General features: G+C 69.2%; 46 protein-coding genes (2 of these 46 running past the window's edge). 17 read left to right on the top strand and 29 right to left on the bottom strand.

From position 1 onward, the window contains the following. Both yihA and L0984_RS15370 read left to right on the top strand, forming a co-directional pair. Positions 1-224, top strand: partial view of a ribosome biogenesis GTP-binding protein YihA/YsxC gene (gene yihA, locus L0984_RS15375; protein WP_081682160.1) — the end only. It extends 544 nt beyond the left edge of the window; the window shows 224 of its 768 coding nt (coding positions 545-768); its start codon lies off the left edge, out of view; its stop codon occupies positions 222-224. Positions 225-279: 55 nt separating this feature from the next. After that, positions 280-1194 carry an alpha/beta fold hydrolase gene (locus L0984_RS15370; protein WP_234194506.1) on the top strand — a complete coding sequence of 305 codons (915 nt, stop codon included), beginning with the start codon at positions 280-282 and terminating at the stop codon, positions 1192-1194. A gap of 84 nt (positions 1195-1278) precedes the next feature. Here the strand turns inward: L0984_RS15370 and L0984_RS15365 are convergent, their stop codons facing one another. Further along, positions 1279-2154, bottom strand: a complete 876-nt coding sequence (locus L0984_RS15365) for an LpxL/LpxP family acyltransferase (protein WP_234194505.1) — start codon at positions 2152-2154, stop codon at positions 1279-1281. Between the two features lie 127 nt (positions 2155-2281). Next, positions 2282-3154: a lysophospholipid acyltransferase family protein gene (locus tag L0984_RS15360; protein ID WP_234194504.1), complete on the bottom strand. Its 873-nt coding sequence runs from the start codon at positions 3152-3154 to the stop codon at positions 2282-2284. A gap of 207 nt (positions 3155-3361) precedes the next feature. Here L0984_RS15360 and metK point away from each other — a divergent pair, with 207 nt between their 5' ends. Continuing rightward, the gene (gene metK / locus L0984_RS15355) at positions 3362-4543 is read left to right on the top strand and encodes a methionine adenosyltransferase (RefSeq protein WP_234194503.1); all 1182 of its coding nucleotides are present in this window, start codon (positions 3362-3364) and stop codon (positions 4541-4543) included. A 1160-nt stretch (positions 4544-5703) separates the two neighbouring features. On the opposite strand, the gene L0984_RS15350 is transcribed toward metK, so the two are convergent. The 4 genes from L0984_RS15350 to L0984_RS15335 form a co-directional block, all read right to left on the bottom strand. Next, complete coding sequence (locus L0984_RS15350) at positions 5704-6708, bottom strand: Bug family tripartite tricarboxylate transporter substrate binding protein (protein ID WP_234194502.1); 1005 nt, start codon at positions 6706-6708, stop codon at positions 5704-5706. Continuing rightward, positions 6705-8393 (bottom strand): hydantoinase B/oxoprolinase family protein, encoded by a 1689-nt coding sequence (locus L0984_RS15345; protein WP_234194501.1) that lies wholly within the window; start codon positions 8391-8393, stop codon positions 6705-6707. The genes L0984_RS15350 and L0984_RS15345 overlap by 4 nt, the downstream gene beginning before the upstream one ends. 151 nt (positions 8394-8544) lie before the next feature. Next, the gene (locus L0984_RS15340) at positions 8545-10185 is read right to left on the bottom strand and encodes a hydantoinase/oxoprolinase family protein (protein WP_234194500.1); all 1641 of its coding nucleotides are present in this window, start codon (positions 10183-10185) and stop codon (positions 8545-8547) included. Then, a complete protein-coding gene (locus L0984_RS15335) occupies positions 10182-11420 on the bottom strand; it encodes an NAD(P)/FAD-dependent oxidoreductase (protein ID WP_234194499.1) in 1239 nt (412 codons plus the stop codon). Before L0984_RS15335 ends, L0984_RS15340 begins: the two co-directional genes overlap by 4 nt. 112 nt (positions 11421-11532) lie before the next feature. Between L0984_RS15335 and L0984_RS15330 the strand changes: the two genes are divergently transcribed. Continuing rightward, positions 11533-12453 carry a LysR family transcriptional regulator gene (locus L0984_RS15330; RefSeq protein ID WP_234194498.1) on the top strand — a complete coding sequence of 307 codons (921 nt, stop codon included), beginning with the start codon at positions 11533-11535 and terminating at the stop codon, positions 12451-12453. A 10-nt stretch (positions 12454-12463) separates the two neighbouring features. Here the strand turns inward: L0984_RS15330 and L0984_RS15325 are convergent, their stop codons facing one another. After that, the gene (locus L0984_RS15325) at positions 12464-13201 is read right to left on the bottom strand and encodes a GntR family transcriptional regulator (protein ID WP_234194497.1); all 738 of its coding nucleotides are present in this window, start codon (positions 13199-13201) and stop codon (positions 12464-12466) included. A gap of 282 nt (positions 13202-13483) precedes the next feature. On the opposite strand from L0984_RS15325, the gene L0984_RS15320 reads away from it, so the two are divergent. The 7 genes from L0984_RS15320 (at position 13484) to L0984_RS15290 (ending at position 21299) form a co-directional block, all read left to right on the top strand. Further along, positions 13484-14824: an aromatic ring-hydroxylating dioxygenase subunit alpha gene (locus L0984_RS15320; RefSeq protein ID WP_234194496.1), complete on the top strand. Its 1341-nt coding sequence runs from the start codon at positions 13484-13486 to the stop codon at positions 14822-14824. A gap of 5 nt (positions 14825-14829) precedes the next feature. Next, positions 14830-16269: a glutamine synthetase family protein gene (locus L0984_RS15315; protein ID WP_234194495.1), complete on the top strand. Its 1440-nt coding sequence runs from the start codon at positions 14830-14832 to the stop codon at positions 16267-16269. Between the two features lie 261 nt (positions 16270-16530). Next, on the top strand, positions 16531-17721 hold the full coding sequence (locus tag L0984_RS15310; RefSeq protein WP_234194494.1) for an ABC transporter substrate-binding protein: 1191 nt from the start codon (positions 16531-16533) through the stop codon (positions 17719-17721). Positions 17722-17755: 34 nt separating this feature from the next. Beyond that, positions 17756-18619: a branched-chain amino acid ABC transporter permease gene (locus L0984_RS15305; protein ID WP_234194493.1), complete on the top strand. Its 864-nt coding sequence runs from the start codon at positions 17756-17758 to the stop codon at positions 18617-18619. Next, positions 18616-19644: a branched-chain amino acid ABC transporter permease gene (locus L0984_RS15300; protein ID WP_234194492.1), complete on the top strand. Its 1029-nt coding sequence runs from the start codon at positions 18616-18618 to the stop codon at positions 19642-19644. The genes L0984_RS15305 and L0984_RS15300 overlap by 4 nt, the downstream gene beginning before the upstream one ends. A 136-nt stretch (positions 19645-19780) precedes the next feature. Beyond that, positions 19781-20578, top strand: a complete 798-nt coding sequence (locus L0984_RS15295) for an ABC transporter ATP-binding protein (protein ID WP_234194491.1) — start codon at positions 19781-19783, stop codon at positions 20576-20578. Continuing rightward, positions 20571-21299 (top strand): ABC transporter ATP-binding protein, encoded by a 729-nt coding sequence (locus tag L0984_RS15290; RefSeq protein WP_234194490.1) that lies wholly within the window; start codon positions 20571-20573, stop codon positions 21297-21299. The genes L0984_RS15295 and L0984_RS15290 overlap by 8 nt, the downstream gene beginning before the upstream one ends. Before the next feature lie 7 nt (positions 21300-21306). On the opposite strand, the gene L0984_RS15285 is transcribed toward L0984_RS15290, so the two are convergent. After that, positions 21307-22191: a LysR family transcriptional regulator gene (locus L0984_RS15285; protein ID WP_255697445.1), complete on the bottom strand. Its 885-nt coding sequence runs from the start codon at positions 22189-22191 to the stop codon at positions 21307-21309. 149 nt (positions 22192-22340) lie between these two features. Here L0984_RS15285 and L0984_RS15280 point away from each other — a divergent pair, with 149 nt between their 5' ends. Next, positions 22341-23828: a nucleobase:cation symporter-2 family protein gene (locus L0984_RS15280; protein WP_234194489.1), complete on the top strand. Its 1488-nt coding sequence runs from the start codon at positions 22341-22343 to the stop codon at positions 23826-23828. Positions 23829-23948: 120 nt separating this feature from the next. Here L0984_RS15280 and L0984_RS15275 read toward each other — a convergent pair whose 3' ends face one another. The 5 genes from L0984_RS15275 to L0984_RS15255 all read right to left on the bottom strand — a co-directional run bounded on the left by L0984_RS15275 (position 23949) and on the right by L0984_RS15255 (position 30412). Beyond that, the gene (locus L0984_RS15275) at positions 23949-26057 is read right to left on the bottom strand and encodes a TonB-dependent receptor domain-containing protein (protein ID WP_370646046.1); all 2109 of its coding nucleotides are present in this window, start codon (positions 26055-26057) and stop codon (positions 23949-23951) included. Between the two features lie 157 nt (positions 26058-26214). Continuing rightward, positions 26215-26466, bottom strand: coding sequence for a hypothetical protein (locus tag L0984_RS15270; protein WP_234195063.1), 252 nt, complete (start codon positions 26464-26466; stop codon positions 26215-26217). Then, positions 26463-27674, bottom strand: coding sequence for a PepSY-associated TM helix domain-containing protein (locus L0984_RS15265; RefSeq protein ID WP_234194487.1), 1212 nt, complete (start codon positions 27672-27674; stop codon positions 26463-26465). Before L0984_RS15265 ends, L0984_RS15270 begins: the two co-directional genes overlap by 4 nt. A 30-nt stretch (positions 27675-27704) precedes the next feature. Beyond that, positions 27705-29825, bottom strand: coding sequence for a TonB-dependent siderophore receptor (locus tag L0984_RS15260; RefSeq protein WP_234194486.1), 2121 nt, complete (start codon positions 29823-29825; stop codon positions 27705-27707). Between the two features lie 191 nt (positions 29826-30016). Further along, positions 30017-30412 carry a hypothetical protein gene (locus tag L0984_RS15255; RefSeq protein ID WP_234194485.1) on the bottom strand — a complete coding sequence of 132 codons (396 nt, stop codon included), beginning with the start codon at positions 30410-30412 and terminating at the stop codon, positions 30017-30019. Between the two features lie 407 nt (positions 30413-30819). On the opposite strand from L0984_RS15255, the gene groES reads away from it, so the two are divergent. Then, on the top strand, positions 30820-31110 hold the full coding sequence (groES, locus tag L0984_RS15250) for a co-chaperone GroES (protein WP_017757321.1): 291 nt from the start codon (positions 30820-30822) through the stop codon (positions 31108-31110). A 29-nt stretch (positions 31111-31139) separates the two neighbouring features. Beyond that, positions 31140-32780 carry a chaperonin GroEL gene (gene groL, locus L0984_RS15245; protein WP_043113290.1) on the top strand — a complete coding sequence of 547 codons (1641 nt, stop codon included), beginning with the start codon at positions 31140-31142 and terminating at the stop codon, positions 32778-32780. A gap of 274 nt (positions 32781-33054) precedes the next feature. On the opposite strand, the gene L0984_RS15240 is transcribed toward groL, so the two are convergent. From L0984_RS15240 to tal, 3 genes are all read right to left on the bottom strand, one after another. Beyond that, positions 33055-35292 (bottom strand): NADP-dependent isocitrate dehydrogenase, encoded by a 2238-nt coding sequence (locus L0984_RS15240; RefSeq protein WP_234194484.1) that lies wholly within the window; start codon positions 35290-35292, stop codon positions 33055-33057. A 133-nt stretch (positions 35293-35425) separates the two neighbouring features. Then, entirely contained in the window at positions 35426-36976 is a 1551-nt protein-coding gene (gene pgi, locus L0984_RS15235) for a glucose-6-phosphate isomerase (protein WP_234194483.1), read from the bottom strand. Then, positions 36976-37929 carry a transaldolase gene (gene tal / locus L0984_RS15230; protein ID WP_234194482.1) on the bottom strand — a complete coding sequence of 318 codons (954 nt, stop codon included), beginning with the start codon at positions 37927-37929 and terminating at the stop codon, positions 36976-36978. The genes pgi and tal overlap by 1 nt, the downstream gene beginning before the upstream one ends. 131 nt (positions 37930-38060) lie before the next feature. Between tal and L0984_RS15225 the strand changes: the two genes are divergently transcribed. After that, a complete protein-coding gene (locus tag L0984_RS15225) occupies positions 38061-38741 on the top strand; it encodes a lipocalin family protein (RefSeq protein WP_234194481.1) in 681 nt (226 codons plus the stop codon). Positions 38742-38777: 36 nt separating this feature from the next. Here L0984_RS15225 and L0984_RS15220 read toward each other — a convergent pair whose 3' ends face one another. Beyond that, positions 38778-39416: an HAD family hydrolase gene (locus L0984_RS15220; RefSeq protein ID WP_234194480.1), complete on the bottom strand. Its 639-nt coding sequence runs from the start codon at positions 39414-39416 to the stop codon at positions 38778-38780. A gap of 110 nt (positions 39417-39526) precedes the next feature. Here L0984_RS15220 and zwf point away from each other — a divergent pair, with 110 nt between their 5' ends. Next, entirely contained in the window at positions 39527-40993 is a 1467-nt protein-coding gene (zwf, locus tag L0984_RS15215; protein WP_234194479.1) for a glucose-6-phosphate dehydrogenase, read from the top strand. Between the two features lie 280 nt (positions 40994-41273). Here zwf and L0984_RS15210 read toward each other — a convergent pair whose 3' ends face one another. The 11 genes from L0984_RS15210 to L0984_RS15160 all read right to left on the bottom strand — a co-directional run bounded on the left by L0984_RS15210 (position 41274) and on the right by L0984_RS15160 (position 56543). Then, complete coding sequence (locus L0984_RS15210; protein WP_234194478.1) at positions 41274-43241, bottom strand: bifunctional metallophosphatase/5'-nucleotidase; 1968 nt, start codon at positions 43239-43241, stop codon at positions 41274-41276. Between the two features lie 91 nt (positions 43242-43332). Then, positions 43333-44382, bottom strand: coding sequence for an ABC transporter ATP-binding protein (locus L0984_RS15205; protein WP_234194477.1), 1050 nt, complete (start codon positions 44380-44382; stop codon positions 43333-43335). Between the two features lie 31 nt (positions 44383-44413). Beyond that, positions 44414-46612 carry an ABC transporter permease gene (locus tag L0984_RS15200; RefSeq protein ID WP_234194476.1) on the bottom strand — a complete coding sequence of 733 codons (2199 nt, stop codon included), beginning with the start codon at positions 46610-46612 and terminating at the stop codon, positions 44414-44416. Next, positions 46613-47644, bottom strand: a complete 1032-nt coding sequence (locus L0984_RS15195; RefSeq protein WP_234194475.1) for an ABC transporter substrate-binding protein — start codon at positions 47642-47644, stop codon at positions 46613-46615. It lies immediately after the preceding gene. Between the two features lie 119 nt (positions 47645-47763). Further along, positions 47764-48804, bottom strand: coding sequence for an ABC transporter ATP-binding protein (locus L0984_RS15190; RefSeq protein ID WP_234194474.1), 1041 nt, complete (start codon positions 48802-48804; stop codon positions 47764-47766). Continuing rightward, positions 48801-49871 (bottom strand): ABC transporter ATP-binding protein, encoded by a 1071-nt coding sequence (locus L0984_RS15185; RefSeq protein ID WP_234194473.1) that lies wholly within the window; start codon positions 49869-49871, stop codon positions 48801-48803. The genes L0984_RS15190 and L0984_RS15185 overlap by 4 nt, the downstream gene beginning before the upstream one ends. Before the next feature lie 133 nt (positions 49872-50004). Next, positions 50005-50916 carry an ABC transporter permease gene (locus L0984_RS15180; RefSeq protein ID WP_017758599.1) on the bottom strand — a complete coding sequence of 304 codons (912 nt, stop codon included), beginning with the start codon at positions 50914-50916 and terminating at the stop codon, positions 50005-50007. A 141-nt stretch (positions 50917-51057) separates the two neighbouring features. Continuing rightward, positions 51058-52632, bottom strand: coding sequence for an ABC transporter substrate-binding protein (locus tag L0984_RS15175; RefSeq protein WP_234194472.1), 1575 nt, complete (start codon positions 52630-52632; stop codon positions 51058-51060). 40 nt (positions 52633-52672) lie between these two features. Beyond that, a complete protein-coding gene (locus tag L0984_RS15170) occupies positions 52673-53956 on the bottom strand; it encodes a M20 aminoacylase family protein (RefSeq protein ID WP_234194471.1) in 1284 nt (427 codons plus the stop codon). A gap of 43 nt (positions 53957-53999) precedes the next feature. Continuing rightward, positions 54000-54980: an ABC transporter permease gene (locus tag L0984_RS15165; protein ID WP_234194470.1), complete on the bottom strand. Its 981-nt coding sequence runs from the start codon at positions 54978-54980 to the stop codon at positions 54000-54002. A 297-nt stretch (positions 54981-55277) separates the two neighbouring features. Then, entirely contained in the window at positions 55278-56543 is a 1266-nt protein-coding gene (locus L0984_RS15160; RefSeq protein ID WP_234194469.1) for a porin, read from the bottom strand. A 308-nt stretch (positions 56544-56851) separates the two neighbouring features. On the opposite strand from L0984_RS15160, the gene coq7 reads away from it, so the two are divergent. Beyond that, entirely contained in the window at positions 56852-57487 is a 636-nt protein-coding gene (coq7, locus tag L0984_RS15155; protein WP_234194468.1) for a 2-polyprenyl-3-methyl-6-methoxy-1,4-benzoquinone monooxygenase, read from the top strand. A 57-nt stretch (positions 57488-57544) separates the two neighbouring features. Here coq7 and L0984_RS15150 read toward each other — a convergent pair whose 3' ends face one another. After that, positions 57545-57671: the final stretch of an OsmC family protein gene (locus L0984_RS15150; protein WP_234195022.1), read on the bottom strand. It continues 341 nt past the right edge of the window; 127 of the gene's 468 nt are visible here — the last part of the coding sequence; its start codon lies beyond the right edge, outside the window; its stop codon occupies positions 57545-57547.

The following is a 57671-nucleotide window of genomic DNA, read 5'->3' as shown; positions in this document are numbered from 1 at the left end:
TGCTGCTGGAAGTGATCCGCCCGCGCGTCGAACAGGGGCTGAACTTCCTGGTGCTGCTGACCAAGGCCGACAAGCTCACGCGGGCCGAGGCCAACAAGGCGCTGTCGATTGCGCGACTGCAGGCCGGCGGCGGCGAGGTCAGACTCTTCTCCGCCCTCAAGAAGCAGGGTGTGGACGAAGCGGCCGAGATCATCTGGCGCTGGACGCACCCCGACGCCGGCTGACGCGAGTTGCCCCGCACGCACGCGTCTTCCGACCCACACCCAGGAGACATGTGCGATGACCGACATCCAGACCTTCGAGCGCGCGCTGCCGCATGGCATCACGCTCAGCTGCCGCGCGGCCGGCGAGCCCGGCCGGCCGCTGATGCTCTTCCTCCACGGCTTTCCGGAGGCGGCCTTCATCTGGGATCCGCTGCTGGCGCATTTCGCCCGGCCCGAGAACGGCGGCTATCGCTGTGTGGCGCCCAACCTGCGGGGCTTCGAGCGCTCCAGCGCGCCGGCGGAAGTCGAGGCCTACCAGGCCCACCGCCTGATGCAGGACCTGCGCGCCCTGGCCGACAGCGAAGCGGACGGTGGAAAGATCGACACGCTGGTCGCGCACGACTGGGGCGGCGCCTTCGGCTGGGGCATGGCCAACGCGATGCCCGAGCGCGTGGGCCGGCTGGTGATCATCAATTCGCCCCATGCCGGCACCTTCGCACGCGAGCTGAAGAACAGCCCCGAGCAGCAGGAAGCCAGCGCCTACATGAACTGGCTGGCGCGCCCGGGCAGCGAGGAGGTGCTGGCGCGCGACGACTTCGCGCGGCTCTTCGGCATGCTGTCGTCCATGCATGCCGGTGCCGGCAATGCCGACTGGCTCACCGAGGACGTGAAGGCGCAGTACCGCGACGTGTGGTCAAAGGGTCTCGTGGGCGCCTGCAACCTCTACCGCGTTACGCCGCTCAAGCCCGGCACCGACATTCCCGACATCCCGCGCGAGCGCGTGACGGTGGACATCCCGACCCTGGTGCTCTGGGGCATGGCCGACATCGCCTTGCGCCCCGGCCTGCTCGATGGCCTGGAGGACTATGTGCCCCAGTTGGAGATCGAGCGCCTGGAAGGCGCCACGCACTGGGTGGTGCACGAGCAGCCGGAACTGGTGATGGCGCGCATCGACGCCTTCATCCGGCGCCATCCGCGCCTGAGAGGCTGAGCACCAGCGGGTGCGCGAATGGGGTCCAGTTGACCCGACACCGTTCGGGCTGAGCCTGTCGAAGCCTGGAAGCGGCCTTCCCCTCTAGTACACCGAAGGCTCGCCGGGCGGCCGCGTCTTGAAGCGCCGGTGCACCCAGTAGTACTGCGCGGGCATCGTGCGGATCCACTCGGCCAGCTGCGCATTCATGCGCGCCGTGTCCGCGATGGCGTCATGGGTCGGAAAGTCCTGCCAGGACGGCAGCACCTCGATCTCGTAGCCATCCTTGGTCAGCCGCGACAGCACCGGCACCACCTTGGCCCGCGCCAGCCGCGAGAAGCGCGAGAGCGAGGGCGTGGTCGCGGCCAGCGTGTGGAAGAAGGGCACGAACTCGGTGTGCGCCGGGCCGAAGTCCATGTCGGGCAGCAGGTACAAGAGGCCTCCGCGGCGCAGGTTGGCCACGATCTGCTTCACGCCGTCCATGCGGTGCAGCACCGTCACGTTGCCGAAGCGGGTGCGGCCCTGGCGGGTCCATTCGTCCATCACCGGGTCGCGCTGCGTGGTGTAGATGGTGGTGGACTGCTTGGGCGTGTGCATGGTCAGCCGCGTCGCTGCGGCGTCCAGCCCGTAGAAATGCGGCGCGAACAGGATGGTGGGCTGATCGCCCACGTCGATCTCGTCCAGCGCGCCCTTGAGCGTCACGCGCTGGCGGATCACCTCGGCGGGCGCATGCCAGAGCCAGGCGCGGTCGAACCAGGCCTGGGCGACGTACACGAAGGTCTGGCGCGCGATGCGGCGCCGTTCCTCGGGCGTCTTCTCGGGGAAGCACAGGGCCAGGTTGACGTCCACCACATGGCGACGCGGCTTGGCGAGCGCATGCAGCACCGGCCCGAGCGCGGCGCCCAGGCCGCGCACCACCGGCAGCGGCAGGTGGGCCAGGGCGCGCATGAAGCCGATGCCCAGGCGGGCCGAGAAACTCACAGCGAAACCCTCCGTGCTGCGCACTGCGCGTGCGAGCGCCTTCGGAGCGGCCGGGCGGCGAGCACTGTCAAAACCCTCCGTGCTACGCACTGCGGGTGCGAGCGCCTTCGGAGCGGCCGGGCGGCGCTCATCGCGCCGTCTCCATCTCGGCGCGCGGCGCCTTGTAGCGGGCATAGTCCCAGACGTATTGGCCAGGCAGGCTCAGGATCAGTTGCTCGATGCCTTGGTTCATGGCGGTGGCGGCCTCTTCGGGGGAGGCTTTGGGATCGGCAAGGGCGGGCGCATCCAGCGGCTGCAGGCGCACGGCATAGCCACGGCCGCGCGGCAGCCGCTCGCACACGCCCAGGAAGACCTGGGCGCCGGTCAGCTGCGCGAGGCGCGGCACGAGGGTCATGGTGTAGGCCGGCCGGCCGAAGAAGGGCGCCCACACGCCCTGCCCCGTCGGCGGCACCTGATCGGGCAGGATGCCGGTGTAACCGCCCTTCTTGAGCGCACGCATCAGCCCGCGCACGCCCGACACGTCGGTGGGCAGCATGTGCAGGCCGGGCCGGTCGCGCGAACCTTCCATCAGCGCCGCCATCCACGGCTTGCGCGGCGGACGGAACAGCGCGGTGATGGGCCCATGGCTGGCCAGGAAGCGCTCGCCCAGGGCCTGGCCCAGCAACTCCCAGCAACCCAGGTGCGGAGAGATGACGATGGCGCCGCGGCCGGAGGCCAACGCGGCGCCCAGGGCCTCGTCGCCCGTCCACTGGCGCACCCGGGGCAGCACGCTCTCGCCCGCCGGGCGGGCCCAGAGCCAGGGCAGTTCGGCGGCCATGCGGCCCGCGGCAGCGATGGCCGGGCGCCATTGCTCGGGCGCTAGTCCGGCCTGCGCCGCGTTCTCGCGGAAGCGCCGCCGATAGTCCGGTGCCAACGCCCAGACCAGCCAGCCCAGCAGCCCGCCGAGCGCATGCATCAGCGGCAACGGCGCACGGGCAAGCAGACGAAACAACGCGATCATCAGGTGTTGTCGGACAAACGGGTGGGTGGAAAACCGACGCGCGGCTCAGCGGGCTGAGACCGGCATGAATAGAATCGAAATTGTCGCCGAGTTACAGGACTACTTGCAGGGCGACGTTAAACCCAACTGCTAAAGCGTTCGCCAGAGACTCCCGAGGGTGCCGGCAAACGCCCGGTCCGCATCCTTCATGCAGGAGTTTTCTCGAACATGGCGAACGACTTTCTCTTCACTTCCGAATCGGTGTCCGAGGGCCATCCGGACAAGGTGGCCGACCAGATCTCGGACGCGATCCTCGATGCCATCTTCGAACAGGACCCGCGCTCGCGCGTGGCCGCCGAGACGCTGACGAACACCGGCCTCGTGGTGCTGGCCGGCGAGATCACCACCAACGCGCACGTCGACTACATCCAGGTCGCGCGCGACACGATCAAGCGCATCGGCTACGACAACACCGACTACGGCATCGACTACAAGGGCTGCGCGGTCATGGTCTGCTACGACAAGCAGTCCAACGACATCGCCCAGGGCGTGGACCATGCCAGCGACGACCACCTGAACACCGGCGCCGGCGACCAGGGCCTGATGTTCGGCTATGCCTGCGACGAGACGCCCGAGCTGATGCCCGCGCCGATCTACTACGCCCACCGCCTGGTGGAGCGCCAGGCCCAGCTGCGCAAGGACGGCCGCCTGCCCTTCCTGCGTCCCGACGCCAAGAGCCAGGTCACGATGCGCTACGTGGACGGCAAGCCGCACAGCATCGACACCGTGGTGCTGTCGACGCAGCACCACCCCGACCAGAGCGAGACCGCCACCAAGATGAAGGCCAGCTTCATCGAGGCGGTGATCGAGGAGATCATCAAGCCGGTGCTGCCCAAGGAGTGGCTCAAGGAGACTCGCTACCTGATCAACCCCACCGGCCGTTTCGTCATCGGCGGTCCGCAGGGCGACTGTGGCCTGACCGGCCGCAAGATCATCGTGGACACCTACGGCGGCGCCTGCCCGCACGGTGGCGGCGCCTTCTCGGGCAAGGACCCGTCGAAGGTGGACCGCTCGGCCGCCTACGCGGCCCGCTACGTGGCCAAGAACGTGGTGGCCGCGGGCCTGGCGCGCCAGTGCCAGGTGCAGGTGGCCTATGCCATCGGCGTGGCCAAGCCGATGAACATCACGGTCTACACCGAAGGCACGGGCGTGATCCCCGACGACAAGATCGCGGCGCTGGTGAACGAGCACTTCGACCTGCGTCCGAAGGGCATCATCCAGATGCTGGATCTGCTTCGTCCGATCTACACCAAGACCGCCGCCTACGGCCACTTCGGCCGTGAGGAGCCGGAGTTCACGTGGGAGCGCACGGACAAGGCGGCGGCGCTGAAGGCGGCTGCGGGGCTGTGATCCGGTTCCTCCGCTGAGTGAGTGACGGGGCTCTTCGGGGCCCCGTTTTGTTTTGGGGCGTTCTGCCTCAGGCCGTTCGGCTGCTGGGCAGGCGGCCTTTGGCTCATGGGGGCAACGCGGCACTCGCCGCTCGCCACTCGCACGCACGATGCGAGGGCATTCGCAGGGGACGCGCGCCGGGTCGGAGGACCGTTGTCTCCGCGGGGACGCCCGGCGGGAGCGGCCCCCAGGGCGCAGCCGATGTGCGTGCCCCTCGCTGAACGCTCGGGGTCCCCTGCGGTGCTCGCCTGGCGAGTGCGTGGCGCAACTCGCTGCGCGCTGACGCGCTCCGCTCGGACAAGCGCCACGAGTCAGTCACGGCCGGTGCGCGATGCTCGCGCACCTCACTCGCCAGGCTGCGCGCCTCGGCACGCCCAACGGCCGCGCCCTGGGGGCCGCTCCCGCCGGGCTTGGGAATGATCGACGGGTGTTGGCCTTGGTCAGGTTCCAAGGGGCCCATCCGCGTGCTTACGCAATCAGTACGCTTGCCCAGCCGCTGAGTCAATCAACCCGTCCGCCCTGAGTCCATCAACCCGTTCGCCCTGAGCTTGTCGAAGGGCGTTGATCCCCACGTGCCCTGGCTTCGACAAGCTCAGCCCGAACGGTTGTTGGGTGAGCCGACCTGCGCTTTTCAGCCCGAACGGCTGTTGGGTGAATGGGTCTGCGTGGTCTTCGAGGACGCCAAAGGGAAGTACCACGCCCGATCACCCTGGAGCCAGCCCCGGCCCGCCCGGCCGACTCGCCCTCAGGATGCGCCGAGGCGCGCAGCCGGATGAGCGAGGCCCGCGGTCCCCGCGGGCCGGTCGTGACTGACTCGCGGCGTTTGTTTGAGCGGAGCTGCCGGCAGGCAGCGCAGCGAGTTACGCCGCGCGCTCATCCGGCGAGCACCGCAGGTTCCGCGAGCGTTCAGCGAGCGGCGCAGCCTGTGGGCGAGTCGGCCGGGCGGGCCGGGGCTGGCGGAGCGTCCAGCGCACGGAAACAACACTCAACAGAAGCATCTACCGACGCAGGGGGATGGACCACATCCAGCGCAAAGGCATCGCCATGCCACGCGCATCCCACCCCGTCGTCAGCGTAGATCGACCGTCACGCGCCCACCAACACCGCGCCCGCACCAAAGCTCAATCCGCCCGCGCCCCCGAGTACTTCACGATCGGCGTCCACTTCTTCACCTCGGCCTCGATCAGCGCCTTGAAGGCCGCCGGCGTCGTGCCCTCGACGATGAAACCGCGTGAGGCGAAGTACTCGCGCACCTCGGGCGAGCGCACGGCCTTGTTCACCTCGGCACTCAGCTTCTCAACGATATCGGACGGCGTGCCGGCCGGCGCGAACAGGCCCTGCCACGACAAGGCCTCGAAGCCCTTGAGGCCGGCCTCGTCCAGCGTCGGTACATCCGGCAGCATCGGGTGCCGCGTCTTCGACGTGACGGCCAGGGCCCGCAGCTTGCCGGCCTGGATCTGCGGCAGCAGCACCAGCACGTCACCGAAGGTGGCCTGGATCTGCCCGCTCATCAGGTCGGTCAGCATGCCCGCGCTGCCACGGTAAGGGATGTGGACCATCGACACGCCCGCGGCCTGCTTGTACATCTCGCCCGTCAGGTGCATCGAGGTGCCGTTGCCGGCCGAGCCGTAGCTCAGCCCGCCCGGCTTCGACTTGGCCAGCGCCAGGAACTCCTGCGCCGTGCGCACCTTTACGTCGGGATTCACGGCCAGAACGAGCGGCGCGCTCACCACCATCGAGACGGGCGCGAAGTCCTTCACCACGTCGTAGGGCAGCTTGGCGTACAGCGCCTGCGCGATGGCATTGCTGCCGGTCACGCCCATCAGCAGCGTGTAGCCGTCGGGCGCGGACTTGGCCACGTAGTCGGCGCCCACGGTGCCACCGGCACCGGCGCGGTTGTCCACCACCACCGGCTGGCCCCAGGCACTGGCCAGCTTGTCGCCGATGCGCCGCGCCAGCACGTCGGTGCTGCCGCCGGGCGGAAAGGGCACGACGATGTGGATGGGCTTGTTCGGATATGCCGCCTGCGCCTGTCCGAGGGCCGGTGCCAGCAGCGCACCGGCCGCAAGGGCCGTTACCAGGGCCAGGCCGGCGCGGCGGCGAAGAAGGAAGGACGGTCGGTTCATGGGCACTCCTGGCGTGGGTCGGGATGGAAGGAAGACGACGGGGAAGGCGATGAAGAAGCAGACGGCGGCGACGGGACGCCGGCAGCCGCTGCATCCGCGGCCACCGCCCCCCAGCCGCCACCGCCCGCGGTCTCGATGAGCAGCCGGTCGCCGGCCTGCCAGCGAACGCGGCTGCGCGCGGCCAGCGGCTGCACACGCCCGTCAACATGCAGAAGGCGTGCCGAGGCACTCGCGCCCGCGCCGCCGCCCTGGGCGCCGCGGGCCTGGCTGCGGTGGCGCTCGCCGCGGTAGGCGATCCAGCCCTCGCCATCGAGCAGCAGGTACTCGCGCCGCACGCCGTCGCCACCGGCCTGCGCGCCCGCACCGCCGGAGCCGCGGCGGATGGCGTACTGCAGCACGCGCACCGGCGCCTCGGCCTCGATCACCTCGATGGGCGTGTTGCGGGCATTGCCCACGTCGGTGGAGACACCCGCGCGCCCCGGTGCCGTGGCGCTGGCGCCCGCGCCGCTGGCGATGATCTCGGTGAACATCCAGCGCCGGCCGTCGCCGCGCGTGCCACTGAGCGCGAGCACCGTGGCCACGCCGGCATGCGGGGCCACGCCCTCGCCCTGCGCGCCCGTGGCCTGCGCCCAGGCGCCGAGGATGGCGTTGCAGGCCAGCTTGACCGTCGCCGTGCGGGCATTGACGGCCGCCGGCCAGTCCGGATTGACCACGCTGCCGGGCGGCAGCCTCAGCGTGAGCGGCGCCAGGCAGCCCGCGTTGTTGGGCGCCTGCGGCGCCAGCGTGCGCATGAAGAACAGCGCCGCCGACAGCATCGCCGCGGCGGAGGCGTTGAGCGGTCCGCGCACCTGCGGCGCGCTGCCCTCGAAGTCGAGCGTGATCGCTTCGCCCTGCTTGTGCAGCCGCACGGCGATGGCGATGGGCTCGGCACCCTCGCCGTCGCCATCGAGCGCGTCGTGCCAGTGCCACTCGCCATCGGGCACGGCGGCCAGTGCAGCGCGGGTCATGTCGGCGGACTGGGCGAGCAATGCCTCGCACACCGCTGCGAAGCGCTCGCCCGTGTGGCGGGCGATCTGCCGCAGTTCGCGCGCGCCCTGGGCCAGCGCCGTCCACTGCGCCTCCAGGTCGCCGCGAAGGTTGGCCGGTGTACGGGTGTTGGCGGCCAGGATGGCGTCGATGTCCGGCAGCACGCCCGCCGCATCGCGCCAGCGCACGGGCGGCAGGCGCAGGCCTTCCTGATGGATCTCGGTCGCGTCGGGCGGGATGGAGCCCGGCGCCATGCCGCCCACGTCCTGATGGTGCAGGCTGGTGGCCGCCAGGGCGATCAGTTCGCGACCATCGAAGACGGGATGCACCAGCGCGATGTCCGGCAGGTGCGTGCCGCCCGACCACGGGTCGTTGAGCAGGTAGACATCGCCGTTGCGCATGGCGCCGGCCGGAAAGCGCGCCAGCACCCCGGCCACGGCCGGGATCAGCGAGCCCAGCAGCAACGGCAGCGAACGGGCCTGAGCCAGCAGCCGCCCGTCGGGCAGGAACAGCGCCGCCGCACAGTCGCCGCCCTCGCGGGCGATGGAGGACACGGCGGCGCGCATCATGGCCGACTGCATGCGGTCGGCCGCACCCTGCAGGGCCAGGCGCAGGGGCTCCATGCGCAGCGCGATGGCGGGGTCGGCGTGCGGCGTCATCGGGTGGCACCTTCTGCACAGGCAGCGAGACGAGGTCTTGCCCCCTCTCCCGCGAGGGGAGAGGGGCGGCTGCGGCACTCCCGGGCGAACGAAAGGGTGCGCTCGCGGCACTGGCCGGTGAACGCTGAAAAGCGGGTGCAGCGCGGCGATCTCATGACGACACCGCCAGCAGCAGGCTGCCATCGCCCTCGATCCGCCAGCGCCAGCCGGCCGGCACCCACACCGTGGTCATGGGCGCGAACAGCGCGGCCGGACCATGGCCCTCCGGCGCGATGCCGGCCCAGGCGTCAGTCGTCGTGCGCAGAGGCGTCGCGGCCACTTCCTCTGGCCCGCGCACCATGCCCAGCGCCGCCATCACGCCCGCCTGCGGCAGCACGCGCACGGCGGCCATGCCGGCGAGCGCGGCGACCTCCGCCGCATGCTGCGCGCCGCCGCCGCCCACGGCCACGAGCAGCGCGTCCGCCGGATCCAGGCCCCGCTGGAAAGCATGGGTCTTGAGCGCCTCGGCCATGTGCGCGGCAGCCGCCTGCACCACGGCCTCGGCCGCTTCGGCGAGCGGCAGGCCCAGCGGCACGGCCACGTCGCGCGCGAGCGCGGCCTCGGCGGCACGGCAGTCCAGCGTCAGTCCGCCCGCCAACCGATCAGGCAGGCGGCCGAGCACGCACAGTGCATCGCTCAGCGTCGCTAAGGTGCCGCCCTGCCCATAAGCCGCCGGCCCCGGCCAGGCGCCCTGCGAGCGCGGGCCGATGCGAAGCGCCGCACCCGCCAGCACCTGCAGCACGCTGCCACCGCCGACGGCGATGGAGGCGATGTCCACGCAGCGCTGGCGGATGCCCAGCCCGCCGCATTCCAGCGATTCGGCGAAGGCGGGCTCGCCGCCGTGCAGCAGCCCGATGTCGGCGCTGGTGCCACCCACGTCCAGCGTGAGCACGGCGCCGCGCCGGGAGCCTTCGTCCAGGCAGGCCGCCACGCCGCGCAGGGCGGCGCAGGGGCCGGACATCGCCAGCCCGATCGGCCGCGCGGCCAGCTCCTGCCAGGGCCGGACCGTGCCTTCGGAATGCATGAGCATCGCTGCAGGCAACCGGCGGGCGGAGAGCGCCTCGGCCAGCGCCCGCAGGTAGCCGGCCGCCAGCGGCTTGGCGTAGGCATCCAGCGCGGTGGTGAGCCCGCGCTCGAATTCGCGCGGCGCCGGGTCGACCTCGTGCGAGAGCGAGACGTGCAGATGCGGCAGGCGCGCCCGCAGCAGCTCGCCGACCTGCTGTTCATGCGAAGGGTTGCAGTGCGCGAACAGCAGGCAGACCGCCACCGCCTGCACGCTCGCGGCCGCGATGGCGTCTGCGGCGGCGTCGAGCGCCGTCAGGTCCAGCGGCTCGACCTCGATGCCCTCGGCGTCGATGCGCCCGCCGATCTCGAAGCGCAGCGGCTGCGGAAAGAGCGCCGCCTCGGGCACCGCTGGCGCGACCACGGGCTCGTAGAGCGCACGCCGGTCCTGCCGGGCCAGCACCGGCACGTCGCCGAAGCCACGCGTCAACAGCAGGGCGACCGGCGGCTCGTCCCGCTCCAGCAGCAGGTTGGTGATGACGGTGGAACCATGCACCACCCGGCCTACTTCCTCGGGCGCGATGCCGGCCTCGGCACACAGCCGGTCCAGCGCCTCCACCACCGGCTCGGCCAGCCGCCGGCCCGCACGCGGATGCTTGATCGCCACGCTGCGGCCGTCCTCGTGCAGCGCCACGGCATCGACGAAGGTGCCGCCCATGTCCACGCCCAGCGACCAGGGCGCGACGCTCACCGGAAGCGCTCCGCGGAGAAGGGCGCCAGGTCCACCTGCGTGGGCCGTCCGGTCACCAGGTGGGCGATCTCGCGGCCGGTGGTGGCGCCCATGCACATGCCCATGTGGCCGTGGCCGAAGGCCAGCCAGGCGTTGTCGGCACCACGGGCCGGGCCGACCACGGGCAGGCTGTCGGGCATGCAGGGCCGGTGCCCCATCCAGCGGCTGAAGGCCGAGGTGTCGAGGTGAGGAAAGAGCTGCCGGCCTTGCGCCAGCAGCGCGTCGGCGCGCGCCATGTTGGGCTCGGCGGCCAGGCCCGCGAATTCCACCGTGCCCGCCAGCCGCAGGCCCATGGCCATGGGGTTGACCATCAGGTTGTGCTCCACCGCCATCACGGTGTGGCGCAACTGCAGGTTGGAACTCTGCACGGTGACGTGGTAACCCCGCTGGGTCTCCAGCATCACCGGGCTGCCCAGCGCGGCGGCGAGCCGGCCGGACCAGGCACCCGCGGCCACCACCACGCCATCGACGGGCAGCGGCTCGCCCTCGTCCAGCTGCAGGGCCGTGACGTGCCCGCCCTGCCGCTCGAAGCCGGTGACGCGACGGCGCAGGTGCGTGGCGCCATCGGCCAGGCATTGGGCATGCAGCGCCTTCACAAGGGCAGAAGGATCGGAAGTGGAGCCGTTTTCCGGCGCCAGGATGCCGAAGCGGAAGCGCCCCTTGAGGTCCGGCTCCAGCGCCTCCAGCTCGTCCTGCTCCACGTCGCGCATCTGCACGCCGAGCGAACGGCGCAGCTTCATGCCCCAGGCCCACTGCGCCGCCGTCTCGCGCGAGGAAAAGACATACAGGCAGCCGCTGCGCCGCACCAGATGCTGCGCCTGGGCATGGTCGAGCAGCGGCGCATAGCTGTCGAAGATGGGTGCCAGCAGCGTGCGTAGCGCGGTGGCGATGCGCGTGACCTCCTCGCGCGAGGAATGCCGCAGCATCCGCAGCAGCCAGGGCAGCACCACCGGCGCATAGGCCCAGCGCACCGTCAGCGGCCCCAGCGGGTCGAGCAGCCAGCGCGGCACCTTCTTCCACATGCCGGGCATGCCCACGGGCAGGCAGGCGCTGGGCGAGAGCGAGCCGGCATTGCCAAACGAGCAGGCCTCGCCGGCGTCGAGGGGGTCGACGAAGGTGATGCGATGGCCGTCGCGCTGCAGCCAGGCGGCGGTGCAGCTGCCCACGATTCCGGTTCCGATGACGGCGATGTGCATGGGCCGGCATTCTGGAAAGCTTGTCGGCCATCAAGCCAGCCAATTCTTTTCATGGGGCCATCAAGACTTCTGATAATCGGCCACTTCCCATCGCCTTGCCCGTTCCACGCTGGTGCAGCCCTCCCCCACCCTCAACGCCCTCAGCCTGCGGCAGATGCGCGCCTTTGCCGCCGTCGCCCGCGCGGGCAGCTTCACGGCGGCGGCGCGGCAGCTGCACCTCACGCAGTCGGCCGTCAGCATGCTGGTGCAGCAGCTGGAAGAGGCGCTGGGCCTGCCGCTCTTCGACCGGGGCCAGAGCGTGACGCTGACCGAGGCCGGCCGCCAGCTGCTGCCGCTGGCCCGACGCATCCTGGACGACCTGCAGCAGATGGCGGAGGGTGCCTCGGACCTGCGCTCGCTGCGCACCGGCCTTCTGCGCGTGGTGGCGCCGCAGATGCTGGCCTGCACCTGGGTGGCGGCCGTGCTGGGCGAGTTCGAGGCGGCGCACCCCGAGATCGGCCTGCGCATGGCCGACGCCACGGCCGATGCGGTGGTGGGCACCGTGCGCCGTGGCGATGCCGAACTGGGCGTGGGCCCCGAGCGGCCCACCGGCGAGGACGTGGCCCGCACCTTCCTGATGGACGTGCCGATCCGCCTGGTCTGCGCCGCCGGCCATCCGCTGGCCGGACGCAAGGCCGTGGCGTGGGACGAGCTGCGCCACGAGCGCTGGGTGCTCTATTCGAGCGAGTTCAACCGCCACCTGGAGCGGCACCTGCATGCGCACGATGCCTCGCTCTCGCTGCAGACCGCCGCCGAGGTGGAGTACCTGACCACCGCCCTGGCGCTGGTCGGCGTGGGCACCGGGCTGGCGGCGGTGCCGGACTATGCGCGGTCCTTCGCCGACAACTTCGGCCTGCGCTTCATCGAGCTGCGGGGGCCGGAGATGCGGCGGCCCTACTACATCTACCAGCGCCGCGGGCTGGCGCTGTCGCCACCGGCGCAGGCCTTCGTGGCGCTGCTGCAGCAGCGGGCGGCGCGGGCCGCCGCAGGCTGAACGACGGTCTTCAGCTCCGGCCGCGGCTGCCGGCCACGAGGCGCATGCCCGGCATCAGCTGCGCCGCGAGGTCGGGCCGCTCCAGTGCGTAGTCCAGGTTCATGCGGGCGATCTCCACATGCTCCTCGCCCAGCGCCTGGGCACGCGAGCCCTGGCCGCGCTCGATGGCCTGCACGAGGGCATGGTGGGTGCGGTGGGCCTGGCGCATCCACTGCTGGCCCTCTTCCATCGAGGACTGCATGGGCAGCATGGCGCTGGGCGCGGCAAAGGGCTGACTGGCCAGCATCTCCAGCGTGCGCAGCACGGCCGCATTGCCGCAGCCTTCGAGGATCAGGCGGTGGAAGCGGTCGTTCATCTCCACATAGGCGGCGTAGTCGTCCAGCTCCATGGTGGGCTTGTTGACGGCGCGGTCGCCTTCGTCGAGGCAGTCGTGCAGTTGGCGCAGCAGCTGGCGCGAGGCGCCGTCCTCCGCCAGCAGGCGGGCCGCGAAGCCCTCGATCACGCCGCGCACGCGGATGGCGTCGGCAATCTCGCGCGAGGTGAAGGCCCGCATCTGGTAGCCGCCCGAGGGCGAGGGCTCGATCAGCCCTTCATGCTCCAGGCTCGCCAGCGCCAGCCGAACCGGCGTGCGCGAGGCGCCCAGGCGCTCCGAGAGCGGGATCTCCGCCAGGCGCTCGCCCGGGCCGAATTCGCCCTTGAGGATCATGTCCCGGAGTTGGACGAGCACGCGTGATTGTTGGGAGTCCATGGCGCAGTTCCGAAGCTGCGGCGGATTCTAGGCGCCGGCGTGCAGCGGCATGCCCATGACGCACCTTGGCGCGCAAGTTGCATGCAGAAGGAGGATCGCCTCGGCGACGGCACCGATGCCCGGCGCTGGTGCATTCCCTCGCTCCATCCTCACCAACAAAGGGAAAAATGGTCCGGCATCTTGCAGCCAGGCCGGACACCCGCCATTGACGGAACACAAGGTTCGACCCGACACTGCATGCAATTGCATACAACGAAGTGCAGACCTTCGATGGAGTAGCCCATGATCACCCAGGAACAGAACGACTTCATGACCCGCGTCGCCCCCGGCAAGCCGGCCGGCGAACTGCTGCGGCGCTACTGGCAGCCCGTCGCGCTGCTGGAAGAGCTGGACGGCCCGCGCCCGCTCAAGGCCGTCAAGCTGATGGGCCAGGACTTCGTGCTCTTCCGCGACGAGACCGGCCGCCTGGGCCTGCTGGACCGCGACTGTCCGCACCGCGGCGCCGACCTCGCCTTCGGCCGGCTGGAGGACGGCGGCCTGCGCTGCCCCTTCCACGGCTGGCTGTTCGACGCCACCGGCCAGTGCCTGGAAACGCCCGCCGAACCCGTGGGCAGCAAGATGTGCACGCGCATCAAACAGGGCGCCTACCCGGTGGTGGAGCGCTCGGGCATCGTCTTCGCGTACATCGGCCCCGGCGAGCCGCCGGCCTTTCCGGAGTTCGACTGCTTCGTCGCGCCCGGCACGCACACCTTCGCCTTCAAGGGCCTGTGGGAATGCAACTGGCTGCAGGCACTGGAGGTGGGCATGGACCCGGCCCATGCCTCCTTCCTGCATCGCTTCTTCGAGGACGAGGACACGTCCGAGAGCTACGGCAAGCAGTTCCGCGGCGCCTCGGCCGACTCCGACCTGCCCATCACCAAGGTGCTGCGCGAATACGACCGGCCCGAGATCGCCGTCGAGCCCACCGAATACGGCATGCGCCTGACCACGCTGCGCAAGCTCGATGAAAAGGCCACCCATGTGCGCGTGACCAACGTGATGTTCCCGCAGGCCTTCGTGATCCCGATGAGCGCCGAGATGACCATCACCCAGTGGCACGTGCCGGTGGACGACACCCACACCTACTGGTACGCCATCTTCACCAGCTTCACCGGCCCGGTGGACAAGCAGCAGATGCGCGACCAGCGCCTGGCCACCATCGAGCTGCCCGACTACGTCTCGCGGCGCAACAAGTCCAACCAGTACGGCTACGACGTGCAGGAGCAGGCCAGCCAGACCTTCACCGGCATGGGCATGGACATCAACGTGCACGACCAGTGGGCCTGCGAGTCGCAGGGCCCCATCCAGGACCGCACCCGCGAGCACCTGGGCGCCACCGACAAGGGCATCATCACCTTCCGCCGCATGCTGGTGCGCGCCATCGAGAGCGTGCAGCGCGGCGAGCGCGAGGCGCCGCTGCTCATCGGCGCCGACCAGGCCGCCGCCTTCAGCGGCCCGCCTTCCATCGACGGCGTGAACGACCGCGGCAGCGACAACGACGCCTACTGGCGCGAGGCCGACCGCGAGCGCCGCCTCAAGAGCAGCTGGGCCGCCGCCCGGCTGACCACCGGCAAGGCAGGCTGAACGACATGGCGAGCTTCGTGGACCGCCACGGCCTGTGGACCGACGAGCAGGCCCGCCAGGCCGCCGAGCTGGACCGGCGCCTGGCCAGCGGCGAGGTGGACGTGGTGCGCTTCGCCTGGCCCGACCAGCACGGCCTGCTGCGCGGCAAGACCCTGGTGGCCAGCGAGGCTCGCAGCGCGCTGCGCGGCGGCGTCAACCTGACGACCACCCTGCTGGCCAAGGACACCTCGCACAAGACCGTGTTTCCGGTCTTCAGCGCCGGCGGCGGCTTCGCCCTGCCCGGGCTGCAGGGCGGCGCCGACTTCACGCTGGTGGCCGACCCGGGCACCTTCCGCATCCTGCCCTGGGCGAAGAAGACCGGCTGGGTGCTGTGCGATGCCTACATGGCCGACGGCAGCCCCTGTCCCTTCGCCACGCGGCGCATCCTGCAGAAGGCGGTGGATGAACTCGGCCGCGAGGGGCTGGACTTCGTCGCCGGGCTGGAGGTGGAGTTCCACGTCTTCCAGCTCGACGATGCGCGCATGGGCCTGGCCGATTCGGGCCAGCCGGGCGAGCCGCCGCGCGTGTCGCTGCTGTCGCACGGCCACCAGTACCTCACCGAGCTGCGCTACGACCGCGTCGATGCGGTGATGCAGGTGCTGCACGACCAGCTCATCGCGCTGGGCCTGCCGCTGCGCTCGCTGGAGATCGAGTTCGGCCCCAGCCAGTTCGAGCTGACCTTCGGCCCGACCGTGGGCCTGATGCCGGCCGACACCATGGTGCTGCTGCGCAGCGCCATCAAGCAGATCTGCCAGCGGCAGGGCTGGCACGCCACCTTCATGTGCCGGCCGAAGATCCCGAACGTGATGTCCAGCGGCTGGCACCTGCACCAGTCGCTGCGGCGGCGCGGCGATGGCGCCAACGCCTTCATCCCGGAGGAAGGCGCGGCCGACCTGAGCCCGCTGGGCCTGCACTGGCTGGCTGGCCTCAAGGCCCATGCGGTGGGCGCCTCGGTGCTGGCCTGCCCCACCATCAACGGCTACCGGCGCTACCGGCCTTTCTCGCTGGCGCCCGACCGGGCCATCTGGGCGCGCGACAACCGCGGCGCCATGCTGCGCGTGCTGGGTGGCCCGGGCGATGCCGGCACCCGCATCGAGAACCGCGTGGGCGAGCCCGCGGCCAATCCCTACCTGTACCTGGCCTCGCAGATCCATGCCGGCCTCGATGGCATGATCCGCCGCCTCGACCCCGGCCCCAGCGCCGACGCCCCCTACGAGACGCCGGCCGAGCCGCTGCCCCGCTCGCTGGGCGACGCGCTGGCCGCGCTGCAGGCCGACGAGGTGCTGGTCGAGCGCTTCGGCCGCACCTTCGTGGACTACTACTGCCACATCAAGCAGGCGGAGATCGCGCGGTTCAACCTGGAGGTGAGCGAGTGGGAGCACCGCGAATATTTCGACATGTACTGACAGCCGCCACCGCTTGAAGCGTTGACCCCGACTCGCTCGCTCACTTCGCCGCGCCACCACCACTCAGAACAACGCCGATCAGTGAGCCCGTTCGCCCTGAGCTTGTCGAAGGGCTTGGACACGCACATGCCCAGGCTTCGACAGGCTCAGCCCGAACGGGCTTTGATTCACTGGCCGGCATTGCTCCGGGGACGGCACCGGCAGCATGAGCTTCGGCCTGCACCTTGCTTTCTGCCTTTCTGTAATCACGAGGAACCTGCGATGACCGTCACCAAGAGAAGCGCCCTGGGCGCGATTGCCGTTGCCTGCCTGGGCCTGATGGGCGCTGCCGCGCAGGCGGCGGAGCCGCTGCGCATCGGGCTGATCGCCACCTACTCGGGGCCCTATGCCGACTACGGCCGTCAGTTCGACGCGGGCGTGGCGCTCTACCTCAAGGAGCACGGCGGCAAGATCGCCGGACGGCCGGTGGAGATCGTCAAGAAGGACACGGCTGGCCCCGCGCCCGATGCCGCCAAGCGCATCGCGCAGGAGCTGATCGTGCGCGACAAGGTCAGCGTGCTCACCGGCCTGGACTTCAGCCCCAACGCCTACGCCGTGGGCGCCGTGGCGGCGCAGGCCAAGGTGCCGGTGGTGGTGATGAATGCCGCCTCGTCGGGCATCACCACCAGCTCGCCCTATGTGGCGCGCGTCTCCTTCACCGTGCAGCAAATGGCCGACCCCATGGCCCGCTGGATGCTCAAGAACGGCGTCAAGGAGGCCTACACCGTGGTGGCCGACTATGCCTCGGGCACCGACGCCGAGACGGCCTTCAAGAAGGCCTTCACCGAAGGCGGCGGCAAGGTGGTGGGCGAAGTGCGCACGCCCATGAACAACCCCGACTTCTCGGCCTACGTGCAGCGCATCAAGGACGCCAAGCCGCAGGCCGTGTTCTTCTTCTTTCCCTCGGGCGTGATGCCGCCGGCCTTCCTCAAGGTCTGGAAGGAGCGCGGCATGGAAGAAGCCGGCATCAAGCTCTACGCCACCGGCGAGGCCACCGACGACAGCTATCTGCAGGCCACCGGCGACGTGGCCCTGGGCCTGGTGACGGCGCACCACTACTCCTACGCCCACAAGTCGGCCAAGAACGAGAAGTTCGTGAAGGACTTCGTGGCCGAGTTCGGCACCCAGCTGCGTCCGAGCTACTTCGCCACCACCGCCTACGACGCCATGACCGCCATCGAGCTGGCCTACAAGAAGGCCGGTGCCGAAGCCTCGGGCGACAAGGTGATGGAAGCCCTCAAGGGCGTCGCCTTCGAAAGCCCGCGCGGCCCGATCGAGATCGACCCGGCCACGCGCGACATCGTGCAGACGGTCTACATCCGCAAGGTCGAGAAGACCAAGGACGGCCAGCTGGTCAACGTGGAGTTCGACAAGTTCGACCGCGTGAAGGACCCGGCCAAGGAAGCCAAGTAAGGCGGGCCGGCGGCGCGCGGAGGAACAGCGGCAGATGGCGGTCGTGCTTTTCGACGGGGTGGCCTACGGCATGCTCCTCTTCCTGATGGCGGTGGGGCTGTCCGTGACCATGGGGCTGATGAACTTCGTCAACCTGGCGCACGGCAGTTTCGCCATGGCCGGCGGCTATGCGGCGGCGGTGCTGATGAATGCCCACGGCGTGGGCTTCGGCCTGGCGCTGCTGGCGGCCTTCGTGGCCTCGGCGCTGCTGGGCGCGGTGCTGGAATGGCTGCTGTACCGGCGGCTCTACCGCGCGCATCCGTTGGACCAGGTGCTGCTGTCCATCGGCCTGGTGTTCGTCTCCATCGCGGCCTTCACCTGGCTCTTCGGGCCCACGCTGCAGCCCTTCACCCTGCCCGGCTGGTTGCAGGGCCAGGTCGAGGTGGCGGGCGTGGGGCTGGGCCGCTACCGCCTGTTCCTGATCGGCTGCGGCCTGGCCGTGCTGGCCGCGCTGCTGTTGGCGCTGGGCCGCACCCGCTACGGCGCCATGGTGCGCGCGGCGGTGGACAACCAGCGCGTGGCGGCCGGCACGGGCATCCATGTGCAGCGGCTCTTCCTGCTGACCTTCTCGCTGGGCTGCGGGCTGGCCGGCCTGGGCGGCGCGCTGAGCCTGGGCGTGCTGGGGCTGGAGCCGGGCTTCGCGCTGAAGTACCTCGTGTACTTCCTGCTGGTGGTGTGCGTGGGCGGTGCCGGCACCATCACCGGCCCCTTCGCCGCCGCATTGCTGGTGGGCATCGTGGATGTGGCCGGCAAGTACTACCTGCCGCAGACCGGGGCCTTCCTGATCTACGGCGTGATGATCGTGATGCTGCTGCTGCGCCCGCACGGCCTGGTGGTGCGCAAGGGAGTGACGGCATGAGCGGCACCGCACGCACAACCGGCCTGCAAGCCGGACATCCTTCGGGCGGGGCGCATCCGGTGAAGACGCCGCGCCGCCAGATCGCCGCCGAAGTCGCCTTCTGGGCGGCCCTGGCCGGCAGCTTCTTCCTGATGCCCGAGCAGCTCACGCTGATGAGCCAGGTGCTGATCTTCGGCCTCTTCGCCGTGTCGCTGGACATGGCGCTGGGCTATGCGGGCATCCTCACGGTGGGCCATGCCGCCTTCTTCGGCGCCGGCGCCTATGCGGCGGGCCTGCTGGCCAAGCATGGCTGGGGCGAGCCGATCAGCGGACTGGCCGTGGCACTCGCGGTGGGCCTGGCGCTGGGCTGGCTGCTGAGCTGGCTGGTGGTGCGCGGCACCGACCTGGCGCGGCTCATGATCACCATCGCCGTCTGCGTGCTGCTGTACGAGCTGGCCAATCGCCTGTCGGCCATCACCGGCGGCACCGACGGCCTGCAAGGGATGGCGGTATCGCCGCTGCTGGGCCGCTTCGAGTTCGACTTCTTCGGCCGCACGGCCTTCATCTACAGCTTCGTGGTGGTGCTGGGCGTCTTCCTGGTGGTGCGGCGGGTGCTGCGCTCGCCCTTCGGCATGGCGCTGCGCGGCATCCACGACAACCGCAAGCGCATGCTGGCGCTGGGCACGCCGGTGGATGCGCGGCTGCGCATGGCCTATGCCTTCTCGGCCGGCGTGGCGGCCGTCGCCGGTGCGCTGCTGGCGCATACCACGCAGTTCGTCGGCATCGAGTCCATCGGCTTCAACCGCTCAGCCGAGGTGCTGATCATCCTGGTGCTGGGCGGCACCGGGCGGCTCTACGGCGGCATGCTGGGCGCGGTGGTCTACATGCTGGTGCACGACCGCTTTGCGGACATGAATCCGCAGTACTGGATGTTCTGGCTGGGGCTGTTCCTGATCGGCGCCGTGCTGGTGGGGCGCGGGGGGCTGATGGGTCTGCTGGCGCGGCTGACGCAAGGCCGGCGCCGGGATGCGGGGGGTGCGGCGTGAGCAGGACCTGCAACTTCAAATCCGTTCACCCTGAGCCTGTCGAAGGGCAGAACGGCGCGAGCGCCATGATCGTGACCCGGCTTCGACAGGCTCAGCCCGAACGGCTTGTGGGCCATCGACCCGAGGGGAGTTCGCCATGACTGGCCCCGTTCTGCTCAGCACCCACGACCTCAGCGTCCGCTTCGGCGCCTTCCAGGCCGTGTCCGGTGTGAACCTGTCGCTCGCCGCCGGCGACCGCCATGCGCTGATCGGCCCCAACGGTGCCGGCAAGACCACGCTCATCAACCTGCTGACCGGCGTGCTCAAGCCCTCGCAAGGCCGCGTACAACTGGACGGGCAGGACGTGACCGCCTGGTCCTCCGATGCGCGGGTGCGCCGCGGGCTGGCGCGCACCTTCCAGATCAACGCCCTCTTCCCGCGGCTGACGCCGATGGAATCGGTGCTGCTGGCCCTGGCCGAGCGCGAGCGCATCGGCGCCGTGTGGTGGAAGCCCGTCGCCCGCTATCGACCGCTGCACGACGAGGCCGAGCGCCTGCTGGCCCTGCTGCGCCTCGGCGACCTGGCCCATGTGCCGGTGGCCGAACTCGCCTACGGCAAGCAGCGCCTGCTGGAGATCGCCCTGGCCATGGCCACCCGGCCACGCGTGCTGCTGCTGGACGAGCCCGCCGCCGGCGTGCCCAAGGACGAGAGCGGCGAGATCTTCGATGCCGTCGCCGCCCTGCCCGCCGACGTGGCGGTGCTGTTCATCGAACACGACATGCAACTCGTCTTCCGCTTCGCCCGCCGCATCTCGGTGCTGGTGGCCGGCCAACTGCTGACCGAAGGCAGCCCGGCCGAGATCGCCGCCGACCCGCGGGTGCGCGAGGTGTACCTGGGCCGGGCCCACGCGCGGCTGCCCGTCGCGCAGCACGCGCCGGAGGCCGTCCATGGCTGAAGCAGCGCCGCAGCTCGAATTCGATGGTGTGGTCGCCGGCTACGGCCAGGCGGTGGTCCTCGACCGGCTGAGCTTTTCGCTCGCGCCCGGCCGCAGCCTGGCGATCCTGGGCCGCAACGGCGTGGGCAAGACCACGCTGCTGGAGACGCTGATGGGCCACACGCGCGTGACGCGCGGCGCCATCCGCTGGCAGGGCCAGGACATCACGCGCTGGGCGCCGCACCGCCGCGCCCGCGCCGGCCTGGGCTGGGTGCCGCAGGAACGCGAGGTCTTTCCCTCACTCACCGTCGAGGAGAACCTGCGCGTGATCGCGCGGCCTGGCGCGTGGACGCTGGCGCGCGTCTACGGTCTCTTCCCGCGCCTGCACGAGCGGCGCGGCAACCAGGGCCATCAGCTCTCCGGCGGCGAGCAGCAGATGCTGGCCATCGGCCGGGCGCTGATGACCAACCCGTCGCTGCTGCTGCTGGACGAACCGATGGAAGGCCTGGCGCCCATCGTGGTGGAAGAGCTGGCCGCCGCCATCCGCCAGCTGTGCGAAGGCGAAGGCCTGGCGTCGGTGGTGGTGGAGCAGCACCCGGTGCTGGCGCTGGAGATGACGCACGAGGCCATCGTGCTGGAGCGCGGCACCGTGGTCCACGCCGGCCCGAGCGCCGCGCTGGCGCAGGATGCGGCGCTGCTGGAAGGGCTGTTGGGCGTGGGCATCGCCGCGGAAGACGCCTGAGGCCGGCTCAGAGCCGCGCCCCGGTCGCCGCCATCAGTTGCTCGCGGAAGGCCGCCACCGCCGGTGACGGCGAATGGGCCGGCGCCCTCAGCAGCGTGAGCATGCGCGCCACCTGCGGCCGGCCCACGGTGCGCACCTCCAGCCCATGCCACACCGCCAGCGGCCGCAGCGCCATCGTCACCACGGCCACACCCAGCCCTTCGCGGGCCAGGCCCATCATGGTCCAGGGCAGCGCGATCTCGAAGGCATAGTCCAGCGCGATGCCGCGGGCGGCCAGCTTTTCCTCAAGCAGCGTGCGAACCGGGTTGCCGGGCAGGTAGCCGATCACCGGCGACCGCGCCAGCTGCGACCACTCCAGCGACCGGCGCGCGGCCAGCGGATGGTCGGGCGCCATCACCGCGACGAACTCGTCCGACTGCAGGGGCGAGGCCACCAGGTCGGTGCGGGCATCGGTCTGCGTGGCGATGCCCAGGTCGGCGGCGCCGCTGCGCACCAGGGCATGCACTTCGTGCTCGGGCACATCGTGCAGCACCACCCGCACGCCGGGATGCGACTCGCCGAAGGCGCGGATCACCGGCGGCAGCAGCAGCGCGCACTGCGCATTGGGCGCCGCCACCGCCACCCGGCCACGGGCGAAGCGGCCGAAGTCCTGCGCATCGGCCACCAGGTGGTCCCAGTCGGCCACCAGCCGGCGCGCGGCCGGCAGCAGCGCGGCGCCGGCATCGCTCATGCGGCAGGCGCGGGTGTGGCGGTCGAACAGGCGCGCGCCCAGTTCCCGCTCCAGCTTGCCCAGTGCCGCGCTCAGCGAGGACTGCGACATGCCCAGGCGCTCCGCCGCCCGCGTGAAGTGACCGCTTTCGGCCACAGCCAGGAAAACCCTGAGCTCCGGCAAGGAAGACTTGATTGCCAAGGGAAACCGCCCTTTCCGCGCCCATTGATCGGCAGACGCGATTGAATTATCGGATTGACCGTCTTTGACGATTTTTGGCTTTCTCTATGCTTCGCGCCAGCCCCCACGTTGAGGGCGAGGAGTCCGTGCCCATGAGTTCGTCTGCTTCGTTGTCCGTCCACCCCGTCGACCAGAAGCTGCCCAGTGGCAAGCTGGCCGCGCTGGGCCTGCAGCATGTGCTGGTGATGTATGCCGGCGCCGTCGCCGTGCCGCTGATCGTGGGCCGTGCGCTCAAGCTCAGCCCGCAGGAGGTGGCGCTGCTGATCTCGGCCGACCTGTTCTGCTGCGGCCTGGTCACGCTGATCCAGGCATTGGGCGCCACGCAGTGGTTCGGCATCCGCCTGCCGGTGATGATGGGCGTGACCTTCGCCTCGGTGGCGCCGATGGTGGCCATCGCCAACGGCAACCCGGGCCAGGCCGGGGCGCAGTTGCTCTTCGGTTCGATCATCGGCGCGGGCATCGTCTCGATCCTGATCGCGCCGCTGGTCAGCCGCATGCTGCGCTTCTTTCCGCCGGTGGTGACCGGCACCATCATCGCGGTCATCGGCATCACGCTGATGCGCGTGGGCATCAACTGGATCTTCGGCAACCCGGTGGGCCCGACGGCTCCGGCCGTGGTGGACCCGGCCTATGCCAAGTGGCTGGCCGATGTCACGTCGCCCGGCTCCTCGCTGCCACCGGCGCCCAAGGGCATCGCGCTGATGCCCACGGTGCCCAACCCCAAGTACGCGGACCTGTCCGGCGTGGGCATCTCGGCGCTGGTGCTGGTGTCCATCCTGCTCATCGTGAAGTTCGCCAAGGGCTTCGTCGCCAACATCTCGGTGCTGCTGGGCATCGTCATCGGGGCCATCGCGGCGGCGGCCATGGGCCTGATGACCTTCGACAAGGTGGCCAAGGCCGCCTGGGTAGACGTGGTGCTGCCCTTCCACTTCGGCATGCCCATCTTCGACCCGGTGCTGATCTTCACCATGACGCTGGTGATGATCGTGGTGATGATCGAGTCGACCGGCATGTTCCTCGCACTGGGCGAGATGACCGACCGCCAGGTGAGCCAGCAGGACCTGGCGCGCGGCCTGCGCACCGACGGCCTGGGCACGCTGATCGGCGGCATCTTCAACACCTTCCCGTACACCAGCTTCTCGCAGAACGTGGGCCTGGTGGCCGTGACGGGCGTGAAGAGCCGCTTCGTCTGCGTGGCCGGCGGGGTGATCCTGATCGTGCTGGGCCTGCTGCCCAAGATGGCGGCGCTGGTGGAGTCGCTGCCCACGGTGGTGCTGGGCGGCGCGGGCCTGGTGATGTTCGGCATGGTGCTGGCCACCGGCATCCGCATCCTGAGCGGCGTGGACTTCAAGACCAACCGCCACAACGCGATGATCGTGGCCGTCTCCATCGGCATCGGCATGATTCCGCTGCTGGCGCCCAACTTCAAGCAGTGGATGCCGCACGGCATCCACCCGCTGATCGAGTCGGGCATCCTGCTGACCTCGATCACGGCGGTGGTGCTGAACCTGTTCCTGAACGGCGCGCGGCATGACGAAGCGGCGAGCATCGCCGCGGCGCGGCAGGCGGAGGCGCACTGATCGGCGGTCCTTCCCTGCGCTCCCGATGAAGAAAGCCGCCGGGTCGCCCCGGCGGCTTTCTTCTTTTTGCGGGCAGATCGGCTGCGGCGCTCCTGCCGAAGCGCTGCGTGAACCGCCGCGTCAGAAGCTGTAGGTCCCGCCCATCCCCACCGTCCACGTCCGCCCCGGCGCCGGCTCGAAATAGCGCGCATTGCCTTCGTTGACGATCACCGAGCCGGCATAGCGCCGGTCGAACAGGTTGTCGATGCGGACGAAGGCGTTCAGGTCCCAGCGACCGAGCTTGAGCACGTAACCCGCGTGGATGGCCGCCACCGCATAGCCCGGCGCCCGCGCGGTGTTCAGGTCATTGGCCCAGACCTTGGCGACGGCGCGCAACTCGGCGCCCGCGCGCCAGCCCTGCGGCGGCATCCAGCCGTAGGCCGCATACAGCGACTGACTGGCCACGCCGGGAAGGCGACGGCCGACCGGCACGAGGTTGGCAGCGCTGCAGGGAGAGGGCGTGCAGAAGGCGTCCTGGTAGCGCGCGTCGAGCCAGGTGTAGGCCAGCTGCGTGCGCCAGTGGTTCTCGGTCTCGTGCTGCCAGCCGAGTTCGACGCCCTTGCGCTCGGTGCGCCCGGCATTGCGGAAGGTGGAGCGGCCGCCGACGTTGGTGTCGGTGACGATCTCATCCTTCGTGCGGGTCTGGAACAGCGCCGCCGTGAGCATGCCACCGGCCAGCCGGGCCTTGGCGCCCAACTCGACGTTGTCGCTCACCGACGGACGCAGACCGAAGTTGAGGCCGCCCACGCCGTCCGACCGGTACGAGAGCTCATTGAGCGTCGGCGTCTCGAAGCCGCGGCCGGCCGACACATACAGCGCCAGGTCGCGCATCGGCGTCCAGCGCAGCGAGGCCACGGGCAGCGTGCGGCTGTAGGTGGCGGTGCCGCTGTCGTCGCCATTGGCCGCCGTGATGTAGCGGTCCTGCGAATCGAAGTGCACGCGGCTGCGACGCACGCCGAATTCGGCCGACCAGTCGGGCGCGAAGCGCCAGGTGGCCTGGGCATAGGGATCGACGTTGAACACCTCGTTGCGCTCGTTGCGGCGCAGCCGGCCCTGCACGCCCAGCAGGGGCTGCGCGGCGCTGCCCAGGTAGTTTTCGTAGCCGCGGCGCCATTCGCGCAGGCTGTCGTAGCCCAGGCCGGCGACCAGCTCGAAGGGCCGGCCAGCGAGGTCGAACTTGCCCGTCCAGCGCAGGTCGGCGCCGGCATAGTGGCGGTCCAGGTCGATGACACCGCCCGCATGGCGCGGGTTCTGCTGCGCCGAGGGCGGGATCGACTGGTACTGCGTGGTGCCGCGCTCGCCGCCGTAGAGCATCACCCGTAGCGACTGCTGCGCGCCCAGCGGCTGCTCGAACACCGCGCCGGCCTGGCTCTGGGTCACCGTCTTGCGGGTGTCGTACTGCGTCGCCAGATCCGCGCTGCGCGGCGCGGTGGCGAACTGCTGCGCCGTGAGACCCAGCGGATCCTGCGCATCGAGCGTGACGCGGTTGAACACCAGCGTGAGCTTGCCGCCCTGGTCGAGGTCGATGCCCACGCGGCCGTTGGCCAGGTCGCGCTGCGCGGCCGAATGCGCGCGCCAGCCATCGGTCGAATAGCGGCTGGCACTCAGCCGCCAGTCGACGGCGCCCTGCTTGCCGCTGCCGACCAGGCCTGTGCGCCAGGTGCCGTTGCTGCCGCCGGCCACGCTGTACGACAGGCTGGCCGGTGCCTCGCCCGGCGCCGTGAAGGCCTGCACCACGCCGCCGGACGAATTGCCGTACAGGGCCGAGAACGGCCCGCGCAGCACGTCGATGCGCTCCAGCGAGGCGATGTCGATGTTGGAGGTCTGGCCCTGGCCGTCGGGCAGCGTGGCGGGAATGCCGTCCACATACAGCCGCACGCCGCGCACGCCGAAGGTGGAGCGGGCGCCGAAGCCGCGGATGGACAGTTGCAGGTCCTGCGCGAAGTTCTGCCGGTCGCGGATCTGCAGGCCGGGCACGGCACCCAGACCTTCGCTCAGCTGCGCGCCCAGCCGGTTGTCGCGCAGATCGGCGCCCTCGACGCGATCCACCGAGCCCGGCACGGCAAAGACCGGCTGCGAGCCGCTGGGCGTGCTCACCGTCACCTCGGGCAGTTGCCCGGCCACCGACACCTGCGCGGCGGCCACCCCCGCCTGGGCCGTCGCCACCACCACCCCCACCGTCTTCGCCATGCGCCATGTATTCATGGGCGGGCATTCTGCGGGAGGCCGACGCCCGGCCGCGTCGGTGCAGGCGCCTATTGCCGTGCCCGGTCGACCGTGGGACGCAATGGCACGCGCGACGGTGGCGCAGCCGCAGCCGCCTCGTGCGTCGGCGGATCGTGACGACTCAACGCCGCAGCCAGCCCCACCAGAGGCAGGCGGCCACGGGCGCACCCAGGGTCAGCCAGCCCAGCCAGTCGCCGAAGCCGCCATCGCTGAACAGCGAAGAGACCAGGCCGATGGCGGTCGAGACGCCGAAGACGAGCGGCCAGCCCCACATGCCGCCCCAGGCACGACGCTCGGCGCCCGGATTCGCTGGAGCGCCATCGGCGACGCTCGCCCCACGATGCCCCGTGGCATCCGCCAGACGGGCGCTCATCGCGGGGACTCCAGGCGCGTGCGTGCCTGCACGGGCTGCGGCTGCAGGGGCGCGGGGCGTTCAGCGTTGGCCGAGGGGGCGCCCGCCTTGGCTTGTGACCGGTGCACATGCGCCGGATCGCCCTTGCGCAGCCACAGGTAGAGGCCGCTGCCCAGCACGATGATGGTCGCGATGTCGAGCAGCGCCCACAGGATCTGCATCGGCATGCCGCCGTAGTCGCCGAAGTGCAGCGGCTGCGACACCAGCAGCGCCGTCACGTACCAGGGCAGCTTCGGCGCCGCGGTGACCTCGGCCGTGCGCGCATCCACCAGCACCGGCTGCAGCAACCGCGAGGTGAGCGGCTCCTGCCCGCGCAGGAAGAAGGTGGTGTGGTGCGGGCTCGAGAACGCCGTGCCCGGGAACGCGATGAAGGACAGGCGCTTGTCGGGGGCCTGGGCCTTGGCGGCCTCGAGCGCCCGCTGCAGCGGTGCGCGCTCGGCCACCGGCACCAGCGGCTGCCCCTGGTAGGGCGCCAGCAGTGCGCTCAGCTGGTCGTGCTGCCAGTACTTGATCACCAGGTCGGCCCAGGTGTTGATCATGCCGGTCGCACCCACCACGAAGGCCCAGGTGAGCGTGACGATGCCCAGCAGGTTGTGCAGGTCCAGCCACTTGGCGCGCGGCCGTCTGTCGCGCCGCACGGTGCCGAATTCGAGCTTGCGCATGAAGGGCGCGTACAGCACCGTGCCGCTGACCAGCGCCACCAGCAGCAAGAGCCCCATGAGCCCCAGGAAGAGCTTGCCCGGAAGACCCGCGAACAGGTCCACGTGCAGCTTGAACATGATCCACATGAAGCCCTGGTCGAAGCGCGGCTGCGCCAGGACCTGGCCGGTGCGCGCGTCCACGGCCACGGAGCGGAAATCGTCGGTGGGGGCCGGCGTGGGCGTGAGGGTGACGAACCAGATGTCCTCGCTGTCCTCGTCGTGAGAGGCGAACTGCACCACCCGGTCCGGATGCTGGGCGCGGGCGACTTCGAGCGCCCGGTCCAGGCTCACGCGCGGCGTGTCGGCGGGCATCTTCGGCGCCTCCACCTCGGTGCCGAGCAGATGGCCTATCTCGTGGTGGAAGATCAGCGGCAGGCCCGTGAGGCACAACAGGAGCATGAATGCCGTGCAGACGAGGCTGCTCCATTTGTGCACCCAGGCCCAGGTCTTGATGGTCTTGCTGTCCATGCGCATGTCGTGGGGTCCCGGCGATGCCGATCAGAAGCGGTAGGTGGCGCTGGCCACGATGTTGCGGCGGGCGCCCCACCAGCAATCGCCTCGCGACAGGCAGGTGCTGTAGTACACCTTGTCGGTCGCGTTGTTCACGTTGAGGGCGTAGCGCCACTGGGCGGTCTCGTAGGCGAAGACGAGGTCCAGCAGCGCCACCGACGGGATCTGCGGCCCGGCGGCGCCGCCCGAGGTGTCGCGGAAGCTGCCCATGTAGCGCACGCCCGCGCCGGCCGAGAAGCCGGGCGTGCCGGCGATGGCGAAGCGGTACTTGGCCCAGACGCTCGCCTGGTGACGCGGCAGGCCCTCCAGCAGCGCGTCGAGGTCGGTGTAGTTGTAGTGGGCCACCACATCCAGGTCGCGCGTGAGCGAGCCCTTGGCCTCCAGTTCCACGCCCCGCGTGCGGGTGGCACCCAACTGGTCGAAGACGCTCGGCAGGGTCTGGACGATCTGGTTCTTTTCCTTCAGGTCGTAGACGGCGGCGCTGAAGGCCAGTGCGCGGCCCTGCGGCTCGTAGCGCACACCGGCCTCCCATTGCTCGCCCCGCAAGGGCCTGAAGGTCTGCCCCAGGCGCGGCGACTGCGGCGTGAAGGACTCGGCATAGCTCAGGTACGGCGCCCAGCCGGAGTCGAAGCCGTAGAGCAGACCGAAGCGCCGGGTATTGGCCGAGTCGCGCTGCGCCTCGCTGCCGTCGGACTGGCTGCGGGTGCTGTCGTGGCGCAGGCCAGCCACGAAGGTCCAGCGGCCGAGCTTCATCTGGTCCTGCACGTAGACACCGGACTGCCGCTGCTCGGTGCGCGGCAGCGGCGCGCGCACCGGCGACTGCACATTGCCGTAAACCGGCGCATAGGCGTCGATGGTGCTGTAGCTCGTGCCCAGCCACACACGCTCGTGCTGGCGGGAGAAGTCGGCGCCGACCAGCAGCGTGTGCTGCAGCGCGCCGGTGGCGAAGCGGCCCTCGACATGGTTGTCGAGGTTGGCGATCTGGTTGCGGGTCAGGCTGCTGTCGGTGTAGCGGCCCAGCCGGCGCTGGCCGATCGGGTCCGCGCCCCAGCCGCCGGGGATGGTGAAGAAGTCGCCATAGGTGTAGTGCGCGTCGTTCACGTTGCGCGCCACGCGGAAGTTCTGCCGCACGGCCCACTGGTCGTTGAAGCGATGCTCGAACTGCCAGCCGAAGGTGCGGCGCGTGCTGTCGTAGTGGTCGCCGGGCTCGCCGATGAAGCGGTCTGTGGGCAGCCGGCCATTCGGGTTGGGCAGGATCGTGCCCTGCCACGGGAAGAACTGCGACGAGCTGCCGCTCTTGTCCTGCTGCCACAGGCCCTGCAGGGTCAGCGACGTCATGGCCGTGGGCCGCCAGGTGAGCGAGGGTGCGAGCAGTTGCCGATCGTCCGGCACATGGTCGACCTGCGTGTCGGACTTGCGGGCGACGGCGATCAGCCGGTAGGCCAGCGTGCCTTCGGCATTCAGCGGGCCGGTCAGGTCGGCCTGCAGCTGGCGGCGGTTCCAGCTGCCCAGCTGCACGCCCACTTCGCGCTGCGTCTCGAACAAGGGCCGCTTGCTGACCATGTTGACCACGCCTGCGGCCGTGCCGGCGCCGAAGAGCATGCCGGACGGTCCGCGCAGCACTTCCAGCCGTTCGAGCGTGTAGGGGTCGGTGCGGGTGGTGCTGGTGTAGTAGCCATAGGCCTGCTTGAGGCCGTCGAGGTAGACGTCGGGCGTCGAGCCGCGCACGCGCACGGCATCGTTGCGCGAGTCCAGGCCGTAGGCGTCCGAGCGCACGCCGGCGGCATAGCCCAGCGCGTCCTGCAGGTTCGTGGCGCCCTGGTCCACGATCTGGTCGCGCGTCACGATGGTCACGGATTGCGGCGTCTCGGCCAGGGGCGTGTCGGTCTTGGTGGCCGTGGCGCTGCGCTTGGCGCGGTAGCCGATGACTGGCGAGGTGGCGGTCTCGGCCGACGCCTCGGCATCGACACGCACCGTCGGCAAGGTGTTCGCAGCCGATGAAACCGCCGGTACCTGGGCCGACGCTGCGGTCGTGCTCAGCAGAAGTACCCAGGCAATCGGGACCGCCCCTGGGCGGCGCGGAGACGGCAGCGATGCGTCGAAGAGCATGGAGAAGCAACCCTCATAACAATACAACTGAGAACAATTTTTATTCTAAGTTGACGTGATGCTGACGCTTCGGCATGGGCTGGCGCCGCCTGTGGGAATGCGCGGGGGCCGCCGTTGAAAAAGGCGCCCGCAGGCGCCTATGAAGGAAGACACGGGCCGGCCGCTGTGGCCTCCCGCGTAGGGGTGTGGGCTTATTCAGCGCCTTGCTGGGCAGCGCTCGTGTTGCCGCGGATCGCCCAGGTGGTGCCGCCGACCACGGTGCTGGGTGCGATGCCGGCGAAGAAGCGCTGGTCGCCCCGCGAGCCGACCTGCACGTTCTGGTCGGGCGCATGGGCAGCCGCAACGGCTTCGGCCTGCACCGAGGCGCGCAGGCGCGGCGAGCTCATCACCGGCGTGGTGTGGGCCAGGGCGCCTTCGGCGTAGAGATCGGGGCCATGGGCGGCAGCGACGCCCTGGGCCTGCACTTCGGCGCGGCTCAAGTTGGAGTTGAACTGGAGCACGCCTTCGTATTCCTCGGCATGGACGGCACCGGCGGCGGCGAACAGGGCGAGCGCGGCGGCAGCGAGGGTCTTGGAAGTCTTGGTCATGATGTTGTCCTTTTCTGTAGCGAGGATGGGTCACCCACTGAGAGCCTGCGGAGCGACGGGTCGTCGCCGGGCGGTGGCGGCGCTGGGGTTTCATCGGCGCCGTGGAATGAATGATGCGCCCGCAAAGCCGCTTCACTGCGTGCCGGCCCGCGGTCGAAGCGTTTCCATTTCGCGAACAATGAAAGAATCCAATTCCCATGATTGTTCGCACCAGCTTGTCAAGGCCAGCCCTGCCAGTTGCCGTCCAGACAGGCTGTAGGCATGGGCCCAGTTGAAACGCCGCCAAAAGTCCTTATGATTAGCACTCGCTGGCGGTGAGTGCTAACAGCACCGCCGCCAAGTGGATGGCAGGGCCTCGCCGCCCTGCCGCACAACCCTCATTCCGTCCCTCTTCCAGGAGATTCCCAATGAAACTTCGTCCTCTGCACGATCGCGTGATCGTCAAGCGCGTTGAAAGCGAAACCAAGACCGCCTCGGGCATCGTGATCCCCGACAACGCCGCCGAGAAGCCGGACCAGGGTGAAGTCCTGGCCGTCGGCCCCGGCAAGCGCAACGACAAGGGCGATTTCGTCGTCCTGAACATCAAGGTCGGCGACCGCGTGCTGTTCGGCAAGTACTCCGGCCAGACCGTCAAGGTCGATGGCGAAGAGCTGCTGGTCATGAAGGAAGACGACCTGTTCGCGGTCGTCGAGAAGTAATCAATCCCCGGATCTAGGAGAAACACAAAATGGCAGCAAAAGACGTGGTCTTCGGCGGCGACGCCCGCGCACGCATGGTCGAAGGCGTGAACATCCTCGCCAACGCCGTCAAGGTGACCCTGGGCCCCAAGGGCCGCAACGTGGTGCTCGAGCGCTCCTTCGGCGCCCCCACCGTGACCAAGGACGGTGTGTCCGTGGCCAAGGAAATCGAGCTGAAGGACAAGCTGCAGAACATGGGCGCCCAGCTCGTGAAGGAAGTGGCCTCCAAGACCAGCGACAACGCGGGTGACGGCACCACCACCGCCACCGTGCTGGCCCAGGCCATCGTGCGCGAAGGCTCCAAGTACGTGGCCGCCGGCCTGAACCCGATGGACCTCAAGCGCGGCATCGACAAGGCGGTCGCCGCCCTGGTCGAAGCGCTGAAGAAGTCCAGCAAGGCCACCACGACCTCCAAGGAAATCGCCCAGGTCGGCTCCATCTCGGCCAACAGCGACACCGACGTCGGCCAGATCATTGCTGACGCGATGGACAAGGTCGGCAAGGAAGGCGTGATCACCGTCGAAGACGGCAAGAGCCTGGCCAACGAGCTGGACGTCGTCGAAGGCATGCAGTTCGACCGCGGCTACCTGTCGCCCTACTTCATCAACAACCCCGAGAAGCAGGCCGCACTGCTGGACAACCCGTTTGTCCTGCTGTTCGACAAGAAGATCAGCAACATCCGTGACCTGCTGCCCACGCTGGAAGCCGTGGCCAAGGCCGGGCGTCCGCTGCTGATCATTGCCGAAGAAGTCGACGGCGAAGCGCTGGCGACCCTGGTGGTCAACACCATCCGCGGCATCCTGAAGGTCGTGGCCGTCAAGGCACCTGGCTTCGGCGACCGCCGCAAGGCCATGCTGGAAGACATCGCCATCCTGACCGGCGGCAAGGTCATCGCTGAAGAAGTGGGCCTGTCGCTCGAGAAGGTGACGCTGGCCGACCTGGGCCAGGCCAAGCGCATCGAAGTGGGCAAGGAAAACACCACCATCATCGATGGCGCCGGTGCCGCTGCCGACATCGAAGCCCGCGTCAAGCAGATCCGCATCCAGATCGAAGAAGCCACCAGCGACTACGACCGCGAGAAGCTGCAAGAGCGCGTGGCCAAGCTGGCCGGCGGCGTGGCCGTGATCAAGGTCGGCGCTGCCACCGAAGTCGAGATGAAGGAAAAGAAGGCCCGCGTCGAAGACGCCCTGCACGCCACGCGTGCCGCGGTGGAAGAAGGCGTGGTGGCCGGTGGTGGCGTGGCCCTGCTGCGCGCTAAGCAAGCCGTCGGCGACATCAAGGGCGACAACGCCGACCAGGACGCCGGCATCAAGCTGATCCTGAAGGCCATCGAAGCGCCCCTGCGCGAGATCGTCGCCAACGCCGGTGGCGAGCCGAGCGTGGTCGTGAACGCCGTGCTGCAAGGCAAGGGCAACTACGGCTTCAACGCCGCCAACGACACCTATGGCGACATGATCGAGATGGGCATCCTGGACCCGACCAAGGTGACCCGCACCGCCCTGCAGAACGCCGCTTCCGTGGCTGCCCTGCTGCTGACGACCGAGTGCATGGTCGCCGAAGCGCCGAAGGACGAGTCCGCAGCGCCCGCCATGCCCGGTGGCATGGGTGGCATGGGCGGCATGGACATGTAATTCAAATCGAGCGCGCTGCTGCGCGCTCGATTTGGTTCTGTTCAAGTCAGATCAAAAAGCCGGGCGAAGCCCGGCTTTTTTCATGGGCGCCCCGCCTGCGCGCTGCTTCGGCGGGGCGGGTGCGCGCTTCGCGCGGCACCCTCCGGATTGGTAGGCGTGCTGCGCCGCCCCGGCTCTGGGGCCTCAGCTTGTGTCCGGGGCCAAGAAAAAAGCCGTCGCATGCGACGGCTCTTTCGTTGATGGGCCGGGGCTGCACTGCAGCCCGGGAAACCGATCAGGCAGCGACGCTGGCCAGGTCCTCGTTGAAGGTCTTGCTGGGGCGCATCACGGCTTCGGTCTTGGCCGGGTCGGTCTTGTAGTAGCCGCCAATGTCGGCCGACTTGCCCTGCACCTCGGCCAGTTCGGCCACGATCTTCTGCTCGTCGGCGGCCAGCTTCTCGGCCAGGGGCTTGAACTTGGCGGCCAGCTCCGCGTCCTCGGTCTGCTCGGCCAGGGCCTGGGCCCAGTACAGCGCGATGTAGAAGTGGCTGCCGCGGTTGTCCAGCTGGCCGGTCTTGGGGCTCGGGCCCTTGTTGTTGTCCAGCAGCTTGCCGGTCGCCGTGTCCAGCGCCTTGGCCAGCACCTTGGCCTTTGCATTGCTGTTCTTGATGCCCAGCTCTTCCAGGCTCACGGCCAGGGCCAGGAACTCACCCAGCGAATCCCAGCGCAGGTGGTTCTCTTCCACCAGCTGCTGCACGTGCTTCGGCGCAGAACCGCCGGCGCCCGTCTCGTACATGCCGCCACCGGCCATCAGCGGCACGATCGACAGCATCTTGGCCGAGGTGCCCAGTTCCATGATCGGGAACAGGTCGGTCAGGTAGTCGCGCAGGATGTTGCCGGTGGCGCTGATGGTGTCCAGGCCGCGGATCACGCGCTCCAGCGTGTAACGCATGGCGCGCACCTGGCTCATGATCTGGATGTCCAGGCCGGTGGTGTTGTGCTCATGCAGGTACATCTTGACCTTGGTGATCAGCTGCGCCTCGTGCGGGCGGTACTGGTCCAGCCAGAAGACCACGGGCATGCCGGAATTGCGGGCGCGGGTGACGGCCAGCTTGACCCAGTCGCGGATGGCGGCGTCCTTGACCTGGCACATGCGCCAGATGTCGCCCTGCTCCACGTCCTGGCTCATCAGCACCTCGCCCGTGTTGAGGTCGGTGATGTTGGCGACGCCGTCTTCAGGAATTTCGAAGGTCTTGTCGTGCGAGCCGTACTCCTCGGCCTGCTGGGCCATCAGGCCGACGTTGGGCACCGTGCCCATGGTCTTGGGGTCGAAGGCGCCGTGCCACTTGCAGAAGTTGATGATCTCCTGGTAGATGCGGGCGAAGGTCGACTCCGGCATCACGGCCTTGACGTCCTTCAGGCGGCCGTTGGCGTCCCACATCTTGCCGCCGTTGCGGATCATGGCAGGCATGGAGGCGTCCACGATGATGTCGTTGGGCGAGTGGAAGTTGGTGATGCCCTTGGCCGAGTCCACCATGGCCAGCTCGGGGCGGTGCTCGTGGCAGGCATGCAGGTCGCGCTTGATCTCGTCCTGCTTGGCGGTGGGCAGCGTCGCGATCTTGTTGTAGAGGTCGACCATGCCGTTGTTGACGTTCACGCCCAGCTCGTCGAAGAGCTTGCCGTGCTTCTCGAAGGCGTCCTTGTAGAAGATCTTCACGCAGTGGCCGAAGACGATGGGGTGCGAGACCTTCATCATCGTGGCCTTGACGTGCAGCGAGAACATCACGCCGGTCTCGCGGGCGTCCTCGATCTCCTTCTCGTAGAAGGCCAGCAGGGCCTTCTTGCTCATGAACATCGAGTCGATGACCTCACGGTCGAGCAGCGCGACCTTCGGCTTGAGCACGATGGTCTTGCCGCTCTTGGTGATCAGCTCCATCTTGACGTCGCGGGCGCGGTCCAGCGTCATCGACTTTTCGCCGTGGTAGAAGTCGCCGGCGTGCATGTGCGACACATGCGAGCGCGAGGCTTGGCTCCAGGGCGCCATGCTGTGCGGGTTCTTGCGGGCGTATTCCTTGACGGCCTTGGGTGCGCGGCGGTCGGAGTTGCCTTCGCGCAGGACGGGGTTGACGGCCGAGCCGGTGCACTTGTTGTAGCGCGCGCGGATGTCCTTCTCTTCGTCGGTCTGCGGGTTCTCGGGAAAGTCGGGGATCTTGTAGCCCTTGTCCTGCAGTTCCTTGATGGCGGCCTTGAGCTGGGCCACCGAGGCGCTGATGTTGGGCAGCTTGATGATGTTGGCTTCGGGCTTGAGCGTGAGCTTGCCGAGCGCGGCGAGGTTGTCCGGCACGCGCTGCTCTTCGGTCAGGCACTCCGGGAACTGGCCGAGGATGCGGGCGGCCACCGAGATGTCGCTGGTCTGCACGTCGACGCCCGCGGCCTGCGCGAAGGTGCGGACGATGGGCAGGAACGAGGCGGTGGCGAGCGCGGGCGCTTCGTCGGTCAGGGTGTAGATGATGGTCGGAGACGTCGTGCTCATGGCGCTGGGATGTCCTTGGAGAAGATGGTCGGAATCGGTCCGGCGGGCATTTTCGCTCCGAACGAGGAAGGCGTCGCCAGACGGACTTCGGCCCGGACGCAAGCCCCGGGCCGAGGGAGGGAAAGCGGCGGGATCAGCCCTGTTTCAGCCGGCCTAGCAACTGGGCGGTGGAGGCATCCAGCCCCTGCACGTCGCCGCTGGCGAGCCGCGGCTCCAGGTCCTTGGCCAGCACCTTGCCCAGCTCCACGCCCCACTGGTCGAAGCTGTTGATGCCCCAGATCGCGCCGCTGACGAACACCCGGTGTTCGTACATGGCGATGAAGGCGCCCAGCGATTCGGGCGTGAGTTCATCCAGCACGAAGAAGCTGCTGGGCCGGTTGCCAGGGAAGTTGCGGTGCCCGCCCGCGTCGGCCTTGCCCACCATCAGCGCCTGCGCCTGCGCGAGGGCGTTGGCGAGCAGCTTGGCATGGTGGCCTTCGAGCGAATGCGCCGGCTGGCGCACGGCCACGAATTCGAGCGGCACCACGTCCGTACCTTGGTGCAGCATCTGGAAGTAGGCATGCTGGCCGTTGGTGCCCGGCTCGCCCCACAGCACCGGCGAGGTGCCCACCGAAAGCGGCCGGCCGTCGAGGTCGACCTGCTTGCCGTTGCTTTCCATCTCCAGCTGCTGCAGGTAGGCCGGCACCCGGCGCAGCGCACTGTGGTACGGCGCGATGCAGCGGCTGGTGAAGCCCAGGAAGTTGCGGTACCAGACGTCCAGCAAGCCCAGCCGCACCGGCAGGTTGTGGGCCAGCGGCGCGGTGCGGAAATGCTCGTCCATGGCATGGGCGCCGGCCAGCAGGCGGCGGAAGCCCTCGGCCCCCACGGCCAGCGCAATGGGCAGGCCGATGGCCGACCACATCGAATAGCGGCCGCCCACCCAGTCCCAGAAGCCGAAGGTGGTGTCGATGCCGAAGGCGCGCGCCGCATCGACGTTGGTGGTGAGCGCCGCGAAGTGGCCGGCGATGTCGGTGCCGCCGGACTGCTCGTACCAGCGCTTGGCCGACTGGGCATTGGCCATGGTCTCGGCCGTGGTGAAGGTCTTGGAGGCGATCAGGAACAGCGTGTGCTCCGGCGCCAGTCCCTTGAGCACGCCGGCCAACTCATGCCCGTCCACATTGGAGACGAAGTGGAAATGCTTGCCCGGCGCCACCTGCTCCGCCAGCGCCAGCACCGCCATCTGCGGGCCCAGGTCCGAGCCGCCAATGCCGATGTTCACGACATCGGTGATGGTGTGGTCGGACCGCACCTTCTCGGCGTAGGCCAGCATGGCGTCCAGCGTCTCGTGCACCGCGGGCAGCTCGGCGGCCGCGGCGGGGGCCAGGCCGGTAGCACCGGCGGGCGTGCGCAGCAGCCAGTGCATGACGGCGCGGCCTTCGGTGCTGTTGATCGACTCACCGGCGAAGAGCGCGGCCCGCTTCGCTTCCAGGCCGCAGTCGGCGGCCAGCTGCAGCAGGGCCTGCTCGACCTCGGCGTCGATCAGGTTCTTGGACAGGTCGGCGAAGACGTACGGCGCCTCCTGGCTCAGCCCCGCGGCGCGGCCGGCATCGCCGGCGAAGGCCTGGCGCAGGTCGAAGCCCTGGCGCTCCGCACGCAGGGCCTGGAGGCGGGCCCAGGCGGGCGTCTGCTCGCAGCGCACGGGCATCAGGCGGCTCCCATCAGCTTGTCGAGCTTGATCGCATCGGCGGTGAAGCCGCGGATGCCTTCGGCCAGCTTCTCGGTGGCCATGGCGTCTTCGTTGAGCGCAAAGCGGAAGGCTGGCTCGTCGAGCGTGACCTTGGGGATGTCGGCGCGGTCACGTGCCGCGGCGGCATCCAGCGCCAGCGCGAGCGGCGCCTCGCTGGCGGCCAGCTCGGCCAGCAGCTCGGGGCTGATGGTCAGCAGGTCGCAGCCGGCCAGCGCACCGATCTGGCCCACGTTGCGGAAGCTCGCGCCCATCACCTCGGTGGCGATGCCGTGGCGCTTGTAGTAGTCGAAGATGCGGCGCACCGACTTCACGCCGGGATCATTGACGCCGGAACTGGCCGCCTCGTCCCAGCTGCTGCCCGCGCTCTTCTTGTACCAGTCGTAGATCCGGCCCACGAAGGGCGAGATGAGCTTCACGCCCGCCGCGCCGCAGGCCACGGCCTGGGCGAAGGAGAACAGCAGCGTCAGGTTGGTGTGGATGCCGCGGGCCTCCAGCTCGCGCGCGGCCTCGATGCCTTCCCAGGTGGCGGCGATCTTGATCAGCAGGCGCTTCTCGACGTCGATGCCCTCGGCCTTGTACAGCTCGACCAGCCGCAGCGCACGGGCCACGGTGGCCGTGGTGTCGAAGGACAGCCGCGCATCCACCTCGGTCGACACCCGCCCCGGCACCAGCGCCAGGATCTCGCAGCCGAAGCGCACCAGCAGCCGGTCGACGATCTCGTCCAGCGGCCGGCCGGCATGGCGCGACAGGGCCTCGTCGAGCAGGGGCCGGTACTCGGGCTTTTGCACCGCCTTCAGGATCAGCGACGGGTTGGTGGTCGCGTCCTGCGGCTTGAACTGGGCGAGCTGGCGGAAGTCACCGGTGTCGGCGACCACGGTGGTCCATTGGCGGAGGGCGTCGAGTTGGTTCATGCAAACGATTATGTCGCGCGACTGTGGCGCAACCCGCGTGCGCACGCGGCTTTTGGCTGGTGGCTGACAGGCCGCGCGCGCAGGGAACGCTAAGTTGTCATGCTGTTCCGATCCACTCACCGGGAGACCCCATGAGCCGTACCGGCCACGACCTGAGCCAGAGCCAGGCCCTCGACAACGACCACGCCACCAGCCACCGCATCGCGCTTCTGGCGGCCGCCTTCTGCGTGGGCGGAATCGCCGCCATGGCGGGCCTGAAGTGGGCCCGCCGCCGGCAGTTGCCCGCCGGCCCCGCGGACGGCGCCCCGTTGATGCGCGCACCGCTCCAGGTGGTCGCGCCGGTGGACCTCAAGCGCTATGCCGGAGTCTGGTACGAGCAGGCGCGGCTGCCCAACCGTTTCGAGAAGGCCTGCGGCGGCACCGTGTCGGCTGAATACACCCCGCTGCCGGACGGCACGGTCGAAGTGCGCAACCGCTGCGTCCGGCAGGACGGCCAGGTGGACGAGTCGGTGGGCATCGCCCACGCCGTGCGCGTGGCGGGCCTGCCCGGCGCCGGCCGTCTGGCGGTGAGCTTCGCACCCGCCTGGCTGCGCTGGCTACCGCTGGTGTGGGGCGACTACTGGATCCTCAAGCTCGACCGCGACTACCAGGTGGCGCTGGTGGGTACGCCCAAGCGCGACTACCTGTGGGTGCTCTCACGCGTGCAGCACCTGGACGAGGCCAGCCTGGCCACCGAACTGGACTACGCCCGTACGCTGGGCTTCGACATCGACCAGGTCGTGCGCAGCGGCGCCCAGGATGCGCCCGCCTGAGCGGGCCGCGCAAGCGCTCAGGCCCGCGGCACGCGCTCAGGTGCCGAGCGCCTTGTCCACCATCCGCGGCAGTTGCGCAGCGAGTGCGGCCGGCGAGGTGCAGTGCAGCGCCTGCCAGCCCAGGGCCATCGCCGACTCCACGTTCGGCACCGAGTCGTCGATGAACAGGGTGTCGGCAGGCACCAGACCATGGCGCCACGCCAGCAGTTCGAAGATCTCGGTGTTCGGCTTGATACGCTTGACGTCGCCTGAGAACACGCCGCCGTCGAAGCGCCCGAACAGCTCGGGCAGCCGGCGCTCCAGCGCCCGCGCGTAGGGCAGCGGCATGTTCGAGAGGTAATAGAGCTTCAGCGGCGCGCCCGCGTCGCGCTGCGCGGCCAACCGGGCCAGCATGTCGACGGTGACGGCCACCGGCTGAAGGATCTCGCCCAAGGGCACGATCAATTCGCGGACCGCCGCCGGCGAAAGCTGCAGGCGCTGGGCGGTGCGTGCCGCCACGTCCTCGGCCTCCCGCAGGCCGCCGTCGAAATCCAGCCAATCCTGATGGTGGAAGAAGGCCCGCACCAGCGCATGGGCCGAGGCGTCGTCGGCCGCCCGCTGCGGGAAGTGCTTTTTCAGGTGATCGGCGGGTTGCCAGTCGATGAGCACGCCGCCGAGATCGAAGACCAGGTTCATGGCGCGATTGTCCCTCCGACCCTCGCCCCGTGGCATGCAGGGCGCCTCGCGGGTGCGCTTACAGTCGGAGCCCCGCATCCACCGCGCGCGCGGCGCGCATGTTCTGCCCCATGAGTTTCGACCTCGTTCTTTTCGGCGGCACCGGCGATCTGGCCTGGCGTAAGCTGATGCCCGCCCTCTTCCAGGCCTTCCGCCACGGCAGCCTGCCGTCCGGTGGCCGCATCATCGGCGTGGCGCGCGACGATCTGTCGGATGCGCAGTACCGGACGCTGATCCAGTCCCGCTTCAAGGCCGTCGAAGGCGCCAAGCGGCCGAGCGCCGAAGAGTTCGAGAAGTTCGCCGACCTTCTGCACTACCTGCGCATGGACCTGTCCAAGCCGGCGGACTACGAGCGGCTTGCGCAGACGCTGCAGCAGCGCGATGCCGACACGGTGGTGATGTACCTGGCCACCGCGCCCTCGCTGTTCACGCAGACCGTCGAGCGCATCGCCGCCGCCGGCCTGGGCGGCCCCAAGACCCGCGTGGTGCTCGAGAAGCCGCTGGGCCACGACCTGGCTTCCAACCGCGCCATCAACGCTGCCGTGGGCCGCGTGCTGAAGGAAGAGCAGGTCTTCCGCATCGACCACTACCTGGGCAAGCCCTCGGTGCAGAACCTGTTCGCCATGCGCTTCGGCAATGCGCTGTTCGAGCCGCTGTGGCGCCGCGAGTACATCGCCAGCATCGAGATCACCATCGCCGAGGACCTGGGCGTGGAAAAGCGCGGCGCCTTCTACGACCAGACCGGCGCCCTGCGCGACATGGTGCAGAACCATGCGCTGCAGCTGCTGTGCGCCGTGGCGATGGAGCCGCCCATCAATGCCCACGCCGACGCCCTGCGCGACGAGAAGCTCAAGGTGCTGCGATCGCTCAAGCCCTGGACGCACGAGTCCATCGGCATGCACGCGGTGCGCGGCCAGTACACCGCCGGCACCGCCTATGGCGAGCGGGTGCAGGGCTACCTGCAGGAGCCGGGCATCGACCCGGCCAGCCGCACCGAAACCTTCGTCGCCCTGCGCGCCGAGATCGCCAACTGGCGCTGGGCTGGCGTGCCCTTCTACATCCGCACCGGCAAGCGCCTGGCCTCGCGCGATGCGCGCATCGAGGTCAACTTCAAGCCCACGCCGCATGCCATCTTCCGAGCGCCGGCCGGCGCCAGTGCCAACAAGCTGGTGATCAACCTGCAGCCCAAGGACGGGCTGGAGCTGCACCTGCTGGCGCAGGCCCAGAACAGCCGCAAGCGCAGCGGCGACGGCACGCAGCCGCTAGCCACCGTGCAGCTGGACCTGGACTTCGGCCAGCGCTTCGGCACCGAGCGCGTCGGCGCCTACGAGCGGCTGCTGCTGGACGTGATCGACGGCCGGCTCAACCTCTTCGTGCGCAGCGACGAGCAGGAAGAGGCCTGGCGCTGGGTGGAGCCGCTGATCGAGGCCTGGCAGAACGACAGCGGCCCCCGCCCCTACGCCGCCGGCACCTGGGGCCCCAGCGCGAGCAGCGCCATGATCGCGCGCGACGGGCTGGCCTGGAGCGAAGAGCAGTAGGCGCGAATCGTTCGATCAACGAAGAAGGCCCGGACGCGTCGAGCGCCGGGCCTTCTTCCTTCATCAAAGATCCAATGGCCGCGGAGCAGGCCATGCCAGGGCACCCGAGGAACTGGCTTTGCCAGGCCTCCGGGTGCGCCCCCCTCCAAGCCGAAGGCGCCAGGGAGGGGCTGAGGGCCGCGGCTCCAAGCCTGCCTGCGCAGGCTTGGACGTGCCCGAAGAGCAGCCGCCTCTGGCGGCCGCTCGGAGCCGCGAAGCGGCATGGGGGGTGCTTCCCTTTTTAGGGCGCCTGGTAACTCTTGGTGCTGTACAGATCCGTCGGCAGCTTCTTCAGCGCCGGCAGGCCAGTGCTCGCGTCCCTGGCCTGCGACTGGATGTAGTCCATGAACGCGTCGGCATCGAGCACACCGATATCCAGGCGCCGGGCGGCCGGCACGGCGGCCAGGGCCTTGTAGCCGTCGCCGCCATTGGCGTTGAAGCTCAGCACGAAGAGCTTGTAGGTCTTGCCGGCGTCCAGCGCGGCCCAGGCGCCGGTCTTCGCATCGCGCACCTCGATGTTGCGGGCGCGGGCGCCCTTGGCCAGGCGCGCATCGACGTCGAAGCGCAGGCCGCCGGTGTAGGGATAGGGGCCGGTGGTGCCGCCCGTGCCGTAGACGGCATCGAGGCCGTCCTCCAGCATGGCCTTCACCTCGGCGCCGGTGACGTCCAGGCGGAACAGCATGTTGCCGAAGGGCAGCACCTGGATCACCTGCGCCGCCGTCACCTTGCCGGGCACCAGCGGAATGCGCACGCCGCCGCCGCTCTGCAGCGAGAGGTCGGCGCCGCCGTATTTCTTCTGCGCCACTTCCAGGTAGGCCTGGGCCACCAGTTGCTGGATGTCGCCGCCGCGCAGCGACACGCTGCCCAGCGTGTTGCAGCCAGTGCTGGAGCGCGAATGGTCGACCGTGCCGGCGCCGCCCGGCACGCGGCGTGAACAGAGCTCTTCGATCGCCGCGGCCACGTCCGTCTTGTTGAAGACCTCGATGCGGTCGGCGAAAGGCTTGAGCACCGCGCTTGCGTTGGCATCGGGCGCGACGGTGTAGAGCAGCCCGTGGGTGGCCGCCACGTCGGCCTGGATGGCCTTGAGCTGCGCATCCGTGGGCGCCTTGCCGCCCAGCGTGTAGTTGTCGCCCACCAGCACATGGGGCGTGCCGCTGCAGGCCGTGACGTCGCCGTTGGCGTCGAAGCTGACCTTGAGCTCGCCCACCACCTGCGCGTATTCCCAGGCCTGCACCACGCAGACGCGCTTGCCGTCCTTGTTGGTGACCTGCGTCGGATAGGCGCCGGCGGGCGAGCCCACGCCCAGCGTCGTGAGCGCGGCCGGGCCGAGCAGCGTGTGCGAATCGCCGCCCACCACCACGTCCACGCCCGACAGGGCCTTGGCCACCTGCAGGTCGTACTCGTAGCCGATATGGCTCATCAGCACGATCTTGTCGATGCCCTGGGCGCGCAGGCGGTCGATCTCGCGCTGGGCGGCAATGGTCTCGTCCTCGAAGGTGGTGTCGGCGTCGGGGCTGGACGACGCCTTGGTCTTGTCCGCGATGGTCAGGCCGACGATGCCGATCTTCTGGCCGCTGCGCTCGACCACGGTGGAACGCTGCACGGCGCCCGGCGCGCGCGCCGGGTTGAGCGCCGAGTTGGCGCCGAAGACGACGTTGGCGCTCAGCGCGGGCGTCTTGCAGCGGCCCTGGCGCAGCAGGTCCAGGAAGTTCTTGAGGCCGGTGTCGCCCTTGTCGAACTCGTGGTTGCCGAGCGTGAAGGCGTCGAAGCAGACGGTGTTCATCAGCGCCGCGTCGGCCTCGCCGTCGGCGCCGGCGCGGTTGAAGAACAGCGTGCCGGTGAGCGCATCGCCCGCATGCAGCTTGAGCACGTTGGCCTTGCCGGCGGCCAGCTGCTTGATGGCGGCCGTCACGCGCGGAAAGCCGGCGGCCTCGACGCTCACGGTGCTGCGCGTGGCGTAGCCCGCCTGCAGCTGCAGGGTGCGCGTCCTGGCAGCCAGGTTGGAATGGTGGTCATTGATGTGCAGCACCGTCAGCTCCAGCGGTGCCGACGCGGGGCCGGCCGCCAGGGCGGGCGCCGGCGGTGGCGCGGGTGCCGATGAAGCCGACGCAGGCGTGGCGCTGCCGACCTGCAGCGTGGACGAGCCGCCGCAGGCCGACAGGCCCAGGCAGAGGGCGGCCGCGAGTGTGCCGATCAGGCGTCGATCCATGGCGCTTCCCCCATGCTTCGTTGTACGGAACCGCGCATGCTGGCCGGCCAGGATGACCGAGCGATGAAGAAGCGAAAGGAAGGGCCGCCGCTCAGCCGGCGCGAGCCTGCACGACGGAGACGCCCTGCATGCCCAGCGACAGCACGGTGGTGTCGCCGGGTCGCAGCGGCTGCAGTGCGTCATTCGAGACGACGAACAGTTCGCCGAGCTCGGTCTTGAAGCCGTAGTCATAGCCATGGCCCAGGTAGGCCGCCTTGGTGCAGGTGGCCGGCAGCCCGTCGGTCACGCCGATGCGCCAGGCCTCGGGCCGCACTGCGACCTTCACCGGACCCGGCGCCAGCGGGCGCGGCGGCACCAGGGCGAGCGGGCCCAGGCGCACCCGGCCATCGGCCTCGACCTGGGCGGCGAAGACCATCGCCTCGCCCATGAAGCCGGCCACGAACTCGCTCTCGGGCTGGTTGTAGAGCGCCTGCGGCGTGCCGCGCTGGGCGATCACGCCATGGTCCATCACGATGATCTGGTCGCTCACCGCCAGCGCCTCGCCCTGGTCGTGCGTGACGTAGGCCACCGTGAGCTGCAGGCGCTGCTGGATGGCGCGGATCTCCTCGCGCATCTCGCGGCGCAGGCGGGCGTCCAGGTTGGACAGCGGCTCGTCGAAGAGCAGCACGGCCGGCTCCAGCACCAGCGCGCGCGCCAGGGCCACGCGCTGCTGCTGGCCGCCGGACAGCTCGCTGGGCAGGCGTTCGTCGAAGCCCACCAGCCCGACGCCGCGCAGCGCCTCGCGGGCGCGCGCGGCCGCCTCGGCCTTGGCGACGCGGCTCATGCGCAGGCCATACGCCACGTTCTCGATGACGTTCATGTGCGGAAAGAGCGCGTAGCTCTGGAACATCATCGACACGTTGCGCTCGGCCGGGCCGAGCGTGGTGACGTCGCGCCCGCCCATGAGGATCTGGCCCGAGGTGGGCGACTCCAGCCCCGCGATCATGCGCAGCGTGGTGGTCTTGCCGCAGCCCGAGGGGCCGAGGATGGTGGTCAGCGTGCCCTTGGGCACCTCGAAGCTGATGCCCTTGACCGCCAGCGGCGCATTGGCGTCGCTGCCGTAGCGCTTGGTGACGTTGCGAAATTCGATGCCGTCGCTCATCTGTGCGTCTTCCGTGTTTCTCTTGTGCGCTTCATGCGGCGACAGGTTGGGCCACCTTGCGGCGCCCCAGGCGGCGCTCGCCGACCAGCAACTGGATCAGCGCGATGGCCAGCGACATCAGCACGATCAGCACCGTGCAGTACGCCAGCGCCACGCCATAGTCGCCATTGCCCACGCGGCCGATGATGTAGGTGGTGGCCAGTTCGTTCTCGGCCGTGACCAGGAAGATCACCGCGCTCACCGTGGTCATGGCCCGCACGAAGCTGTAGACCAGCGCCGCCACCAGCGCCGGCTTGAGCAGCGGCAGCACCACGCGCATGAGCGTCTGCGCGGTGGAGGCGCGCAGCATGAGCGAGGCCTCGTCCAGCGAACGGTCGAGCTGCTTGAAGGCCGCCGTACCCGCCCGCACGCCCACCGGCAGGTTGCGGAACATGAAGCACAGCACGATCACCAGGCCCGTGCCCGTCAGCTCCAGCGGCGGCACGTTGAAGGCCAGGATGTAGCTCACGCCCAGCACCGTGCCCGGAATCGCAAAGGCCAGCAGCGCCGCGAACTCGAAGGCGCCCTGCCCCTTGAATTCGTTGCGCGCCAGCAGCCAGGCGATCAGCAGGCCCAGCCCCGCCGTCAGGGGTGCCGACAGGCCCGCCAGCTTGAGCGTGGTCCACAGCGAGTTCCAGGCCGTGCCGGCCCACACCAGCCCGAACTGGCCCCACTCCAGCGAGAAGGCGGTGCGGAAGTGCTGCAGCGTGAGCGTGTAGTCACGCCCCCAGGTCTGCACGAAGCCGCCTGCGAAGGCGAACAGGTAGACCACCACGGTGAAGCCGATCCACGGCAGCGCCACGCACTGCACCGTGCGCAGCACGCCCGTGGGCAGCGGCATGGGCACGCCGGCATCGCCCTTGCCGCTGACGGTGGTGAAGTTCTGCCGACCCAGCAGCCCGCGCTGCACCGCGAACACCAGCAGCGCGAAAATCGTCAGCACCCAGGCCAGCGACGCGGCCCGACCCTGGTCGTATTGCGCGCCCACGATGGCGAAGAAGATGTCGGTGGACAGCACCGAATACTGGCCGCCCACCACCACCGGATTGCCGAAGTCCGCAATGCTCTCGATGAAGCCCACCAGGAAGGCATTGGCCAGCCCCGGCTTGAGCAACGGCAGCGTCACGGTGCGGAAGGTGTGCCAGCGGTCGGCCCGCAGCATCAGCGCCGCCTCCTCCAGGCTGGGCGCGATGCCCTGCACCACGCCGCGCATGATCATGAAGGCGATGGGCGTGAAGGCGAAGAGCTGCGCCGTCAGGATGCCCGGCAGGCCGTAGAACCAGCGCGTGGCCGGAATGCCGAACCACGCTTCGAGCGCCTGGTTGACCACGCCCGCGCGGCCGAAGAGCAGGATCAGCCCCAGCCCGACCACGAAGGGCGGCGTGATGATGGGCAACAGGGCCACCACCTTGAGCGGCCCCTGCCAGCGGCGCGCACCGCGCTCGGCCATCAGTGCGATCAGCGTGCCGAGGAAGGTGGTGCCGGCGGCCGTCAGCAGGGCCAGCAACAGCGTGTTCCAGGCCACGCCGCAGCTTGTGCCGCCGCCCACGCAGCCCAGGCCCCAGATGCGCTCGGTGAACACCCGCGCGCCGAAGGCCGCGAGCGAGGCATGCCCGTCCTCGTCGAAGAAGGCCGCCGACAGCGCCTTGCCCACCGGCCAGCCGATGAACATCAGCAGCACCAGCCCACAGCCGACCACGGCCGCGGAGACGAACAGGTCGCCGCGGAAGAAGCCCAGCCGCGCCAGGCCGAAGGCGGCCAGCACGACCAGCATGGCGAAGACGACGAAGCCGCCGATGCCGATGCCGAACTGGTTGACCTGCAGCTCGCCGAACAAGGTGTTGAGTGCGGCGAAGCTCCAGCCGCGCGCGCCGATGGCCAGGCCCGACACGGCCAGCGCCAGTGCGCCAAGGCCGCCGCCTGCCAGCCACCAGCGGCCCTGGGCCCGACCCGGTGGCAGGCCCGCGCCGACCATGCACAGCACCAGCCCAGCCAGTCCCGCGAAGAGCCACGGCCGGCCCTGCAGGGCGCCCTGGATCAGGCCGTTGGCTGCATCGCCTTCACGCCAGATGCCGGGCAGCGCCTGCCACCAGCTGGTGTCCTGGATCGCATACCAGGGCAGCAGCGCATAGGCGACGAGCCCGATCGCGATGCACGACCAGGCCGCCGCATTCGAACGGAGCGCGCGCACTCAGCGGGGCAGCGAGTTGACTTCTTTTTCCCAGCGGGCGATCAGGCGTCGCCGCTCGGCGCTGGCGCCGTAGGTCTTGTAGTCGTAGTTGATCAGCTTGATCTTCTTGAAGTCGGGCACGTTGGGGTCGACCACCGTGGCCTTGTTCGACGGCAGCTGGTACTGCTTGGCCGCCGCGCCGAAGGCCTGCGCCTGGGGCGTCAGCGCCCATTCGTAGAACTTCTTGGCCTGCTCCAGATTGCGGGCGCCCTTCACGATGCTCATGGAGCCGATCTCGGCGCCGGTGCCTTCGGCGGGCGTCACCGTCTCGACCGGGAAGCCCTGCATCTTCTCCTGCGGCGCGTCGTGCACGAAGCTGATCGACACTGCCGTCTCGCCGCGCGCCACCGCCTTGATCGGCGCGGTGCCGGAACGGGTGTAGGCCGAGATGTTCTTGTGCAGGCCCTTGAGGTATTCGAAAGCCTTGTCTTCGCCCATCAACTGCACCAGCGTAGCGATCATGGTGTAGGCCGTGCCGCTGGATGCGGGGTTGGCCACCTGGATGTCGCCCTTGTACTCGGGCTTGAGCAGGTCGGCCCAGCTGCGCGGCACCGGCAGCTTCTTCTTGGCCAGCAGCTCGGTGTTGTAGCCGAAGCCCAGCGGTCCCGAATAGATGCCCACCGTGCGAAAGCCCGACTGCTGCGCCTGCTGCTGCGCCCACGGGTACAGCTGCGTGAGCGTGGGCGACTTGTATTCCAGGGTGAGGTTCTGCTCGGCCGCCTGCAGGTGCGGGTCACCGGTGCCGCCGAACCAGACGTCGGTCTTGGGGTTGTCGCGCTCGGCGATCAGCTGGGCCAGCGCCTCGCCCGAACCCTTGAGCGCCAGGTTGATCTTGACGCCAGTGGTGCGCGCATAGACGGTGGCGATCATGTTGCACCAGTCGGCCTGCACGGAGCAGATGACGTTGACCTGCTGGGCACTGGCGGCCGATGCGGCGGTGGCGAGGGCCGCCGCCATGAAGGCGCGGCGGAAGGTCTGTTGTTGTCGGGGCATCTTGATTCCGGAAAGAGAAGGGCCCGGCGTCGCCGGACCGGGCTGCCGACCTTACGCCCCCACCCCGCGGCGGGCATCGGTGGAACTACCGCTGGCGCGGCGCCCCCGCTCTCAACGGATCAGATGCGCCCCTCTTCCACCGCGTGACAGGCCACGCGCACGCCGCCGATGGACAGCAGCGCCGGCCGCTCGGACGAGCAGCGCGCGTTGGCATGCGGGCAGCGCGGATGGAAGGCGCAGCCCGTGGGCGGATTGAGCGGATTGGGCACCTCGCCCTGCACGGGCGTGCGCGAGCGGCCGGTCGCATGCATCTGCGGGATCGCATCCAGCAGCATGCGCGTGTACGGATGGCGCGGCTGCGCGAAGAGCTCGGCCTTGTCCGCCAGCTCCACCAGCCGGCCCAGGTACATCACGCCCACCTGATCGCTCACATGGCGCACCACGGCGAGGTTGTGCGAGATGAACAGGTAGGTCAGGCCCCGCTCGCGCTGCAGGTCCTTCATGATGTTGAGCACCTGGGCCTGCACGCTCACGTCCAGGGCCGAGGTGGGCTCGTCGCAGACCAGGAACTCGGGCGCCGTGGCCAGAGCCCGCGCGATGGAGATGCGCTGGCGCTGCCCGCCCGAGAACTGGTGCGGGTACTTGGTCATGTCCAGCGGCGACAGGCCCACCGAGCGCAGCAGCTCGCCCACGCGCTCGCGCACCGCCGCCTTCTCGCGCAGGATGCCGTGCTCGCGCAGCGGCTCGGCAATGATGTCTTCCACTACCCAGCGCGGATTGAGGCTGGCGTACGGGTCCTGGAAGATCATCTGGATACGCCGGCGCAGTTGCCGGCCCGCGGCCGTGCGGTAGGCCGCATGCGCATCCTGGCCGTCGAAGCGCATGCCGCCGCGCGTGGGCTCGTACAGGCCCACCAGCAGGCGGGCGACGGTGCTCTTGCCGCAGCCCGATTCACCCACCAGCGCCAGCGTCTTGCCGCGCTCGATCTCGAAGCTCACGCCGTCGACGGCATGCAGCAGCGTGCGGGGCTTGCGCTCCAGCACGCGATTGAGCCAGGGCGCCGACACGTCGAAGGTGCGGGCCAGGTCATGGGCGACGACCAGGGGCGGAGTTGCCGCTGCCGCTCCATGGGGGTCAGAAGAAGCCAGCACGGCACTCATTCGTCGATCTCCGGGACAGGCGTGGCGGCGTCGGGCATCGCACGTTCGCCTTGCGCCATCGCGGCCGCATGCTCGGCGGCCAGGCGGTCGTGGCCGCGGTGCGGATCGGCCCCGTCGTGCAGCCAGCAGGCGGCACGCGTGGCGCCAGCGGGCATCAGCTCGGGCCGCTCCTGCAGGCAGCGGTCGAACACGCGCGGGCAGCGCGGGTTGTAGGCACAGCCCTTGGGAATGGCATTGAGGCGCGGCATGGCGCCGTCGATCTGGTTCAGGCGCTCGCGGTCGCTGTCCATCTCGGGGATCGACGCCATCAGGCCACCCGTGTAGGGGTGGGCCGGCTGGTGGATCACCTCGTGCACCGGCCCGATCTCGGCGATGCGGCCCGCGTACATCACGGCCACGCGGTCGCAGGTCTCGGCGATCACGCCCATGTCGTGGGTGATCAGCATGACGGCCGCGCCGCGCTCGCGGCACAGGCGCTTGAGCAACTGGATGATCTGCGCCTGGATCGACACGTCGAGCGCGGTGGTGGGCTCGTCGGCCACGATCAGCTGCGGCTCGGCCGCCAGCGCCAGAGCGATCACCACGCGCTGGCGCATGCCGCCGGAGAACTGGTGCGGATAGTGGTCGATGCGCTGCTCGGCGGCCGGGATGCCCGTGTCCTGCAGCAGCGCGATGGCGCGGCGCTTGGCCTCGGACTCGGTCACGGGCAGGTGCGCGCGGATGGTTTCCACCAACTGCCGGCCCACGGTGTAGAGCGGGTTCAGCGAGGTGAGCGGATCCTGGAAGATCGCGCCGATCTTGCGGCCGCGGATGTGGCGCATCGGCTCGTAGCCGAGGTTGTCGATGCGCTGGCCCTGCAGCAGGATCTGTCCGCTGGCCACCCGGCCCGGCGGCTCCAGCAGCCCGATGATGGCCGCGCCCGTGAGCGACTTGCCGGCGCCCGACTCGCCCACCACGCCCAGGATCTCGCCCGGCGCGATGTCGAAGGAGATGTCGTCCAGCGCCCGCAGCGTGCCGCGGCGGCCGGGAAATTCGACGACGAGGTTCTTGACCTGGAGCAGGCTCATGCGTATCCCCTGAACAAAAGGCCGCGGAGCAGGCCATGCGCGGACATCCGCGGAACCGGCTCGGCCGGGCCGCTGGATGTGCCCCCTTGAGGGGGTTGGCGGAGCGGAACGAAGTCCGCGAAGACTGGGGGAGTCATCTCAGCCGGGGGTTCAAGGCATCGCGCAGCCAGTCGCCCAGCAAGTTCACCGACAGCGCGATCAGCACCAGCATGGCGCCGGGAAAGACGGTGATCCACCACTCGCCCGAGAACAGGTAGTCGTTGCCCACCCGGATCAGCGTGCCCAGCGAGGGCGAGGTGGGCGGCACGCCCACGCCCAGAAAGCTGAGCGTGGCCTCGGTGATGATGGCCGTGGCCACCTGGATGGTGGCCAGCACCAGCACCGGCCCCGTCACGTTGGGCAGCACGTGGCGCAGCATGATGCGCAGCGGCGCCACGCCGGTGACGCGTGCGGCCTGCACGTACTCCTTGCTGCGCTCCACCAGCGTGGAACCGCGTACCGTGCGCGCGTACTGCACCCAGCCGGTGAGCGAGATCGAGATGATGAGCACGCCGAAGGCCAGCGACTCGTGCGCATTGGGAAAGAGCGCCCGGCCCACCCCTGCGATCAGCAGCGCCACCAGGATGGGCGGAAAGGACAGCATCACGTCGCACAGCCGCATCAGGAAGGCATCGAGCCAGCCGCCCAGGAAGCCCGCGAGCAGGCCCAGCAGCACGCCCACCACCACCGAGAGGATGACGGAGACGACGCCCACCACCAGGGAGATGCGGGCGCCGTAGATCAGCGCCGAGAGGATGTCGCGCCCCTGGTCGTCGGTGCCCAGCAGGTACTTGCTGCTGCCGCCCTCGCTCCAGGCCGGCGGCAGCCGCGCGTCGCCCAGCTCCAGCGAAGCAAGGTCGAAGGGGTTGTGCGGCGCCACCCAGCCGGCGAACACCGAGCAGAAGATGCAGACGAAGGCGATGACCGCCGCCGCCACCGCCACGGGCGAGGTCCTGAAGCTGTGGCCGACATCGCTGTCGAACCAACGGAGGAGCGTGTTCTTCATCGGGGGAAAGTTTCTGGGCGCCGTGCGACGAGGCGCCCGGGGCCATGCAAAGCGAAGGGCATGCCGCCCGGCCGCCGTCTTGCACGGCCGGGGCGGTGCCGGCGTGGGACTCAGCCGATGGCGGCCCTCACGCCCGGACGATCACTTGATGCTGATCCACTTGAAGGGCATGAAGTTGTCGGCGCGCTGGGTCAGCGACACCTTCTTGCTCACGCCCCAGGCCAGCGACTGCTGGTGCAGCGGCAGGTGGCCGATGTCGTCGGTGTGGATCTTGAAGGCCGCTTCGATCAGGCCCTGCCGCTTGGCCTTGTCGGTCTCGGACTTGATCTGGCCGATCAGTTCGTCGAGCTTGGGATTGCAGTAGGCGCCCAGGTTGAACTGGCCGCTGCCGTCCTTGTCGTTGGGGCAGCGCATCAGCGCGTCCAGCGCGTTGTGCGAGTCGTAGGTGGTGGGCGTCCAGCCCAGCAGGTAGAAGCTGGTGTCGCGGCGCAGGATCTTGGGGAAGTAGGTGCCCTTGGTCTCGGCCGCCAGGTTGATCTTGACGCCGATGCGCGCCAGGTTGGCCGCCACGGCCTGGCAGACCTGCGCGTCGTTGACGTAGCGGTCGTTCGGGCAGTTCATGGTGACCTCGAAGCCACCGGGGTAGCCGGCGTCGGCCAGCAGCTTCTTGGCCGCCTCGGGGTCGTAGGGCAGGCGCTTGTCCTGGGCCTCGGTCCAGCCGTTGATGCCGGGGCCGACCATCAGCGCCGTGGGCCGCGAGGCGCCACGCATCACCGTCTTCTGGATGCCGTTGATGTCGATGGCCTGGTAGAAGGCCTGGCGCACGCGCTTGTCCTTGAAGGGGTTCTTGCCCTTCACATTGGAGTACAGCAACTCGTCGCGCTTCTGGTCCATGCCCAGGAAGATGGTGCGCAGCTCGGGGCCGACCACCACGCGCGCACTGGGGCTCGCATTAATGCGGGCGATGTCCTGCACGGGCACCGGCTCCATCACGTCCACCTCGCCCGAGACCAGCGCCGCGACGCGCGTGGCGGGGTTGGCGATGGGCGTGAAGATCACCTCCTGCGCATTGCCTTCGATCTTGCCCCAGTAGTTCATGTTGCGCACGAACACCGTGCGGACGTTGGGCTGGCGCTCGCGCACGCGGAAGGGACCGGTGCCGTTGGCCTTGAAGGAGGCCGTGTTCTCGATGCCCTTTCGTCGGTCGACGGGCTTCTCGGCCTTGTTCTCCTCGCACCACTTCTTGCTCATGATGGCGAGGTCGGACAGCACGTCCGGCAGGATCGGGAAGGGGCCCTTGGTGACGATGTCCACGGCATGGTCGTTGACCTTGCGCACTTCCTGGATGTCGTTGACCTTGGCCTTCACGTCGGAGCCGTCGCCGCCCGCACGGGCGATGCTGAAGATCACATCGTCGGCCGTGAAAGGCGTGCCGTCGTGGAAGGTCACGCCCTTGCGCAGCTCGAAGCGCCAGGTGTCGGGCGCCGTCTGCTTCCACGAGGTGGCCAGGCCCGGCGCCAGGCTCAGGTCCTTGTTGCGGTCGGTCAGGCCTTCGTAGACGTTCAGGTCCACGGACAGCTGGAGCGATTCATTGAGCGAATGCGGATCGAGCGACAGCGCGTCGCCCTGGTTGGCGATGCGCACCGTCTGGGCGCCGGCGATCAGGCTGGCTGCCGCCAGCACGGCCGCGATGGCGGCTTTTTTCTTGAAGCTCATGGAATCACTCCTCGGGTTGGTCAAGGCTCGGGACGATCGGTCATGGGGCCGCGGTGGCGGCCCTGTCGGGTGAGGCCGCACGGGTGGCGGCGGCCTCGGCGCCCCGGACGGTTTCACCGGCCAGGGGCATGCCCTGCTCCACCAGGCCCGCATGCAGCGCGGCGCCCAGGGGCAGGATGTCATCGTTGAAGTCGTAGCGGCTGTTGTGCAGGAAGGCGCCACCGCGGGCGTCCTGGCCGAGGCGCAGGTAGGCGCCGGCCTTCTTCTGCAGCATGAAGGAGAAGTCCTCGGCGCCCATGCTGGGCTCCAGGTGGCGGTCCACGTTGCCCTCGCCCACGATGGCGGCGGCGACGTCGGCGGCAAACTGGGCTTCGGGCGCGGTGTTGATGGTGGCCGGATAGATGCGCTCGTAGCTCACCTCGGCCGTGGCGCCGAAAGCGGCGGCCACCTGCGTGCACAGCTCGCGCAGGCGTTGCTCGACCTGCACCTGCACGCGCGAGTTGAAGGTGCGCACCGTGCCCACCAGCGTGGCGGTGCCGGGGATGACGCTGAAGGCATCGAGGTCGCCCGCCTGCACGGCGCACAGGCTGACCACGGCCGCGTCGATGGGCCGAACGTTGCGCGAGGCGATGGTCTGCGCCGCCGTGATGATGTGCGCGGCCACCACCACCGGATCGACCGTCAGGTAGGCATGCGCGCCATGGCCGCCCTTGCCCGTGATGCGGATGCTGATGCGGTCGGCCGCCGCCATCATGGCGCCGCGGTTGATGCCGATGGTGCCGGCGGGCAGCGCCGGCCAGTTGTGCATGGCGTAGACGGCATCGACGGGGAAGCGCTCGAACAGGCCGTCCTCGATCATCACGCGGGCGCCGGCGAAGCCCTCTTCGCCGGGCTGGAAGATCAGCACGGCGGTGCCGTCGAAGTTGCGTGTCTCGGCCAGGTAGCGGGCCGCGCCCACCAGCATGGCCGTGTGGCCGTCATGGCCGCAACCGTGCATCAGGCCCGACTTGGCCGAGCACCAGGGCAGGTCGTTGTCTTCCTTGATCGGCAGCGCGTCCATGTCGGCGCGCAGGCCGATCATGCGGCCGCTGGCGGTGGAGCGGCCACGGATGATGCCGACCACGCCGGTCTTGCCGATGCCGGTGTGGATCTCGTCCACGCCGCAGGCCTGCAGTGCAGCCTTGACCCGCCCCGAGGTGTAGACCTCCTCGAAGCCCAGTTCAGGGTTCGCATGCAGGTCGCGCCGGAAGGCGGTGAGTTCGGGATGGAAGCGGGCGATGTGCTCGAAGGCCCGGCCGTTCGCGTACAGGCGTTGTGTGTTCATGGCTGAAGGATCGCGGCGCGGCAAAAGGGTTCGCGCGGGCCCATCAGTGGCCGCCCGCCTTGCCCACGCGCAGCCGCGGATCGACGGCGAAGTACAGCAGGTCCACGACCAGGTTGATCACGACGAAGATCAACGCGATGAGGCACAGGTACGCCGCCATCACCGGGATGTCGGCGAAGGTCACGGCCTGGATGAAGAGCAGGCCCATGCCGGGCCACTGGAACACGGTCTCGGTGATGATGGCAAAGGCGATCAGGCCGCCCAGTTGCAGCCCGGTGATGGTCATCACCGGCACCAGCGTGTTCTTGAGCGCGTGGCCGAAATGGATGGCGCGATTCGAAAGGCCCCGCGCCCGCGCGAACTTGATGTAGTCGGTGCGCAGCACCTCGAGCATCTCGGCGCGCACCAGCCGCATGATCAGCGTCAGTTGGAAGATCGCCAGCGTCACCGCCGGCAGCACCAGGTGGTGCCAGCCGTCGAGCGTGAGCAGGCCCGTCCGCCACCAGCCGATCTGCACCACGTCGCCACGCCCGAAGCTGGGGAACCAGCCCAGATGCACCGCGAACACCAGGATGAGCAGGATGCCGATCAGGAAGGTGGGCAGCGAGACGCCCAGCAGGGACAGCGTCATGAACATCTGGCTCATGAAGCTGCCGCGGCGCAGTGCCGCATACACGCCCATCGGAATGCCCAGCAGCAACGCGAGTCCTGCTGCGACCAGCGCCAGTTCCAATGTGGCAGGAAAGCGCTCGGCGATGAGGCTGGACACCTTGGCACCCTGGCGCAGGCTCAGGCCGAACTCGCCCTGGGCCGCGTTGATCAGGAAGTGCCAGTACTGCACGAAGAAGGGCTGGTCGAGGCCGAGTGCCGATCGCAACTCGCGGATCTGATCGGGCGTCGCATCCTGCCCCAGGAGGAAGACCACCGGATCGCCCACATACTGGAAAAGCAGGAAGGCGATGAAGGCCACCGCCACCATGACGATGACGGCCTGGATGAGGCGGCGCAGGACGAAGGCGAGCATGCGTGGGCAAATTCCTCGAAGCAGGATGCAGAGCAAAGGACATGCCCAGACCGCATCCCGGCCGCAGGGAGCATAAGACCAAACACCGCGCCCAGCGCCCTGTTTTGGTTCATGGAAAGCACTAGGGCGCGCAGCGCCGACAGAGGCGGCCAGCGCGTCGGCAGTGCGCCGCAACACCCCTTGAGGTCGGCACTCCAGTCAAAACAGTGAAGGCCCGCGGCCATGAAAAAAGCCACCCGGCTTGCACCGGGTGGCTTTGTCGAACTTGATCGTCAGCTGGCTTTCGCCAGCATCGGATTAGAACGAATGGCGGATACCGAAGTCGTAGCCCACCGAGTTCTTCGGCAGGTACGTGCCCGTGCCGAAGGCGTTGGTGAAGGTGGCAACGTACGGAGCCGTGATGTTGCCCGAACCAGCGCTGTAGTCGGCGCCGTTCTTGTTCTTGATGTAGGCCACGGTGGCGTACAGGGCGGTGCGCTTGCTCAGGTTGTGAACATAGCCCAGAGCCAGCTGGTCAGCCTTCGGAGCGTTGTACGTGAAGAAGGGGTTCGTCAGGTACACCAGGGGGCTCTGGTCGACCTTGGTCTTCACGTGGCCGTAGGAAGCCTTGATCTGGCCAGCGCCGACCGGCACGGTCACGCCCAGCAGGTAGCCGTCGAGCTTCGTGTCGGGGTTGAACAGGGGCTGGTTGCCGCCCGAGTAGTCAACGGTGCCCTTGACGTTCACGTACTGAGCGAACAGCTTGGCGACGCCGAAGTCGTAGCTGCCGCCGACGTTGAAGTTCTTCGACAGGTTGTTGGTGCCAACTGCGAAGTTCGACGTGTTGATCTGCTCGCCGTAGGCCACAGCGACGTCCAGGGGACCGTTGGCGTAGCCGAAGCGGCCACCCCAGTAACGGCCACCGCGGCTGTTGTTGTTGGCGCTGGCTTGCAGGAAGTTGTCGTACTTCGTCTGCTCGCTGAAGCTGTACATGGCCTGGCCGTAGAAACCACCCAGGTTCGGGGGCAGGAAGTAGCCGACGCTGTTGTTGGCGCGGACGTTCGAGCCTTCGATGCCGGGCAGGGCGGTGCTGCCGCTGATGGCGCGTTGCACCAGAGCGGTGCCGGCGCCGTTCGTGCCGAACGGATCGAACACGGTCAGGTTCCAGAACGTCGGCTTGTAGTCACGACCCAGACGCACTTCACCGAAGGGGCCCGACAGGCTCACGGTGGAACGACGCTGGAAGTTGAAGCCGCTGGCGGTGCCGTCGTCGTTCGACAGCGCGCCTTCCAGCCAGAAGCTGGCAGCCAGACCGCCACCCAGGTCTTCCACGCCGCGGAAGCCCAGACGGCTGGAGCTGTTGGCCGAGTTGTTCAGGCCGGTCTTGCTCACCGAGGTCGACTGGGGCAGGAACGCGTAGGCGAACGGGTTGGCCAGCAGAACCGCGGGGTTGGTCACCAGTTCGCTCTTGTTCGACACGCCGCTCACGGAAGCGTCAACGATACCGAACAGGGTCACCGACGATTGGGCCGAGGCCACACCGGCGACAGCCAGGGCAGCCAGAGCAACTAGAGATTTTTTCATTGCAAGTTTCTCCAAGGTTAAACATAGGGCGCCGGTGCGAAGGGTTCACCGCGCTGGCACATGCTGTGCTCCCGCCGGGCCCCGGGCCAACCTCCTTTTGGGAAGTTGTCGCTATTGCACCAGACGCTCGGCGCCACGGCAAAGCAAATTGGGCCAAATCTGGAGAGGGCTCCGCGTTTCGTTGCAGCAGTACAACAAGGTCAGGGTGCACTCCCCGCTCACGCCTAGACCATGGAAGTTTCATATAGCGAAAAACATCGAAACCTTGCTGCAAGCAAGGCGCCCGCGGGATGCGTTCCAATGGCGACATGAGTTCATCTGTCGATGCTTGTATCAACGCTGTGGATAGCGCGCTGCGCACGATCTGGGGCAGCCCACGCGCCAGCACGCCATCTCCCGCGCAAGCCGTGGTGGATTCCGAAGCACCGTTGTCTGCCGCCGAACGCAAGGAGGCCGGCGCGCTGATGCGCGTCAATCATGTGGGCGAGGTATGCGCGCAGGCGCTCTACAGTGCGCAGGCGGTGACTACCGCCGACCTGTTACTGAAACAGGAGTTGCTGCGCGCGGCACAGGAGGAAACGGATCACCTCAGCTGGACGCGCGAGCGCCTAGACAAGCTCGGTGCTCGACCTTCACTGCTGAATCCACTTTGGTACAGCGGCGCATTCGTACTGGGGCTGATCGCTGGTCGTTTGGGTGACCGATGGAGTCTGGGCTTCGTCCAGGAGACGGAAAGGCAGGTCGAGGCGCATCTGGAAGGCCATCTGAGTCGTCTGCCTGCCGGTGATGTCGCCTCCCGCGCGGTAGTCGCCCGCATGAAGGCGGATGAAGCAGCTCACGCCGCCTGGGCAGAAGAGGCGGGCGGGCTACCGTTGCCGGCCCCGGCAAAGGCGCTCATGCGCGCGGCCGCGCGTGTCATGACCACCGTCGCCCATCGAATTTGACCACGCCCTGCGCCTCACCGACCGGTAGCGCGGCAGGCACCCAGTGAACACGATATCTCAGGCCGAGGCGGCTCCAGAGCTGTCCACGAGTTCATAGCTCGTGGTGATCTCAGCTGTCTTGGCCAGCATGATGCTGGCTGAACAGTAGGTTTCGTGACTCAGCGAGATCGCCCGCTCGACGGCC

This window comes from Pseudacidovorax sp. NFM-22 (assembly GCF_021401245.1).
GTDB lineage: Bacteria > Pseudomonadota > Gammaproteobacteria > Burkholderiales > Burkholderiaceae_C > Xenophilus.
Note: the sequence above shows the minus strand (reverse complement) of the source record. Positions and strands in the feature narration are given on the sequence as shown.

Excerpts from the sequence above, each read along its gene's own strand:
- L0984_RS15370 (WP_234194506.1), top strand. The coding sequence starts at position 280 with ATGACCGACATCCAGACCTTCGAGCGCGCGCTGCCGCATGGCATCACG.
- L0984_RS15360 (WP_234194504.1), bottom strand. The coding sequence starts at position 3,154 with ATGATCGCGTTGTTTCGTCTGCTTGCCCGTGCGCCGTTGCCGCTGATG.
- metK (WP_234194503.1), top strand. The coding sequence starts at position 3,362 with ATGGCGAACGACTTTCTCTTCACTTCCGAATCGGTGTCCGAGGGCCAT.
- L0984_RS15350 (WP_234194502.1), bottom strand. The coding sequence starts at position 6,708 with ATGAACCGACCGTCCTTCCTTCTTCGCCGCCGCGCCGGCCTGGCCCTG.
- L0984_RS15345 (WP_234194501.1), bottom strand. The coding sequence starts at position 8,393 with ATGACGCCGCACGCCGACCCCGCCATCGCGCTGCGCATGGAGCCCCTG.
- L0984_RS15335 (WP_234194499.1), bottom strand. The coding sequence starts at position 11,420 with ATGCACATCGCCGTCATCGGAACCGGAATCGTGGGCAGCTGCACCGCC.
- L0984_RS15325 (WP_234194497.1), bottom strand. The coding sequence starts at position 13,201 with ATGGACTCCCAACAATCACGCGTGCTCGTCCAACTCCGGGACATGATC.
- L0984_RS15320 (WP_234194496.1), top strand. The coding sequence starts at position 13,484 with ATGATCACCCAGGAACAGAACGACTTCATGACCCGCGTCGCCCCCGGC.
- L0984_RS15315 (WP_234194495.1), top strand. The coding sequence starts at position 14,830 with ATGGCGAGCTTCGTGGACCGCCACGGCCTGTGGACCGACGAGCAGGCC.
- L0984_RS15310 (WP_234194494.1), top strand. The coding sequence starts at position 16,531 with ATGACCGTCACCAAGAGAAGCGCCCTGGGCGCGATTGCCGTTGCCTGC.
- L0984_RS15305 (WP_234194493.1), top strand. The coding sequence starts at position 17,756 with ATGGCGGTCGTGCTTTTCGACGGGGTGGCCTACGGCATGCTCCTCTTC.
- L0984_RS15300 (WP_234194492.1), top strand. The coding sequence starts at position 18,616 with ATGAGCGGCACCGCACGCACAACCGGCCTGCAAGCCGGACATCCTTCG.
- L0984_RS15295 (WP_234194491.1), top strand. The coding sequence starts at position 19,781 with ATGACTGGCCCCGTTCTGCTCAGCACCCACGACCTCAGCGTCCGCTTC.
- L0984_RS15290 (WP_234194490.1), top strand. The coding sequence starts at position 20,571 with ATGGCTGAAGCAGCGCCGCAGCTCGAATTCGATGGTGTGGTCGCCGGC.
- L0984_RS15280 (WP_234194489.1), top strand. The coding sequence starts at position 22,341 with ATGAGTTCGTCTGCTTCGTTGTCCGTCCACCCCGTCGACCAGAAGCTG.
- L0984_RS15275 (WP_370646046.1), bottom strand. The coding sequence starts at position 26,057 with ATGGCGAAGACGGTGGGGGTGGTGGTGGCGACGGCCCAGGCGGGGGTG.
- L0984_RS15270 (WP_234195063.1), bottom strand. The coding sequence starts at position 26,466 with ATGAGCGCCCGTCTGGCGGATGCCACGGGGCATCGTGGGGCGAGCGTC.
- L0984_RS15265 (WP_234194487.1), bottom strand. The coding sequence starts at position 27,674 with ATGGACAGCAAGACCATCAAGACCTGGGCCTGGGTGCACAAATGGAGC.
- L0984_RS15260 (WP_234194486.1), bottom strand. The coding sequence starts at position 29,825 with ATGCTCTTCGACGCATCGCTGCCGTCTCCGCGCCGCCCAGGGGCGGTC.
- L0984_RS15255 (WP_234194485.1), bottom strand. The coding sequence starts at position 30,412 with ATGACCAAGACTTCCAAGACCCTCGCTGCCGCCGCGCTCGCCCTGTTC.
- groES (WP_017757321.1), top strand. The coding sequence starts at position 30,820 with ATGAAACTTCGTCCTCTGCACGATCGCGTGATCGTCAAGCGCGTTGAA.
- groL (WP_043113290.1), top strand. The coding sequence starts at position 31,140 with ATGGCAGCAAAAGACGTGGTCTTCGGCGGCGACGCCCGCGCACGCATG.
- L0984_RS15240 (WP_234194484.1), bottom strand. The coding sequence starts at position 35,292 with ATGAGCACGACGTCTCCGACCATCATCTACACCCTGACCGACGAAGCG.
- pgi (WP_234194483.1), bottom strand. The coding sequence starts at position 36,976 with ATGCCCGTGCGCTGCGAGCAGACGCCCGCCTGGGCCCGCCTCCAGGCC.
- tal (WP_234194482.1), bottom strand. The coding sequence starts at position 37,929 with ATGAACCAACTCGACGCCCTCCGCCAATGGACCACCGTGGTCGCCGAC.
- L0984_RS15225 (WP_234194481.1), top strand. The coding sequence starts at position 38,061 with ATGAGCCGTACCGGCCACGACCTGAGCCAGAGCCAGGCCCTCGACAAC.
- L0984_RS15220 (WP_234194480.1), bottom strand. The coding sequence starts at position 39,416 with ATGAACCTGGTCTTCGATCTCGGCGGCGTGCTCATCGACTGGCAACCC.
- zwf (WP_234194479.1), top strand. The coding sequence starts at position 39,527 with ATGAGTTTCGACCTCGTTCTTTTCGGCGGCACCGGCGATCTGGCCTGG.
- L0984_RS15210 (WP_234194478.1), bottom strand. The coding sequence starts at position 43,241 with ATGGATCGACGCCTGATCGGCACACTCGCGGCCGCCCTCTGCCTGGGC.
- L0984_RS15205 (WP_234194477.1), bottom strand. The coding sequence starts at position 44,382 with ATGAGCGACGGCATCGAATTTCGCAACGTCACCAAGCGCTACGGCAGC.
- L0984_RS15195 (WP_234194475.1), bottom strand. The coding sequence starts at position 47,644 with ATGCCCCGACAACAACAGACCTTCCGCCGCGCCTTCATGGCGGCGGCC.
- L0984_RS15190 (WP_234194474.1), bottom strand. The coding sequence starts at position 48,804 with ATGAGTGCCGTGCTGGCTTCTTCTGACCCCCATGGAGCGGCAGCGGCA.
- L0984_RS15185 (WP_234194473.1), bottom strand. The coding sequence starts at position 49,871 with ATGAGCCTGCTCCAGGTCAAGAACCTCGTCGTCGAATTTCCCGGCCGC.
- L0984_RS15180 (WP_017758599.1), bottom strand. The coding sequence starts at position 50,916 with ATGAAGAACACGCTCCTCCGTTGGTTCGACAGCGATGTCGGCCACAGC.
- L0984_RS15175 (WP_234194472.1), bottom strand. The coding sequence starts at position 52,632 with ATGAGCTTCAAGAAAAAAGCCGCCATCGCGGCCGTGCTGGCGGCAGCC.
- L0984_RS15170 (WP_234194471.1), bottom strand. The coding sequence starts at position 53,956 with ATGAACACACAACGCCTGTACGCGAACGGCCGGGCCTTCGAGCACATC.
- L0984_RS15165 (WP_234194470.1), bottom strand. The coding sequence starts at position 54,980 with ATGCTCGCCTTCGTCCTGCGCCGCCTCATCCAGGCCGTCATCGTCATG.
- L0984_RS15160 (WP_234194469.1), bottom strand. The coding sequence starts at position 56,543 with ATGAAAAAATCTCTAGTTGCTCTGGCTGCCCTGGCTGTCGCCGGTGTG.
- coq7 (WP_234194468.1), top strand. The coding sequence starts at position 56,852 with ATGAGTTCATCTGTCGATGCTTGTATCAACGCTGTGGATAGCGCGCTG.